A 55,187-nucleotide genomic window follows, 5' to 3' on the forward strand; every position below is an offset into this window, starting at 1 on the left:
TGCACGTCGGCGACCGCGCTGAGCCTGCTGTAGCCGCCGGTGATCGGGCGGAAGCCGGTGACCGAGGCGCGCCGGTCGGGCTCGACGGCGGCGAGGAAGCCGGCGAGTGCCTCGCGCGTCATCGTGGGCTCGGGCATGGTTCCCCTGTCCAGCGCTCCCGCGGGTCGGTGTCCGCGGGCTCGCGGAACCCGTCGCGGAGGTCGGAGTGAGCGCACGGTTCGACGGCAGGGTCGCGGTGGTCACCGGCGGCGCGAGCGGCATCGGCGAGGGCATCGTCCGCCGGGTGGTGGCGGAGGGGGCCCGCTGCGTGGTCGCCGACCTGCAGGAGGACCGCGGCACGGCGCTCGCGGCCGAGTTGGGGAACGCCGTCCGGTTCTCCCGCGTGGACGTGAGCAGCGAGGACGACGTCGCCGGCCTGGTCGACTCCGCCGTGGCGGAGTTCGGCCGGCTCGACTGCCTGTTCAACAACGCGGGCATCCTGGGCCCGACCGGGTCGCTGCTGCAGACCTCGCGGGAGGACTGGGACCGGACGCTCGCGATCCTGCTGACCAGCGTGTTCCTCGGCATCAAGCACGGGGCGCGGGCGATGCGGGAGCAGGGCTCCGGGGCGATCGTCAACACCGCGAGCACGGCGGGCGTGCGCGGTGGCCTCGGCCCGCACGTGTACACCGCGGCCAAGCACGGCGTCGTCGGGCTCACCGAGTCGGCGGCCGTGGAACTCGCGCCGTCGGGGCTCCGGGTGAACGCGATCGCGCCGGGAGCGACGGTCAGCGCGATGACGGCCTTCGCGGCCCTCGGCGACAGCGCCGCCCTCGGGGCGATGGAGGACCGGCTGCGGGAGCGCTTCGGCCGCCCCGCCCTGCCCGAGGACGTCGCGGCGGCGGCCGCCTTCCTTGCCAGCGACGAGGCCTGGTACGTGAACGGCGCCTGCCTGGTGGTGGACGGCGCGAGCGAGGTGCCGGGGAACAAGGCGCGCCGCTTCTACGAGCCGGGACCGTGACCGGGGGCGCGCGCCCGGCGGCCTCGCCGCCGGCCCGCCCAGGTCCATGAAGTAACTCTAGTCGCACACCAGTAACGTCGGTAGGGTCGAGCTCCCGGACATCGGAGGACGCTCGTGCTGCTGGGCCTCGACGAGTACCCGTTCCACCAGGTGACGGCGACCTTCGCCGGTGTCGCCGGCAGCGATCCGCAGTGGAACGACGGGCATTACGTGTGCGTGGCCGACCAGGCCGGCACCGTCTCCCTCGCGTCCACGCTGCGGCTGTACTCGAACAACGACGTGCTCGACGGGTTCGTCTGCATCCGGCACGAGGGCAGGCAGCACAACATCCGGCTGTCGCGGCGGCTGCGGCCCCGGATGGAGGAGCTCTCCGTCGGCCCCCTGCGTATCGAGCTGCTGCAGCCGATGCGGGCGCTGCGCCTGGTGCTCGAGGACAACGAGTTCGGCATCGCGCTCGACATCACCTGCCGCGGCAGCACCGTGCCCTACGAGGGGCCGGTCGAGGTCACCCGCGTCGACGGCCGGCTGGTCGGGGAGCGGCTGACCTACGAGCTGACCGGCAAGGCCGAGGGCTGGGTGCGGGTGGGGTCGACCCGCATCGACCTCGAGCCGTCGACCAGCTCCTTCTTCCGCAACCACTCCTGGGGCCAGGCGCCCGGCCGGGGCGGTCCCCGGCTGTACACCGCACCGGCCCTGAACGCCCGCCGGCGCGTGCCCGGGGTGCGCCAGTGGGTGCTCTTCGACATGCCGGACCACAGCGGCTTCTGGTTCATCGACCCCAGCGGCCGCCGCGCCTCCGGCAAGGGCGCGCTCATGCTCGAGGACCGCGCCGTGCCGGTGACGGCGGTCGACAGCGACCTGCAGTTCTACGACGGCGGCCGCCGCCTGCGCTCGGGCCGGTTCCGGCTCACCGACGCCGACGGCGGGGAGCGCAGCTACGAGGTCGAGGATCTCGGCTGGGTGTACTGCCAGGGGGGCGGGTACTTCGGCGGCTTCGACGACGGGCTGGGGCAGGGCGTCTACCGCGGCGACTCGCACGTGGAGGGCGAGGTCTGGGACGTCTCGCACCCGACCCGGGTCGTCGACGAGCAGGGCGGCTCCTTCGAGTTCGACCACGCCTGGGCCGAGAACTTCACCCGGCTGACCAGCGACGGCGCCACCGGCCTGGCCCACTTCGAGTGCGTCGTGATCCAGGAGGCACAGGGCTGGTCCGCCCGACCGGGCCGCACCCCCGGCGCCGGGACGACGGGCTGACGGCCGTGGACCCCGACGAGGTCCGCGCGCTCGCCGACCAGCAGGCCATCGCCGACCAGTGCGTGCGCTACACGCTCGCGCTCGACACCCGCGACTGGGCGCTGCTGGAGAGCTGCTTCACCGACTCCCCGGTGTTCGTGCACCCCGGTGGGCGACTGGAGGGCTTCCCCGCGATCCTCGCCCGCACCACGGCTGCGCTCACCCCGCTCGACGCGACCCAGCACCTGCTCGGCAGCGTCCTCGTCGAGGTCGACGGCGACACGGCGCGGTCCATCTCGTACTTCCAGGCGCAGCACGTCCGGGCCGGCACGCCGGGGGGCGACACCTACCTCATCGCGGGCAGCTACACCGACCGCTGGCTGCGGACACCCGCTGGGTGGCGGATCGCCGAGCGCGTGCAGGCCTACATGTGGCGCGACGGCAACCGCGCCGTCGTCGCCCGCTGAGGGAGGGGCGCAGCATGCCCGAGCCCCCGACGGTGACCCGTGGTGTGACGCGGACGCCGCTGCTGACCGCCGCGACGCCCGACGGCCTGCGGGTCGACCGGTTCGCCTACCCGCCCGGCGGCCACACGCACTGGCACATGCACTCCGGCGAGCAGGTCCTCTACGGCGAGGACGGGCAGGGGTGGCTCGCCGTCGCCGGCCGGCCGCGGGTGCCGATCGGGCCGGGCGACGTCGTGGCGGTGCCGGTCGGACACCGGCACTGGCACGGCGCCACCCCGCACGGGCCCTGGGGCCACCTGGCCGTGACGGCCGGCGGGGGCACCACCTGGCTCGGCGAGGTCACGGACGAGGAGTACGAGGAGCCAGCAGATCCCGAGGAGGAGACGTGAGCGGACGGGTCGCCGGCAAGGTCGTCGCGATCACCGGAGCGGCCAGCGGTCTGGGTGAGGCGACGGCGCGGCTGATGGCCGCCGAGGGAGCCACCGTCGTGCTCGCCGACATCCAGGACGACCGCGGCGAGCGGCTCGCGGGGGAGCTCGGGGGCGGAGCGCGCTACGTGCACTGCGACGTCACCAGCGAGCCCGCGGTCGCGGGCGTCGTCGACACCGCCGTCGCCGAGTTCGGCCGCCTCGACTGCATGTTCAACAACGCCGGCATCGTCGGCGCCCACGGCGGGATCGACGAGATCCCCCTCGACGAGTACGAGTACACGATGGCGGTGCTGCTCCGCTCGGTGTTCCTCGGGATGAAGCACGCGGCCCGCGTGATGAAGCCGCAGCAGTCCGGCGTCATCCTGACGACGGCGAGCATCGGCGGCCTGCAGGGCGGCCTCGGACCGCACGTCTACGGCGCGGCCAAGGGCGCCGTCGTCGCGTTGACCAAGAACGTCGCCGCCGAGCTCGGGGCGTGGTCCATCCGGGTCAACGCCATCGCCCCGGGCAAGATCCTGACCCCGATGAACGCGGCGAACATCGTCGGCGACCCCGACGCCATGGACGAGGCCCGTGAGGCGTTCCGCACCCGGACGCCGCTGCGGGGCCGGATAGGCGAGGCCTCCGACATCGCGCACGCGGCACTGTGGCTGGCCAGCGACGACGCCGGGTTCGTCAGCGGCCAGACCCTGGTGGTCGACGGCGGGCTCACGACCGGGTCGAAGGAGAACGTCGCGCCGGGCGAGCACGGACGGTGGGCCAGCCGCCGCGACCTGGTGCGCGAGGCGGGCCGCAGCGGCGTCCCCGCGGATGCCGAGAGCTGACGCGGGCATGACGGTGCCGGAGAGACTGGCCGCGCTGCCCGGCTACGCGGACCTCGGCCCGGACGACCTGATCCTGAGCCACTTCAGCCTCGGCCGCGCCCGGCCGTTCGAGGAGCGGGTGCGGGCCGCCGCGGATGCCGGCTTCGCGGCCATGGGGCTCTACGTCCGCGAGTACCAGCGGCTGCGGTCCGAGGGCGCGACCGACGCCGACCTGAACGCCGTCCTCGACGCGCACGGGCTGCGGGTCGTCGAGATCGAGGCGCTGCGCGGCTGGTCCGCGACCGGGCCCGAACGCGAGGCGTACCTCGCCGACGAGCGCGACGTCTTCGCGATGAGCGACGCGCTCGGGCCGGGCCACCACGTGCAGGTGATCGGGCCCTACACCGGCACGCTGGACGACGCGGCCGAGGCCTTCGCCGGCGTCTGCGACCGCGCCGCCGAGCACGGGCTGTGCGCCGCGATCGAGTTCCTGCCGGAGATGACGAACATCCCGGACGCCGACACCGCCATGGAGATCGTGAACCGCGCCGGGCGCGCCAACGGCGGGATCTGCTTGGACTCCTGGCACCACTTCCGCGGCGCCGACGACGACGCCATGCTCCGCCGCATCCCGCCGGAACGGATCTTCGCGGTGCAGATCGACGACGGCCCACGGCGGCCGGTCGACGCCGACTACTACACCGACTGCACGCGCTACCGCCAGGTGCCGGGCGAGGGTGCGTTCGACCTGGTGGGGTTCCTGTCGCTGCTGGCCGGGATGGGGGTGCGGATCCCCCTCTCGGTCGAGGTCATCTCCGAGGAGCTGCTGCAGCGCCCGGCCGCCGAGGTCGCGCGCCGGCTGGCCGAGGGGACGCGCGCCGTGATGGCGGCGGCCCGGTCACGGTGACCGCGGCTGCCAGTCCGTCTCGGCGGTCATCCGCCAGGTCAGCGGGGTGACCGAGGCGACCCGGTCGTGGACGACGGCGTAGATGTCGCTGTCCGGCTCGAGCCGGTCCCAGTCGATCTCGACCTCGACGGTGAACTGGTATGGCTCGCCCAGCTGACGTGGCGAGGCCGGGCGCGAGCGGACGTAGTACGGCTGGCGGCTCTGCACGGTCCTGCGCAGCTCCGTCTCCGTCGTCGCGGACCGGGGCACGTTGAGGCTGAGCACCGACACGCCCTCGGGCATCCCCTCGTCGAGCACCTGCCGGGCCAGCCGATGGGTGAAGTGCCGGGCGGCGGTCCAGTCGATCGCGCCGAACGTCCGCCACTCGCTGATCTGCGTGGTGATCGCCGCGGCGATGCTGGGGATGCCGTAGACCTCGGCCTCGAGGGCCGCGCCGATCGTGCCGCTCACCCCGATGGTGCCGCCGATGTTCTCGCCGTAGTTGATGCCGCTGACGGACAGCGCGATCGGCCGGTCGGCCAGCTCCAGCACCGCGTGCGTCACCGCCATGACCGGCGAGCCGGTGATCGCGTAGCCCGGGACGCTGCGCCCGCCGATGTGCAGGTCGACCCGCTCGACGACACCGGCGTCCGGCCCGCCGAGGAACGCGCGGCTCATGGCGGTCTGCTGGGTGGCCGGCGCGACGAGCAGCAGGTCGCCGAGGTCGGCGACCGCTTCGGCGGCGGCGTGCAGCCCGGGCGACAGCAGCCCGTCGTCGTTGGTGACGAGGATGAGCGGCCGCTCCGCGTGCATCGGTCCTCCTCGCCGGGCGGGGCCGGCAACGGTGTGCTCGGCGCCACGGATGCTGGAGGCTTAGTGTAGACAAAGTCAAGTAACCCCCGGCACACTTCCTCCCCATCGCGGTGCGACGGCGCACCAGCCGGAAGGAGACCGATGACGGCGCGAACCGAGGTTCTGGGCGACATCGGCTGGGTGCTCTGGTCGGGCACCGTCGGGCTGGAGAGCCCGATCCCGGGCCGGATCCAGGCGGCGGTGGCGACCGGCTGCAGCCGGCTGTCGGTGAGTCCGCTCGACGTGGCCCGGGCCGAGGACGCGGGCACCTCGGCCGCGGAGCTGGGCCGGCGCATCCGGGACGCGGGCCTGGGCATCGTGATGGACCCGGTCGGCGGCTGGTACGCGGGCGGTGCCCCGCGACGCGAGTCGCGGTTCGCCCGGTTCACCCCGGACGAGTCGTTCCGGATGTGCGAGGCGTTGCAGGTCGAGTCGATCACCGCGATCGGGCAGGCACCGGGCGAGCGGCCGGCCGAGGACGTCGCCGGTGCGTTCGGCGCGTTCTGCGACCGGGCCGCCGACCTCGGGGCGCAGGTGCACCTGGAGTTCATCCCGATGACCGCGATCCGGGACCTCGACGCCGCCTGGGCGATCGTGCAGGGCGCGGACCGGCCCAACGGCGGGATCCTGTTCGACACCTTGCACTTCTTCCGCGGCAACCCCGACTTCGACCTGCTGGACCGGATCCCCGGGGAGCGCATCTTCGCGGTGCAGGTCTGCGACAGCACGGCCGACCTCCGCGGCAGCCTGCGCGACGAGACGATGAACCGGCTGCTGCCCGGCGACGGCGACTTCGACCTGCCCCGGGTGGTGGCGGCCCTCGACCGGATCGGCGCCCTGCGCTGGGTGGGAGCGGAGGTCATCTCCCCCATCACCGAGGCGATGCCGCCGGTCGAGGCGGCGCGCGTCGCCGGCGACCGGGTGCGGGAGATCGTCGCCGCGGTTCGCGCGGCCGCCGTTCCGGGGGGATCCCGGTGAGCGGCCCGGACGTCGACGTCCTCGTGGTCGGCTCGGGCGCCGCCGGCCTCGCCGCCGCGCTGTCGGCCCGCCAGGGTGGCGCGGCGAGCGTCCTGGTCGCCGAGGCCGAAGGGGTGGTCGGTGGGTCGTCGCGGCTGTCCGGGGGGCTCACGATGGGGGCCGGCACCCGATACCAGAGGGCGCTGGGCATCGCCGACGACGCCGACTCGCTCTTCCACGACTACATGACGCTCAACCACTGGGACGTCGAGGCCGGTGTCGCCCGCCGGCTGGCAGACCTCGCCGGGCCGACGGTGGAGTGGCTCGGCGACCTCGGCGTCGAGTACTACGACCAGATGGTCTACGGCGGTGACGAGCGGGTGCCGCGGGTGCACGTGCCGATCGGCCGCGGGCAGGCCGTCGTCGACGTGCTGCACCGGGCCTGCCGGGAGGCCGGGATCGACATCGCGCTCGGTCAGCGGGTCGACCGGCTGATCGTCGAGGACGGCGCGGTGGGCGGCGTCGCCGTCGGCGACGACGCCATCACCGCCCGCGCGGTGGTGCTGGCCACGGGAGGGTTCGGCAACGACCCGGACAAGCTCGCTGCGCACTTCCCGTCGGCCGCCGCCACCGGGTGGACCTGGTACATCGGCGCTCCCGGCTCGCGCGGCGACGCCCTCCGCCTCGCCGAGCAGGTCGGGGCGCAGCTCCTCGGCCACGACCGCGGCCTGCGGCTGCTGCACGCGAACTTCGCCCCGATCTACGAGGCCTACCTGCCGGGGTGGATCGTGATCGTCAACCGCGAGGGACGCCGGTTCTTCAACGAGACCGCGCCCTACGGCATCACCGACGGCCTGCTGCGGTCCCAGGGCGACGTCGCCTACGCGGTGTTCGACGACGCCGCGCTGACGGCCGCGACCGCCGCCGGGGTGGCCCGCTACAAGCAGCAGGTCCCGGGCTCGACCAAGAAGCAGAGCCCGCACTGGAACGCCGACGTGATCGAGCAGATGGTCGCCGCCGGCAAGGTGCACCGCACCGGCACCGTCGCCGAGCTGGCGACCGCGCTCGGGCTCCCGGTCGACCGGTTCGAGGGCACCGTCGCGCGGCACAACGCGCAGGTCGCTGCCGGCGAGGACCCCGACTACCTCAAGGACCCGACGTTCCTCGAGCCGATCGCCACGCCGCCGTTCTTCGGCGCCGAGATCCGGCCCGCGACCGTGTGCTTCACCTCCTGCGGGCCCCGGATCGACCGGGACGCCCAGGTGCTCGACACCGCAGGCCGGCCGGTGCCGGGCCTGTACGCCGCGGGCGAGTGCGCGGGCGGCGTGATCGGGCCGGCCTACGTGGGCAGCGGCAACTCCTACGCCAACTGTGTCGTCTTCGGCCGGGTCGCAGGGGCGTCGGCGTCGGGAGGGAAGCTCGATGGCTGAGGTCACCGCGGGACTGATCACCGGCAAGGAGACCGTGGAGTTCCTGAGCTTCCCCGACGCACCGCCGGCGCCGGGCTGCGTGACCGTCGACGTGTCGCTGTGCGGCATCTGCGGGACCGACATCGCCTCCTACCGGACCGGGCACCTGCACAGCCCGGCAGTGTGCGGGCACGAGTGGGTCGGCGTGCTCAGCGCCGTGGGGGCCGGGGTGGAGGGGCTGCGCGAGGGCGAGCGCGTCGTGGTCGCCGTCCCCCCGGCCTGCGGTCGCTGCCCGGAGTGCCGCGGGGGCCTGACCGAGTACTGCCGGACGACGTCGATGGTGGCGCGGGGGCGCAACGAGCTCTCCCCGCCGCACGGGGCCTTCGCCCGCAGCATCACCGTCGAGGCGGGCCGCGTCCTGGCCGCCCACCCCGACCTCAGCGACGAGGAGGCGGCGCAGGTGGAGCCGGCGACGGTCGCCTTCCACGGCGTCCGCCGCTCCCGGATCGCCCCCGGGGACGCCGTCGTCGTGCAGGGCGCCGGCCCGATGGGCCAGTTCGCCGCGCAGTTCGCGCGCGCCGCGGGGGCGGGCGAGGTGCTGGTCGTCGAGCCGTCGTCCGCCCGCCGCGCGCTCGCCCTCGAGCTGGGCGCCACCGCGGCCTGGGGCCCCGAGGAGGCCGGCGATGCCGTCCTGGAGCGCACCCGCGGGCTCGGGGCCGACGTCGTCCTGGAGTGCGCCGGCGTGCCGAGCCTGCTGCAGACCGCCGCCGACCTCGCCCGCTCGGGCGGGACGGTGGGCCTGATCAGCTTCCTGGCCCAGCCCGCGACCATCAACGGCGCACGGTGGCTGGCCAAGGAGCTCAGCCTGGTGGCCTCGAACGCGTTCACCCACGACGACTTCCGCCGCAGCATGGCCTTCCTGGCCGACGGCCGGGTGAAGGCGGCGCCGCTGCACAGCCGCACGGTCCCCCTCGACGACCTGGAGGCGACGCTGCGGACGCTGTCGGCAGGGCCGTCGGACGACATCAAGGTCCTCGTCGACCCGCGCGGCGCCGGCGGTGGGTCGCCAGCATGACGGCAGGACAGACCGCCGGTGCCCTGCAGCGGTTCCTCGACGCGGTGGCCCCGGAGCGGGGCGCCGTCGTCCGGGCGGTGACCCCGCTCGGCGGCGGCTACAGCCGGGACACCGCCATCGCCGAGGTGACCTGGGCCGACGGGCGCGACCAGCGGCTGGTGCTGCGCAGCGACCCGCCGGCCGACCGCGGCGTGTTCGTCAGCGACCGCGACGAGGAGTGGCGGACGCTGAACGCGCTCGCCGGCACCGGGCCGGTCCGGATCCCCGCCCCGCTCTGGTACGACGGCACGGGAGAGCCCTTCGGCAGCAGGTGCATCGTCAGCGACTTCTACGACGGTCGCTCGCTGCAGCAGCTCGCCCGGGAGGCCGAGGACCTCACCGAAGTCCGGGAGACCTTCGTCGACACGATCGTCGACGTCCACCGGACACCGCTCGAGACCCTCTCCCCCGCGCTCGACCCACCGCGCGACTGGGACACCTACATCGACGGCCTCATCGATCTGATCGACGCCTCCAGCCGCAGGGGACGCGACAGCGACCCTGCGCTGCGCTACGCCGCTGCCCGGATGCGCTCCTACCGGCCGCCGCCCGTGCCCCTGGTGCTGGTGCACGGGGACTGCCAGCCCGGCAACGTCCTCCTCGGGGACGCCGCGCCGGTGGTGATCGACTGGGAGTTCGCGCGGGTGGGCGACCCGCGGGAGGACATCGGCTACTACGCGCACATGCCGATCCCACCGAACCTCTACGTCACCGACCCCGCCGCGTTCCTCGGCCGCTATCGCGCCCGCACCGGGCTGACCGAGGAGCAGCTCAACCCGGAGGTCGTGGAGTACTTCTACCTGCTCGGCATCGCCCGGCTGTTCGAGCAGGAGATGGCCGCCGCCCAGGCCGTCGCCGAGGGCCGCCCCCGCGGCGTGCTGGCGACCTACCTGGTCAACACCCTCTCGGCGCAGTGCCGGACCTTCTTCGAGACCTGCCGTCGCCTGCCCGCCCCCTCCTCGACGGGACGACCGTGAACGCGCGCCCCACGACCGAGCAGCTCCTCCTGGACTGCGCCCGCGAGCTGATGGAGGACGTCCTGCCCACCATCGCCGACGAGACGACGATCGTGCGCATCGCCATGATCGAGCAGGTCCTCCGCAACGCCGCAGCCCGGTGCGCGCAGGAGATCGACTGGATGGTGGCGGAGATCCCGGGCCTCGCGGAGTACGCCCGCGCCGTGCTCGCCGCGGCGCCCGACGACGGCCTCGGGGCGCTGCTGCGCCGCCTCGAGGACGCCGACGACGGCCTGGGCCTCGACGCCGTCACCGAGCGCTATGCGCGGGCCGGTGAGCTGTTCGCCGCGGCGCTCGAGGTCGCGGTGCTCCGGGGCTCACGGGAGCTGCAGCAGGAGGGCGAGCGGCTCCTCGACGCCCGGCTCGCCCGCGAGGAGCAGGTCATGGCGGGCTGGAGCCCCGCGGGACGGTGAGCGGCCGGGAGGCGGAGCTGATGGACGAGGACCTGGAATTGATGCTGGCCGAGCGGGCGATCTCGCGCGTGCTCACCACGTACTCGCGCGGGATCGACCGGTTCGACTTCGAGGCGGTCCGCTCCTGCTACTGGCCCGACGGCACCGACGACCACGGATCCTTCGTCGGCGGGGTCGACGACTTCATCCCGTTCGTCGAGAAGTCGCTGCTGCGCTTCGAGCGCACGGCGCACTTCCTCGGCAACGTGCTCATCGACGTCGACCTCGGCCGCGACGTCGCCCGGGCGGAGACCTACGCGGTCGCCTTCCACCGCTACACCGACCCGGAGGGGCAGCCGACGGACATGTGGGCGGGCCTGCGCTACGTCGACAGGTTCGAGCGCCGGCACGGCGAGTGGCGGATCAAGACGCGGGTCTGCGCCTACGAGTGGCGGCGGACCGACCGCGTCGACGGGGAGGGCGGGTTCGCCGACGGCTACGTCCGCGGCCTGCGCTCCCGCGACGACGTCGTCTACCGCATCCTGGACGAACCTCCGGCCGGCGGCGGTCAGCCGGGGACCGCTCCGGGGGCGCCGTCGGGCGGGTAGTCGAGCCGGTAGCGCACGCGGTCGGCCCGCGCCCGGCGGCTGACCAGCAGCACAGGACGGCCGTCCTCGTCGGCGGTGAGCCCCTCGCGGAGCAGCACCGGCGCGCCCGGCCGGATCCCGAGGACGGCGGCGTCCTCGGCCGAGGCCGCCTCGGCGGCGAAGGTGCGCCACACGTACCGCAGCGGCCGCCCCGAGCGGCCCAGCAGCAGGCCGTAGAGCCCGTCGCTCTCCTGCCAGCGCCTCTCCACGTCGCCGAGCGTCTCCTCCGGGGCCCAGGCGGTCGACCGGACCCACCGCTCGCCGTCGACCTCCAGGGCACTGTCCACCCGGCGCAGCCGCCCCGCGGGCCGCAGCGCCTGCCGGGCCGCGGGGTCGTCGTCGACACGGGTGGCGAGCAGGACGTCGCGGTAGGCCTGGCCCTGGCTGCGCAGGGCGGTGCGCAGACTGCCGAAGTACTCCTCCGGCGTCAGGGGGATGGCGACCGCGAACGGCTCGGGGCGCGGCGAGACGAACGTGCCGGCGCCCTGCCGCGCGCGCAGCCGCCCCTCCCGGGACAGCTCGTCGAGCGCCCGCCGGACGGTCAGCCGGTGCACGCCGAGGTCGTCGGCGAGGACGCCCTCGCTGGGCAGCCGGTCGCCGGGGGCGTACTGGCCGGAGTCGAGCCGCTCGAGCAGGACGCCGCGGACGCGCTGGTAGAGCGGGAGCTCTCCCCGCCGCGGCGGCGCCATGGCAGGGAGCGTAGCGGCCGGGCCCGTTCCGCCGGGGCGGTCAGCGGGTGGTGTAGCCGGCGTCCACGGGGAGCTCGATGCCGGTGATGTGCCGCCCGGTGTCCGAGACCAGGAAGAGGATCGCGTCGCTGATCTCGGACGGGTCGATCCACCCCACGGGCAGCAGGTTCGTCCCGCGCATGACCTCCTCGGCCTCCTCGCGGGTGACGGTGGCCGGGTCGCGGTCGGGGAAGAGCAGCCCGCGCAGCGAGTCGTTCTGGATCATCGGGGTGTCGACGTTGGTCGGGTGGACGACGTTGACCCGGATCCCGTCCGGCGCGAGCTCCTGGGCGAGCACCCGCATCAGTCCGACCAGCCCGTGCTTGGCCGCGCAGTAGTGGGCGATGTTGGGCACGCCCTTCAGCCCGCCCACCGACCCGATCAGCACGACCGCGCCGCCGTCCCCGCTGTCCCGCAGGTGCGGGATCGCCGTCCGCACCGTGCGGAACACGCCGCTGAGGTTCACGGCGATCATGTCGTCCCACATCTCGTCCATGATCTTCTCGGCGGGCGCGAAGGAGGCGATGCCGGCGTTGGCCACCACGATGTCGAGCCGGCCCAGCTCGGCCACGCCCTCGTCGAGTGCCTGCTGCAGGGCCGCGCTGTCGCGGACGTCGGCCTGCCGGGCCACGATGCGCCGGTCGAGCCCCTCGACCTGCCGGACGGTCTCGTCGAGGTCCGCGCGGGTCGCCATCGGGTAGCCGACGCTCGGGACGTCGGTCAGCGCGTCGACGGCGATGACGTCCGCGCCCTCCTGCGCGAAGCGGATCGCGTGCGAGCGGCCCTGTCCCCGCGCGGCACCCGTGATGAAGGCGACCTTCCCGTCGAGCCTGGCCATCGAGGACCTCCTTCGGCACCGGCCGGCCCTCGGCCGCCGGTTCGCGGTGCCCGTTGACGTGGGGGCTGTCAAGGTACCGGGCTGCGGCGGGAGCCGGGCGGCGGTCAGGCGGGCGGCGGTCAGGGGGACGGTGGGGACCCCTCGGCCTGCAGCTCGGCCACCAGGCCGGTCATCACCTGCTGCGGCTCCGCGAGCACCTCCGGCGCGCGCTCGGCCAGCGCCCGCTCCACCAGCTCGGCGAGGCGGTCGGGGAAGACGACGGTCGCCTCCGCCTCCCACCCGGAGAGCGACCGCTCGACGACCTCCTCCGGCGACGCCTTCCGGTAGGGCACGTCCGCGGCCATGTCGGTGTCGATGAATCCCGGGTGCGAGGTGGTGACGACGACGCCGTCCGCCTGGAGCTGCTGCCGCAGCGCCAGCGCGAGCATCCGCATCGCCGCCTTGCTCGCGCCGTACACCGGTGAGCTGCGCGAGACGACCAGCCCGGTCACCGAGTTGACGACCAGCACCCCGCCGCGGGTACGGCGCAGCGCCGGCGCCAGCCCCTGGACGAGCGCGAGCGGGCCGAAGACGTTCACCTCGAACGTCTCCCGGATGACGGCCTCGTCGCTCTCCAGCACCGGGCCGGTCGGCGACAGCCCCGCGTTGCTGACCAGCAGCTCGGTGTCCCCGCAGGAGGAGACGACGGCCGCGCGGTCGGTCGCGCTCGTGACGTCGAGCCGGACGGGGACCACCCGGTCGCCGAGGCCCTCGCCCAGCGCGCCGGGATCGCGCGCCGCGGCGTACACCTTCGCCGCCCCGCGGGCGAGCAGCCCGCGCACGAAGGCCAGGCCCAGGCCGCGGTTCGCCCCGGTGACCAGCGCAGTCCTGCCCTCGATCCGCATGGTTCCTCCTGGTCAGCGGTAGGTGAGCGCCGCGCCGCCGAGGTGGCTGTGCTCGTTGAAGGTGAGCAGCGCGATCCCCGTCCGCCCGGCGGCGAGCTTGGTGACCGCGGCGTTGACGGCGACCCGGTTGAGCGCCACCAGGCCGGCCGCGCCGGTGCCGAGCAGGTCGGCGCAGACGGCGGCGATCACCCCGGCCGAGGTGAAGACGACGCCGTCCTGACCGGGCTCGAGGTCGGCGACGAGCTGGTGCAGGGCGTCGCGGACGTTCGCGGTGAACTCCGGCCAGCCGCCCGCGTCGCCGTGCTCCACCCAGGCGACCAGGGCGGCGTCGAGCACCATCTGGAACTCGCGGGAGCTGCGCGGCTCCTCGGCGCCGTGCGCCGCGGCGTAGCGCCGGACCAGGTCGATGTGGTCGTACTCGTCCCACCGCGGATCGGTCCGCGGCTCGACGTCGTGCCCGGCGGCCCGGAGGGCCAGGGTCGCCGTGTCGCGCTGCCGGCGCAGCGAGCCGTGCACCGCAACGGGCCGGCGCAGCCCGCGGTCGCGCAGCCAGCGGCCGGTGGCCTCGGACTGCTCCCGGCCGAGATGGGAGAGCTGGTCGTAGTCGTCGTGGCCGAAGGAGGCCTGACCGTGGCGGACGAGGAGGACGATCGGCACCGCGCCAGTCTGCCGTGCCCCGCGACGGAGGTCCCGCCGATGCCCGATCCGGGGGATCCGCTGTTCCGGCCGATCACCGTCGGGACGATGGCGCTCGACCACCGGCTGGTCGTGCCCCCGCACAGCGGCGGCGGTGGCGCCCTGCTCGGCTCCGAGGAGCAGTTCGAGCGGATGTGCCGCTACTGGCTCGCCCGGGTCGAGGGGGGTGTGCAGTGGGTGGGCGGCGGACCGGTCTTCGTGCGCAACCCGGTCATCCCCGGGTTCGAGCCGAGCGGTGTGGGCGCCAACGTGGAGGGCTACTTCCGCCATCCGCTGTTCGTCGAGCGGATGGGCCGCTACCTGCAGCGACTGCACGGGGCCGGCGGGTTCGGCACCGTGCAGATGGTCCTGCAGGGCGGGATGCCGATCGCGCCCTCGCCGACGTTGTCCGGGTATCTGGACCACACCATCCCGCACGCGCTCGACGTCGACGAGATCCGCTGGCTCGTGCAGGAGTACGCCGCGTCCGCGGCCCTGGCGGCGGAGGCGGGCGCCGACGCGATCGAGCTGCACAGCAACCACGACGACGTCCTCCAGTGGTTCCTCTCGCCGCGGACCAACCACCGGACCGACGCCTACGGCGGCGACCTGCCGGGACGGCGACGGCTGGTCCGGGAGATCTGCGAGGCGATCCGCGCCCGGGTGCCCCGCCCGCTGACCCTGGGTCTGCGGCTGTGCCTGGACGAGCGGATCGACGGCGGGTACGGGGTCGAGGAGGCCGCCGCCCTCACGCGGGCGTTCACCGCGGACGGCACGGTCGACTACTTCAGCTTCGACGTCGGCAGCAACTGGGGCGAGCCCAGCTACGTGCCGGTGGGCTGGCACGGGGAGGCGGAGTGGGCGGCCCTCGCCGGGCGGGCGAAGGAGGGCACGCACCTGCCGACGGTGTACGTGGGCCGGGTCGTGCACCCGGAGGTCGCCGCGGCGGTGCTGCGCGACGGGCAGGCCGACCTGGTCGGCCTCGCGCGGGCGACGATCGCCGATCCGGAGTACGTCGCGAAGACGCGGGCCGGGCGGCGCGCGGACATCCGGCCGTGCATCGGGGTCAACGACTGCATCGACCGCCGGTCGGGTCAGGGGCTGCCGTTCGCCTGCGCGGTCAACCCGGAGGCGGGGCGCGAGCACGAGCCGCCCCCGGCGTCCGCCGATCCCCGCCGGGCGGTCCTCGTCGTCGGCGGCGGGCCGGCGGGCACCGAGGTGGCCGCGCTGGCCGCCGAGCGCGGGCACCGGGTGACGCTGCTGGAGCGGGAGGACCGGCTCGGCGGCCAGCTCGCGATCGCGGCGCGCGCCCGCGCGAACCGGCGGTACGCCGACTGGCTGGCGTGGCAGGAGCGCCGCCTGCGCGCACTCGGCGTGCCCGTCGAGCTGTCCACCGAGGCCACCGCGGCCGACGTCCTCGGTCGCGGCGCCGACGTCGTGATCGTCGCCACCGGCGCCCTCCCCCGCATCCCGGCGCTGCCGGGGATCGACCTGCCGCACGTCGTCAGCGCCGCGGCGGCCCTCACCCGGCCGCTCCCCGAGGGGCAGCAGATCGTCGTCGTCTCCGAGGACGACCGCGCGGCGCCGCTCGCGGTGGCCGACCACCTCGCCGGGGACGGGCACGACGTCACCCTGGTCCACCAGTCGCCGGCGCCGTCCCCGCAGGTCGGCAAGTACTCGATCGGCTCGATGCTCGCCCGGCTCGACCGGGCGGGCGTCCGCCTGGTCCCGATGGCGCGGCTGGTGGCCGTCGAGCCGGGCGCCGTCCACCTCGCCCACACCTACAGCGGCCGGCGGTGGCGGCTGGACGGCGTCGACCGGGTGGTCCTGGCCTGCGGCTCGGTGCCCGACGACGACCTGTACCAGCAGGTGCGCGGCCGGCATCCGGCGGTGCACCTGCTCGGGGACGCGTACGCGCCGCGGCGGCTGTCGTTCGCCACCCGCCAGGCCCGGGAGCTGGTGCGCGGCGTCCTGACCTGACGGCGAGCATTGCCCGGATCGGGCCGGGACTGCTGGGATGCGGGGCAGCCAGCCCACGCCACCGAGGAGCACCCGTGACCGCCGATGACGTCGCCGCCCGCCTCGACCGCCTGGAGAGCGAGGCCGCCGTCCGCCGGCTGGCCGCCGACTACTGCCAGGCCTTCGACGACCGGGTGCTGGACCGGTTCCTGGCGCTCTGGCACGAGGACGCCACCTGGGAGCTGCTCCCCGGCACCGTCCTCACCGGCCACGACGGCATCCGCGCGGCGACCGAGGGGGCCTGGGGGTCGCTGCCGGCCACCCGGCACCTGACCACGAACCACACGGTCGAGGTCGACGGCGACGCCGGCACCGGGTCCGCGCAGGTGCTCGCGTTCGTCCAGGGCGCCGACGGCGCGTGGATGCAGGGCGTCTACACCTACACCGACGTCTACCAGCGGCGGAACGGGCGCTGGGCGTTCGCCCGCCGCGGCGCCGTCCCGCACCTGACCGCGCCGCTGCCCACCGGTCCGTGAGTCAGACGGTGAACTTCACGCCCTGCGCGAGCGGCAGCTCGCCCGAGTAGTTGATCGTGTTGGTGGCGCGGCGCATGTAGCTCTTCCAGGCGTCGGAGCCGGACTCGCGGCCGCCGCCGGTCTCCTTCTCCCCGCCGAACGCGCCGCCGATCTCGGCGCCCGACGTGCCGATGTTGACGTTGACGATGCCGCAGTCGGAACCGTCGGGGGCGATGAACCGCTCGGCCTCGGCCTGGTCGGCGGTGAAGATGCTCGACGACAGCCCCTGCGGGACGTCGTTGTTCAGCGCGATCGCCTCCTCCAGGGTCCCGTAGGGCAGGACGTAGAGGATCGGCGCGAAGGTCTCCCGCCGGACGACGTCGGTCTGCCCGGGCATCCGGACGACGGCGGGCTCGACGTAGAACGCGTCCGGGGCCTCGTCCTCGAACCGGCGCCCGCCGCCCACCACGACCTCGCCGCCCTGCGCGACGGCCTCCTTCAGCGCCTGCTGCATGGCCTCGTACGCCCGGCTGCCGATGAGCGGCCCGACGAGGGTCCCCTCCCCCACCGGCGACCCGATCGGCAGCCGCCGGTAGGCCGCGGCGAGGCGCTCGGTGAGCTCGCCGATCACCTCGGCGGAGGCGATCACGCGGCGCATCGTCGTGCAGCGCTGCCCCGCCGTCCCCGCCGCCGAGAAGACGATGCCCCGGATGGCCAGGTCCAGGTCGGCCGACGGCGTCACGACCGCGGCGTTGTTGCCGCCGAGCTCGAGCAGGGCCCGGCCGAAGCGGTCGGCCACCCGCGGCCCGACCGCCCGGCCCATGCGGGTGGAGCCGGTGGCCGACAGCAGGGCGATCCCCGGCGAGTCCACCAGCGCCTCGCCGAGCTCGGGGCCGCCGATCAGCACCTGGCTGAGCCCCTCCGGCGCGCCCTGCTCCGCGATCGCGCGGTCGAGCAGCGCGGCGGCGGCGAGCGCGGACAGCGGCGCCAGCTCGGAGGGCTTCCAGACGACCGGGTCGCCGCAGACGAGCGCGAGCGCGGTGTTCCACGACCACACCGCCACCGGGAAGTTGAAGGCGCTGATCACGCCGACCACGCCGAGCGGGTGCCAGGTCTCCATGAGCCGGTGGCCCGGGCGCTCGGAGCTGATCGTGCGGCCGTACAGCTGCCGCGAGAGCCCCACGGCGAACTCGCAGATGTCGATCATCTCCTGGACCTCGCCGAGGGCCTCGGAGGTGATCTTGCCAACCTCGAGGCTCACCAGCGTGGCCAGGTCCGCCTTGTGCTCGCGCAACAGCTCGCCGAACCGGCGCACGAGGCCGCCGCGGACCGGCGCGGGCACCGTCCGCCAGCTGCGGAACGCCTCGCCGGCCCGGGCCACCGCCGCGTCGACCGCCGCGGCGTCGGACCAGCGGACGGTGACCAGCGGCAGGCCGTTGACCGGGGAGACCACCGGGCGGTCCCCCGCGACGGCGGTCTGGTCCACGCCGCAGCGGCGCAGGGCCTCCTCGGCCTGGCGGGTGAGCTCGTCGGCGCTGGGCAGGGTCACGGGCTGGTCCTTGTCGTCCGGTGCGGCGTGCAGGAGAACTATCTCCCGGACGGCGGACCCGCGGGTGCTCCCCCCTCAGCGCGCGAGGGAGCGGGTCAGCGCCCGCACCCCCTTGACGGCGACGGCGGCCGCCAGGATCCAGGGCCCGGCGACGATCACCGGGTCGAGCGGCTGGTGCACGAGGTCGGCCCGCTTGCGCCCGATCCGCGACGTCAGCCCGTGGTGGGTGAACTCGCTGCGCACGCCGGTCTCGGTGATCGGGTTGTCGGGGCGCAGGGTGGCGAACGAGCGCAGGTGCTCCTCCCAGGCGTCGACGCGGTCGGCCGCCATCAGCAGCAGCCAGTGCGCCGCCCGGCCCTCGCTGTAGCGGGCGTAGGAGAACCGGCGGATCGCCCCGGACAGCCCTTTCGGCGGCTGCGCGGTGCCGAACACCGGCGTCAGGAACTTGTGCTCGATCGAGCGCTCCCGCGGCTCCTTCTCCGGCTGCCGCTCGGGGAACTCCCAGTGCGCGCCGGTGAGGCCCTCCTGGAACTGCAGCTTGGGCACCGACGGCCGGTCCTTCGGGTCCAGGTCGACCCCCCAGCCGGGGATCCGGGCCCGCAGCTGGTCGGGGGTCTCGGCGAGCGGCGGCTTGTGCGGCGTGTAGGCCATCGGTTCCCTCTCAGGCCGCGCTCGGGAGCACGAGCGGCTTGATGCAGTCGTCCAGCTTCGCCGAGAAGATGTGGTAGCCCGCGGCGATGTCCTCGAGCGGGATCCGGTGGGTGACCAGCTCGCTCGGCGTGAGGTAGCCGTTGCGCACGTGCTCGAACAGCCGCGGCCACTGCCGCTTCACCGGGCACTGGTTCATCCGCAGGGTCAGCCCCTTGTTCAGCGCGTCGCCGAACTTGACGGCGCTGAAGATCGGCCCGTACGCCCCCATCACCGAGACGGTCCCGCCCTTGCGGACCGAGTCGATCGCCCAGTTCAGCGCGATCGGCGAGCCGCCCTGCAGCTTGAACTTCGCGGAGGTCAGGTGCTGCAGGAGGTTGCCGTCCGCCTCGGCGCCGACCGCGTCGATGGCGACGTCCGCGCCCAGGTGGTCGGTCTGCTTCTTCATCTCCACGACGACGTCGTCGCACTCGGTGAAGTTGATCGTCTCCGCGTAGGCCCAGGTCCGGGCCTTCGCCAGCCGGTACTCGAGGTGGTCGACGACGATCACCCGGCCGGCGCCCATCAGCCAGGCCGACCGGGCGGCGACCAGGCCGACCGGGCCGGCGCCGAAGACGACCACCGTGTCGCCCTCGACGATGTCGCCGAGCTGGGCGCCGAAGTACCCGGTGGGGACGGCGTCGGTCAGCAGGACGGCGTCCTCGTCCGACATCCAGTCCGGGATCTTCGCGGGGCCGACGTCGGCGAACGGCACCCGGACGAACTGCGACTGGCCGCCGTCGTAGCCGCCGGTGGTGTGCGAGTAGCCGTAGATGCCGCCCACCGCCGTCGCGTTGGGGTTCACGTTGTGGCAGTTGGAGTACAGCCCGCGGGCGCAGAACCAGCACGAGCCGCAGAAGATGTTGAACGGCACCATCACCCGGTCGCCGACCTGCAGGCTGCGCACCGACGGCCCCACCTCGTCCACCACCCCGATGAACTCGTGGCCGAAGGTGTGCCCGATCCGCAGGTCCGGCATGAGCCCGTGGTAGAGGTGCAGGTCGGAGCCGCAGATCGCGGCGAGGGTCACGCGCACGATCGCGTCGTTCGGGTGCTCGATCGCCGGTCTCGGCTTCTCCTCGACCCGGATCTTGTACGGCCCTCGGTACACCATCGCCCGCATCCGGACGGCCTCCTCGTCAGCGACTCCGCAGGGCCTGACCCCACCGGCCCCCGACTCTCCGGCACCCGCCCGGGGACGGCCACTCGACCGCGGATGTGCGGCCCTGACCCCACGGGCTTTCGGTACAGAAAGCCCGGACCAGCGCCGGGCTTTCTGTACCGAAAGCCCGATCCCTGCACCGGGCGGGACCGGCCCTCTCCCGCTGGCGGGGCCGTCGGCGCGGGAGCACGCTCTGCAGACATGCCGGACCTCGTGCCCGCGGTCGGCCAGGCGCTGCTGGCGGCCGCGGACGCCCCGTCGCAGCTGCTGCCGGCGCGGCAGATGATGGCCTTCACCCTCGGCTTCCACATCGTCCTGGTGCCGTTCGGCGTCGCGTTCACCTTCCTGATGCTGATCGCCAACCACCGCGGACTGCGCCGGGGGGACGACGAGGCGATGCTGCTGGCCCGGCGGTGGTCGCAGGTGGCCGGCGTCCTGTTCGCCGTCGGGGCCGTCTCCGGGACGGTCCTGTCCTTCGAGCTCGGGCTGCTCTGGCCGGGGCTGATGGGCCGCTTCGGGGCGGCGTTCGGCATCCCGTTCGCCGTGGAGGGGCTGTTCTTCTTCCTCGAGGCGATCTTCGTCGCGATCTACCTCTACGGGTGGGACCGGATGCGGCCGTGGGCGCACTTCTGGTCCGGGGTGCCGATCGTGCTCTCCGGCATCGGCGGCACCTGGTCGGTGGTGGCGGCGAACGGCTGGATGAACCAGCCGCGGGGCTTCGAGCTGCGCGACGGCCGGGTGGTGGACGTCCGGCCGCTGGAGGTCTTCTTCAACGGCGCGTTCTGGCACGAGGCGGTGCACATGCTGCTGGCGGCCTACATGGTGGCCGGCTTCACCGTCGCCGGGGTGTACGCCGTCGGCATGCTGCGCGGCCGGCGGGACCGCTACCACCACCTCGGGCTGGCCATCCCGTTCACCGTCGCCGCGATCTGCGCGCCGCTCCAGGTCGTGGTCGGCGACCTCGCCGCGCGGGAGGTGTACCAGGAGCAGCCGGCCAAGTTCGCCGCGATGGAGCTGGTGCCGAGCACGGACACGCACGTGCCGCTGCTGCTCGGCGGGTTCATGGCCGACGGCGAGCCGCGGTTCGCCATCGAGATCCCGTGGGGTGCGTCCATCCTGGCCGGGGAGAGCCCCGACACCCGGATCCTCGGCCTCGACGCGATCCCCGCCGACGTCCGCCCCGCCGACCGCATCCTGACCACCGTCCACCTGGCCTTCGACGTGATGGTCAGCATCGGCTTCCTGCTGCTGGGCCTGTCCCTCTGGTGGGCGCTGGCCTGGTGGCGGCGCCGCCGGATGCCGCAGAGCCGGTGGTTTCTGCGCGCCACCGCGGTGTCCGGCGTCCTGGCGCTGATCGCGCTGTGGGCCGGCTGGGTGGTCACCGAGGTGGGCCGTCAGCCGTGGACCGTCGTCGGCCTGCTGCTGACCCGGGACGCGGTGACGACGTCGGGGAACGTGTGGCCGTTCTTCGCCGCGACCGTCGCCCTGTACGCGGCGGTCGCCTACGGCACGTTGCTCGCGCTGCGGCTGCTGCGCCGCCGCTGGCGCGCGGCGGAGGAGGGCGCCGGCGGGGACGCCGACGTGCCCTACGGCCCCTCCCGCGCCCGGGAGGCCGCCGCCGCGGAGGGCGCGACGTGAGCACGTTCGCGGCGGTGGTGCTCTTCCTCGGCGTCCTCGCCTACGCCGTCCTCGGGGGCGCGGACTTCGGGGCGGGGTTCTGGGACCTGACCGCCGGCGGGGCGGAGCACGGCCGCCGTCCCCGGCACCTGGTCGACGAGTCGCTGGCGCCGGTGTGGGAGGCCAACCACGTCTGGCTGATCTTCGTGCTGGTCATGCTGTGGACCGGCTTCCCGACGGCGTTCGCGGCGATCATGACCACGCTGTTCGTGCCGCTGGGCCTCGCGGCGCTGGGCATCGTGCTGCGCGGCGCCGGCTTCGCCTTCCGCAAGGTCATGGTCCGCACCGACCAGCAGCGGGTCACCGGGGCGGCGTTCGCGGCGTCCTCGGTGCTGACGCCGTTCTTCCTCGGCACCGTGGCCGGGGGCATCGCCTCCGGGCGGGTGCCCACCGAGGGGCGGGGGGACCCGGTCGGCAGCTGGCTCAACCCGACCTCGCTGCTCGGCGGGGCGCTCGCGGTGCTCACCTGCGCCTTCGTGGCGGCCGTCTTCCTCACTGCCGAAGCGCGCCGGCGCGACGAGCCCGACCTCGAGGCGTGGTTCCGGCGGCGCGCCCTCGCCGCGGCCGTGGTCACCGGCGCGGTGGCCCTGGCGGGCATCGCGATCCTCCGCGCGGACGCACCGCGGCTGTTCGACGACCTGCTCGGCCCGGGGCTGCCCCTGGTGATCCTCTCCGGCCTGTGCGGCCTGGGCTCGGTCGTGCTGCTGCGCCGGGCCGCCCCGCGGCTGCTGCAGGCGCTCGCCGTCACCGCGGTCGCCGCCGTCATCGCCGGATGGGGTGTCGCCCAGTACCCGTACCTGCTCGGCACGCACCTGACCATCGGGCAGGCCGCGGCGCCGACCGCGACGCTGTGGTCGCTGACCGTCGTCGCCGCCGCCGCGCTCCTGCTCGTCGTCCCCGCGATGGCCCTGCTGTTCGTGCTGGCGCAGCGCGGCCGGCTGGAGAGCCACTGACCGACGGCGTCAGCCCGGCCGGCGCAGCTGCCCCACGACGCTCGGCACCTCGTCGACGACGAGGGCGTCGACGCCGGCCTCGACGAGCAGGGAGGCGGGACCGGCCGACGGGCACCACACCAGCAGCGCGCGCCCGCTGCCGTGCACGAACCCGAGCGCCCGCGCGACGGTCGCCGGGTCGACGGTCCCGCTCCAGGGGTCGGGCGCGAGCGAGCCGACCTGCAGGCCGAGGGCGTCGACCTCCAGGTGCGCGCAGCCGGCCACCGCGGCGTCCAGCGGGAAGCCGTACCAGGTGAGCCAGGTGAGCAGGACCCGAGGCGCCTCCTGGCGCAGCCGGCGCAGCGCCGAGGGATCGAACGCCGAGACCACCACGGGGCGGCTCAGCGCCTCCTCGGCCACGACCGGGGCGAGCAGGGCCGCCGTGGTCCGCTCCGGCGGCCGCAGGCTGTCCTCGATGCAGGACTTCAGGTCCACGTTCACGCCGACCCACGGCGGCAGCCGCTCGAGGAGCGTGGCCAGCCGCAGCGTGCCGCGGCGGTCGGCCACCTCGGCCGTCACCTCGGCCACGCGGGCCCCGTCGGGATAGGCCGCGTCGTGCCCCACGACCAGGACGTCGTCGGCCGTCCGGCGCACGTCGGCCTCCACCCAGCTCACGCCCAGGTCCACCGCGGTGGTGAACGAGGAGAGGGTGTTCTCGCGGTGGCCGGCCACGATCCCCCGCCCGAGCCCCCGGTGCCCGATGATCGCCGTCTCGTCCCCGAAGACGGCGGCCGGCGGTGGGGCGGTACGCGTCATGAGGGCGCCTTTCGCTCGGGCACGCGTCCGGTCCACGCTGCCCGCGCCCGCGGGCTGAGGCAAGGGGTCGCCGGGCGGCAACCCGGGGAACCGGGAGGATGGACGCCGTGACGGAGCCGGGTGGCAACTGGGCGGGCAGCTACACCTACGGCGCCCGGCGGCTGCACCGGCCGGCGACGCTGGAGCAGGTGCAGGAGCTGGTCGCCGGCGCTCGCCGGGTGCACGTGCTCGGCTCCCGGCACTCGTTCACCGGCATCGCCGACTCGGATGAGCTGATCTCCCTCGAGGCGCTGACCACCGGGAGCGGGCTGCCCGCCGACGTGGCGGTCGACCCGGCGGCGGGGACGGTCTCGTTCGGCAGCGGGCTCCGGTACGGCGAGCTGGCCGAGGTGCTGCGCGACGAGGGGCTGGCCCTGCACAACCTCGCCTCGCTCCCCCACATCTCCGTGGCCGGCGCGGTCGCGACCGCCACGCACGGCTCGGGGGTGCGCAACGGCAACCTGGCCACCGCCGTCGCCGCGCTGGAACTGGTGACGTCGGCCGGCGAGGTGCTCTGCCTGGCCCGGGGCGACGCGGACTTCGACGGCGCGGTCGTCGGGCTCGGGGCGCTCGGCGCGGTCACCCGGATCACGCTGGACGTCGAGCCGGCCTTCGACGTCCGGCAGCGGGTGCTCGAGGGCCTGCGCTGGGACGCGCTGGCCGCCCACGTCGACGAGGTCATGTCCTGCGGCTACAGCGTCAGCGTCTTCACGCGGTTCCGGGAGACCGTCGACCAGGTGTGGGTGAAGTCGCGGGCCGGTGAGCCGGAGCCGGACGACCTGTTCGGCGCGGTGCCGGCCGCGGTGGACCGGCACCCGATCCTCGGCCTGGACCCGACACCGTGCACGCCGCAGCTCGGCCGGCCGGGGCTGTGGTCGGACCGGCTTCCGCACTTCCGCATGGGGTTCACCCCCAGCGCCGGCGAGGAGCTGCAGTCGGAGTACCTGGTCCCCCGCCGGCACGCGCTGGCCGCCGTCGACGCCGTCCGCGGTCTGGCCGGGCGGATCCGGCCGCTGCTGCTGGTCTGCGAGATCCGCACCGTCGCCGCCGACCGGCTGTGGCTGAGCACGAGCTACGACCGCGACTCCGTGGCGATCCACTTCACGTGGGAGCGCCGGCCGGCGGAGGTGGCGACGCTGCTGCCCGACCTCGAGCGCGCGCTCGCCCCGTTCGAGCCGCGGCCGCACTGGGGCAAGGTCTTCGCCGCCGAGGCCGCGGAGCTCGCCCCGCGGTACGAGCGGCACGCGGACTTCGTCCGGCTGGCCGAGCGGCTCGACCCGCGGGGCGCCTTCCGCAACGACTGGCTCGAGCGGAACGTCCTGGGCGGACGCTGACCCGTCAGGACGTCGGGCGGCCCGGCGGCGGGCCGCCCGGGCTCCCGAACGGGGAGCCGCCACCGGTGGGCGCCGTCGTCGTGTCGACGCCGACGGCGAGGGAGACGGTGTAGCCGCTGCGCACGTCGCCGGTGACGGTGCCGAGCTGCTTCGCGCCGCCGTCGTCGCCGAAGACGTTGTCGCTCGCCAGGCTGACCCGGGACAGGTTGCGCACCGACGCCTCGTAGCCCTCCTGCTGGTAGACCGTCTCGCAGACGTCCTGCGGCAGCGCGACCTGGGAGGTGGCGATCGCGTTGGCGGCGTCGGTGGTGCTCGCCTGGTCGGGGTAGACCTCGAAGTGGACGTGCGGCCACCGGCCGTCGTAGCAGGCCGGGAAGATGCTGGTGAAGGTCACCGTGCCGGACGCGTCGGCGATCTGCACACCGCGCAGGAAGTTCTGGTCCTGGACGCCGTCGGAGTAGAGCGAGTAGCCGCCCTCGCGGGTGCAGTGCCACACGTACACGGCCACCCCCTCGAACGGCACGCCCCCGCCCGCCAGGTCGGTGACCGTCAGCCGCAGCGTCATGGGCACGCCCTCCGCCGTCCCGGTGGCGTCGCCGAAGCTGGACCGGATGTCGCTGCGCACGATCCCGCTCCGCTGGAGCACGTCCGGCCCGTTGGAGCCGTCGCCGGGGTAGGGGCCCGCGGTCTCGTCGGGGATCTCCCCGGTCGCGGTGCCCGCCGTTCCGGACGACGAGGAGGACGCGGACGAGGAGGACGCCGACGACGAGCTCGACCCGCCGGTGCAGGCGGCCAGGCCCACGGTCGCGGCACCGAGGCCGAGGACCTGCAGGATCCGGCGCCGCGAGAGCAGCGTGCCGACGTCGAAGGCCAGCCCCTGGTCGACGAGCTCGTCCGCCGGCCGGGGCAGGCGGCGGCCCTCGTAGGTGGGTTCGGGACTGCGTCGCTGTTCCTGCACTGCTCCCCCATCGGTTCCGGGTCGGTCGGGGACCAGCCTGGCCGCCCGGACCGTACCGGCGCTGGGCGGCGGCTGGGAGTCCGCTGGGAGGCTCAGGCCTCGCCGAGGACGGCGTCCAGGGTGAGCCGGTCGGCCTCCTCCCGGTCCACGACGGCGGCCGATGCGATGCCGGGGAGCCGGTCGCCCGCCGCCTGGACCAGGACGTGATCCCACCGCGCGGCGTGGCGGGCCATGGCGCGCGGCGAGATCCGGCGGCCGCGGGCGGCCTGGCCGCTCCGGGCGAGCTCGGGCGAGGCGTCGAGCAGCACCAGCCGCACGGACCGCCCGGCCTGCGCCGCCGCGCGGCGCACCGCGGTCCGCCACCGGTCGCTGGTCCACGGATCGGTGAGGACGACGACCGGCGCGCCGCTGCGGAGCCCGCGCAGGACCCGGCGGCGGTGCCAGAGGTGCACCCACGGGCGGAGCAGCCGGTACGGCAGCGCCACCCCGGCGGCCCGCAGGCGGGCGGTGACCTGCTCGGAGTCGAAGCCGGCCACCCCCGCCGGTGCGTCGGCGAGCAGGCGCCGCAGCAGCGTCGTCTTGCCGCTGCCCGGCAGCCCGCCGATGACCACGAGGACGGCGCGGTCGTCGGCCGCGGCGTCGGGGAGCGGGGTCGAAGCGGGAACGGTCAGCACGGCATCCTCCTCATTCCTTCCCCACGATCGGCGACCGCCCTGTGTCCCGGCTGAGCCGCTCCTGTGACTCCGGGCCGGCGCGCACAGCCGACACCCACTTCCGGCTCAGGTGCCGTCCGGGCGGGCATCGGACAGTCGGGGCATGGACGGCACCCGAGGCAGGTGGACGGCCGCGGTGGTGGCGGCCCTGGCGCTGGTCGCGCTGCTCACGCTGACGCCGGAGGGGACGGGCTGGGCGTGGGGCTCGCCGGCCGTGGAGCTGCGCTGGTACCTGACCGGCCTGGACTCGCGCGCCACCCTGCTGCAGCTGGTCGGCAACCTCGGCCTGCTCGCGGTGCCGGCCGCCCTCGCCGTCCTGCGGTGGCCCGCGCTCGGGCGGCTGTCCCTGCTCGCCGGCGCCGCCCTCGCCACCGGCGCGTCGATCGAGCTGCTGCAGTGGGCGCTGCCCCTGGGACGGGTCGTCTCCCCGCTGGACGCCGTCCTCAACGCGAGCGGCGCGGTCGCCGCGGGAACGGCGGTGGTGCTCGTCCGCGCCCTGCCGGCCGCCGTCCCGCGGTAGCCGGTGGACGGCGCGGCCGCTTCGGCCGCACGATCCGGGGTGTGCGCGGACCCCGGCCGGTGCGGCCCCTGCTGGTGATGGGGGTGCTCGTGCTGGCCGCCTGTGGTGCCGGCCGGTCGGGGTCGCCGCTGCCCTACGTCGCGGAGTTCGCCCTCGGGGACCGGTCCGGGGAGTTCGTGCTGACGCCGGCCTCCGTCGAGCCGCTGTCGTTCCGGGCCTCCGTCGCGTGGGTGAACGAGGGCCGGTACCTCGGCGTGATCACCTTCGGCAGCGGCAGCTGCCCCAGCGGCCCGCACGCCCTCGACGTCGTCGCCGACCAGGTGGTCGAGATCCGCCTCGGCCCGCTGTTCCCCGACCGGGACGTCTGCACCGCGGACATGAGCGGCCACGTCACGGTGGTGGAGCTGCCCGAGGGGATCACGCCGGCGAAGCCGCTGACCGCCCGCTTCGGGCAGCGCGAGGTGTCGATCCCCGCCGCCGGCCGCTGATCGTTACTTCCAGCGGCTGATGAACTCCACCGTCGCGGCGTTGACCTCGTCGGGGTTCGTGGCGCTGAGGAAGTGCCGGCCCCCGTCGACGACGCGGAGGGTGGCGTCGGGGCTGTTGACGAAGCGCTCGATCTCGTCCTGGGCGTTGGCGACGGAGTAGACCGGGTCGGCCGTGCCGTGCATCCACAGGACCGGACACCGCACGTCGTCCAGCCGGCCGTGCAGGCCGTCGCGGTCGCGCAGGTTGATGCTGCTGATCCGCAGCCGCTTGCGCCCCGCGTCGCCGGTGTAGTTCTGCTGGTGCGTCTCGTGCCAGAACGTCCGTTCCTCGGGCGGCACGTCACCGAAGCCCTCCGCGAGGACGGCGTCGACGAGCTCGACCGGGATCACCCAGTCGTCGCCGACGCTCTCGGCAAGTGCGTCGATGGCCGGCGTGCAGAAGTCGACCCCGTTCCAGCACCCGAGCTCACGGCTGCGCTGGCTCTCGGAGTCCATCGACGTGCCGAGCGGGATGATCCCCTTCACTGCGCTCGGGGCGAGCATGGCCATGCGCGCCGCCACCCAGCCGCCCTGCGACGTCCCGAGGACGAACGCCTCGGGAATGCCGAGCGCCTCGAGGACCTGCAGGTTCGCGATGGCCGAGTCCCAATAGGTGAAGTGCTCGTACCCGGCGCGGGTCCGGCCGTGGCCGTACGGCTCGAGCGCGAGCAGGTTCGCGGTGGCGACGAGCTTCTCGTCCGCGAACTGGGGCCGGTACAGCTCGACGGAGGTGCTGAACGAGTTGACCATGACGAGCGTCGGGAGCGAGGCGTCGTAGGCCCTGCCGAACCGGTAGCCGATGGTCGAGGTGCCGAGGTGGGGCACCGTGATCGTCTCTGCGCTGCTCATGACCTCTCCCCGTCGTCAGTCCGTGGTGAGCCCGGCCATCGTGGCGTCGCGTCCGACACCCGGTCAATCAGCTCTCGTCGGCCGGGACGAGCACGTAGATGTACGCCTCGACGACGCCGGTGGCCGTGTGGACCGTGGTCAGGACCCGCTCGTAGCCGCGCCCCTCGAAGTCGTCCAGGCGGGACCAGTGCGCGGGCAGGTCGGCCGACTCCAGCACCTGGACGTCGACCGCCGCGCCATCGGGATCGAGGACCAGCGCGGGATAGCCGAGGGCGGCGCCCCAGCCGGCCTCGACGAGCCGCCCGTGCACCTCCCCCGCGAACCAGCGGCCTCCGAGTCCGGCGACGTGGTGGTGGTTGGGCCGGCCGGGCGCGAGGCTGCCGTAGGTGGCGAGCCGGTGGTCTCCGTTCATCCCGCTGATCCTCGGGCCGGTTCGCGTCGCGGCGCCATCAGTGGGCTGCCGAAGATCGGCGAGAACGAGCCTCGTTCAGTTGATGCAGCTCCGGTCGTCGGCGGTGCGGACGTCCTCGCCGACGACCTCGTCCGGCGCGGGCTGGGCGGTGGTCTGCACCCCGACGCCGTTGAAGTCCGAGCCGAGCACGAGCTGCACCGTCCCGGACGTCAGGGTGTCGTCCACCTCGGTGACCGAGCCGGGGATCTGGGCGGCCACGGTGGCCGCCTGGGCCTCGTCGCCGGGGGCGTGCCGGACCAGCGTCTGGGTGTGGTCGGCGTTGTCGGCGTTGCCCGTGCCGGTGACCGTGAAGCCGGCCGCCTCGAGCTCGCCCTGGGCGCCGGCCGCCAGCCCGGAGATCCCGGAGCCGTTGAGCACCTCGACGCTCACGGTGGCGGGGTCCACGGTCGCCGGGGCCTCGGCCGGTGCGCCCGCCGGCGCCTCGGGCTCCGCCGACAGCTGCGTGAAGAACCGGTGCAGGGTCTGCTCGTCCTCGAGCCGGACGATGGAGCCGACCCCGTCGAGGCGCTCGATGCCGACGTAGGGCACGGTCTCGAACGTGATGCTGTCCAGCGTCACCGACTGCATCTGCCGCGCGAGCTGGAACAGGTCCAGGTCCCGGTCGACGGTCAGGGCCTTCGAGGCGGCCTCGACGAGCTCACGCTGCTTGCCCAAGTCCAGCAGCACGTCCCCGGACAGGATGTTGCGCAGCACGCCGGCCATGAAGACCTGCTGGCGGATGATCCGGTCGTAGTCGCCGCGGCCCTGGGGACCCAGGTTGTGCCGCTGCCGGACGAACTTCAGGGCGTCCGCGCCGGAGATGGTCTGCGGGCCGGCCGGGAAGTAGGCGCCGGAGTACTCGCGGTCGTCCACGGCCGCGCAGAGGTTGACCTCGACGCCGCCGACGACGCTGGTGAGCTCGAAGAAGCCGAGCAGGTCGACCTCGGCGTAGTGGTCGATCTGCAGCCCGCTGAGGCCGCTGACGGTCTGCACGAGCAGCTGGGCGCCGGCGGCCTGCTTCTCGGCCTCGGGCAGGGCGTCGTCCACCGAGCCGTAGCCGTAGGCGTAGGCGGCGTTGAGCTTGCCCTGGCCGAAGCCGGGGATGTCCACGTAGGAGTCCCGCGGGAAGCTGACGAACGACGCGCGGGAGCCGTCGGCCGGCACGTGCACCAGGATCATCGTGTCGGTGTTCAGGCCCGAGTCGGTGCCGGCGCTGAGCTCGGCCAGCTGCTCCTCGGTGAGGTCGGCCCGGCTGTCGTTGCCGACCAGCAGGAGGTTCATCGCCTCGGGCGCGTCCCCGGTCTCCTCGTTGCCGCTGGTGGGGATGGCGTCGGTGCGGTTGATGCCCGCCTCGGCGACCTGGCCCAGGTACCAGCCCCAGCCCGAGGTGGCCAGCAGCATCGCGGAGACCAGGCCGGCGAGCACGCGCGGGGCCACGGTGCCCCGCCGCGTGGGCCGCCGGCCGCCGGACCGGCCCAGCCGCGGGTCCAGGCGGGGCGGCAGCGGCCGACCGCCGGGCTCACCGGGCGGGGCGGGCTTCTTCGGGCTCACCGCGACGTCCTCTCCTGTACCGGCCACGCAAGGGGCGCCCGGGCAGGGTAGGGCGGACAACACTGCCCGCGCGGCCGACGAGCCGCCAAAGGTCAGGGCCGCTCACGGCGGATGTCGCCAGCCGCGGTGCTCGCCCCGGTCGGTGCCGCACGGGCGGACCGCGGACGGTCACCCACGGTGCTCATGCGCCGACGACCGCCCGGGCGAGGAGCCCGGGGCGGTCGTCGAGGGGGGAGCTGCGTCAGTCGGTCGCGATCAGCGAGTCGACGTCGACGGTCTCCTCGGTGATGCCGTACTGCGTCATCAGCTCGGCGACCTCCTTGATGGAGTCGACACTCATCTCCTCCGGCCAGGCCGGCAGGTTCATGTTCGCCGCGACGTCCTCGGTGATCTGCGTGTAGGTGGTGATGACGCGGCGGACCTCGTCGGGGTTGTCGTTCGCGTACTTCAGCGACTCCTGGATGGCCGCCTGGAAGTCGTCCACGACGTCGGGGTTCTGCTGGATGTACTGCTCGGTGGTGAAGTACGTCGCCACCGTCAGGTCGTCGACGGCCTCGGCGCAGTTCGCGGCGACCTGGCGGGCGCCCTGGGCCTTCGCCGCGCTGAGGAACGGCTCGACGACCTGCGCCGCGTCGATGTTGCCGTTCTGCAGGGCCGCGCCCATGTCGGGGAAGGGCAGCTCGACGAACTGGATGGTCGACTGGTCGCCGCCGGCGTCCTCCACGACCTTGCGCGTGGTGACCTCGTTGATGTTCTTGAGCGTGTTGATGGCGACCCGCTTGCCGGCCAGGTCGGCGGCCGACTGGACCGGGCTGTCACCCGGGACGACGATGCCGCAGAAGTCGGTCTCCGGGTCCCCGGTGGAGGACACGCCCTCGGCGACCATCCGGAGCGGGATGTTCTGCGAGCCCGCGAGCAGCGTGGAGGTGACGTTGCCGAAGGCGAACTGGAAGTCGCCGGCGACGACACCCGGAACGGCGGCCGCACCGCCGGTCAGCTGCGTGAGCTCCAGCTCCAGACCGTGGTCCTCGAAGAAGCCCTGCTCCTGGCCGAGGTAGACGGGTGCGACGTCGGTGATCGGGATGACGCCGACCGCGATCTTGGTGGTGCCGCCGTCACCGTCTCCGGAGGACGAGCCGCCGCCGCTGTCGGAGCCGCAGGCGGCGGTGGCGAGGACCGCCAGGACGGCGATCGGGGCGAGAAGTCGGCGCATCTGGGCTCCTTTGCCTCGGCGTGTGCAGGGCAGCCTGGCGCGAACGTGCGCGCCGCGCCATGGATCTCGCCGCCGGGAGGACGAGGTCAGGGCGTCCGCCAGACCACCGTGAGCTCGTTGCGCTGCCCGAAGCGCTCGAGGTGGCTGCCGAGCACGTGCTGGATGCGGGCCAGGGTCTCCTCGTCGGGCGCCTCGGCCCGCAGGGTGAGCACGCCGTCCCCGACGACGACCGTCCCCACCCCGTCGCCGATGGCGGCCCGGGACGTGTCGCCGTCGGTCTCCCAGGTCAGCCGGCGGCCGAGGTGGCTCACCAGCTGCTTGGCGTAGCGGGCGGGCACGTCGGTGGCGACGTCGGCGGTCGCGGACAGCGGCAGAGGCGCGGCGGGCGCGTCCCGGAGCTGGATCAGCAGGTCGCGGGCCGCCGGCGCGATCCGCGCGGGCACGCCCAGCTCCTCGAGCTGCTCGGTGGCGGCGGTCATCTCGTCGGCGCGCCGGCGGGCGTGCGCGTGCGTGCCCTCGACCAGCCGGTCCACGGTCCGCGCGTCGAACGAGGTGAGCTCCGCCGCGATGTTGTCGCGCAGCCAGTCCGCGCAGCCCGCGGCCTCGGCCGCCCGCAGCGCCTCGACCACGGCGGCCGCGAGCCCCTTGTAGAAGACGCTGCGCAGCAGCTTGCGCGCGATCGCCGTCCCGACCGGGCCCGGCTGGACGGTGACGACCGCCCCCAGGCCCCCGAGCAGCTCGGCGTAGCGTTCCGCGGCCTCGCCGGAGACGAGCATCGGCGTGCGCAGTCCCTTGCCCGGCACCGGCGACATCAGCGCGACGTCGACGACCGGGATCTCCCCCGCCGTGTCGGCCAACGCGACCTTGAGCCCCGGAGACCCGGTGTTCAGGTCGGCCCACAGCGTGCCGGACCGCAGCGCCGGCAGCGCGTTGACCAGGGCGGTCATCGCGTCGTGCGAGCTGTTGACGCTGAGCACGAGGTCGGCGTCGGCCACCGCCTCGGCCTCGCTGCCGCGCGGCGCCACGCCGTCCACCGTGATCGGCTTCGGGTCGTACCCGCGGACGTCGGCCCCGGCGGCGACCAGGTCGCGGGCGATCTCCGAGCCCGCCTCGCCCAGTCCGAGGACGGCGATCCGCGGGCTCACCGGGTCACCTCGACCGGCGGCGTGCCGTGGGTGTGGAACGACTCGATCGTCTTCAGCCCCCAGGCCTGGCCCTTGGCGCGCTCGGCCTCGGTCCAGTTCACCGGCTGCCAGTCCGGCGCCAGCACCAGGCGGGCGCCGGCGTTGCACAGCTCGATCCGGTTGCCGCCGGGCTCGTAGACGTACAGGAAGAACGTCTGCTGGATGGCGTGCTTGTGCGGGCCGGTCTCGATGTGCACGCCCTGCTCCAGCGCCAGGTCCGCGGCGCGCAGGATGCCGTCGCGGGTGTCGACGGCGAACGCGATGTGGTGCAGCCGGCCCGGCGTCTGCGTCCAGTCGCGGGTCCAGACGGCGTCGTAGCCCTTGTTGGTGAACGTCGTCCAGGTGCCGGAGACCGTGCCGTCGTCGAGCACGATCTGCTCGGTGACCAGCGCGCCGAGGGTGTCGCGGAAGAAGTCGCGGTTGACCACCGGCTCGACCCCGAGCCAGTTGATGTGGTCCAGCCGGCGCACCGCGACGCCGTGGTTCGGGTAGGCCTGGGCCTGGTTCTTCAGCGACGGCCTGAGGTCGGCCGGGGGCTGGTACCACTCGCTCTCGTAGTACAGCCCCAGCTCGTGGCCGTCCGGGTCGGTGAAGACGTAGGTCGGCCCGTACCCGGGGTCGCCGTCGGCCCAGCCGATGCCGCGGCCGGCCGCCTCGATCTCCTTGACCCGGCGCTCCAGCGCCTCGGGGCTCGCCGCCCGCAGGTGGGTGCGGCCCACCCCGGAGGTGGTGTGCGCGGTCAGCTTGATCGTCGTCGTCTCGTAGTCGTCCCAGGCGCGCAGGAAGACCGAGTCGCCGGCCTCCCCCGTCTGCGTCAGCCCGAGGTAGCGGGTGAAGAACTCGACGCTCTCGTCGAGCACCGGCGTCCGGAGCTCGACGTGGGCGAGGTGGGCGATCTCGTGGAGCGGGGGCATCGGGTCTCCGGTCTCAGCGGGGGTAGGCGGTGCCGTCGAAGAGCTTGCGCGCGGTGCGGACGACGCCCGAGCGGACGACGCGCGGCGGCGTGGTGGAGCCGTCGACCTCGACGTCGACGAGCAGGTGGCCGGTCGGGTGCTCGACGTCCACCCGCGAGGCCGGCCAGCCGGCGGTGAGCTCGTGCCCGACCGCGCCGGGCAGCAGCATCCCGGTGACGACGCTGACCGCGGCCAGCACGCCGATCGAGCTGTGCGGCTGCACGGGGATGAACGAGCGGGTGCAGACCTGGCCGCCGTCGCGCGGCGCGGCCAGCAGCGCCGTCTTCGGCACGCTCGACCTGGTCACGTCGCCGAGCCCCATGAGCTGGCCGGCCTTGACCCGGAAGGCGTCGATGCGCGCGAGCAGCGCGGCGTCGGCGGCCAGCTCCTCGTGCGGCTCGTAGCCGGTGAGGCCGAAGGACTCGGCCATCCCCACGGCCACGGCCATCCCGTTGTCGACGCAGGTGACGTCGATGCCGTCGACGGTGTCGCGCACGGAGCCGGTGGGCAGCAGCCGGCCGGTGCTCGACCCCTCGGTGTCGGTGAAGGCCAACGACACGGGCGCCGCCGTGCCCGGGACGCCGGCGATCACCACGTCCCCCCGGTACTCCACCCGGCCGCCCGGCGTCGGGAACGTGGCGACGGCGACGCTGTCGGAGTTGACCATGCGGATCCGCACGGTGGTCTCCCCGTCGCCGGCGGGCACCAGGCCGCGCTCGACCGCGAACGGGCCGACGCCGGCCAGGATGTTGCCGCAGTTCTGCCGGTCGCTGACCGTCGCCTCGTCGACGCCGAGCTGCAGGAACAGGTAGTCGACGTCCACGTCCGGCCGCTCCGACGGCGCGACGACGGCGACCTTGCTGGTCAGCGAGGTGGCGCCGCCGAGGCCGTCGATCTGCCGCGGGTCCGGGGTGCCCATCAGCCGCAGCAGCAGGTCGTCGCGCTCGGCGGAGTCGGCGGGCAGGTCGCGCGCCTCGAAGTACAGCCCGCGAGAGGTACCGCCGCGCAGCATCGTGCAGCGGACGCCGCTGTCGTCGTAGCTCATTCGGCGACCCACTTCTCGTAGGGCACGTACTCGATGCCGAACTCGGGCAGCCGGTCGCGCAGTCCGTAGCGGTCCAGCCCCAGCTCGCCCTGCTCGAAGGCGGCGCGGCTGGCGGCCTCCTTGTCGATCCGCGCCTGCGACGCGGTGAGCGCCCGGGGGACGTCGGCCCGCGGCACGACCATCACCCCGTCGTCGTCGGCGACGACGACGTCCCCCGGGGAGATCGTCTGCCCGCCCAGGACGATCGGGACGTTGACCGCGCCGGCCGTGGCCTTGACCGAGCCCTGCGCGCTGACCGCCGTCGACCAGGCCGGGAAGCCCATCTCGCGCAGCTCGGCGACGTCGCGCACGCCGCAGCCGAGCACGACCCCGCGCACGCCGCGGTGCGCCAGCGCGGTGGCGAACAGCTCGCCGAACAGCCCGTCGGTGGACGGCGAGTTGGTCGCGACCACGAGCACGTCGCCGGGTCGGCACTGCTCGACCGCGACGTGGATCATCAGGTTGTCCCCCGGCCAGCACAGCACCGTGACCGCGGTGCCGCCGATGCGGGCACCGGCCCAGGCCGGCCGGAGCGCGGGACCCAGGTAGCCGACCCGGCCCAGCGCCTCGTGCACGGTGGCCACCCCGAAGCCGCCGAGGGTCTGGGCGTCCCCGATGTCGGCGCGCGGCGGGTCGGTGACGACGACGTTCCTCATGCGGGTCCTCCAGGGGCGGGGTCGGACAGCGCGGCGATCACGCTGAGGAAGTGCGCTCCGGACGCGGCCACGGCGCGGTCGGCGTCGCCGTCGGCCACCGCCTCCACGAGCGCGGTGAGCTCGGCCAGGCTGACCTGCGGGCGGCCCGGCCGGAGGGAGAGCCGGAACTGGTGGCGCACCAGTTGCGCCTGCAGCCGGTCGATCAGCCCCGCCGCCACCGGCTGACCCGCGGCGTCGTGGAGCAGGCCGTGCAGCTGCTGGATGAGCGCCGAGTACTTCAGCAGGTCGCCGCCGTCCACGGCCGCGCGCATCTGCGCCAGGTGGGCGCGCAGCCGCTCGACGTCGTCCGCGGTGACGCGCTCGGCGGCCTTGCGGGCGATCAGGCCCTCGAGGGCCATCCGGCACTCGGTGATCGCGACGGCCTCCTCCGCCGACACGACCCGCACGCGTGCCCCGCGGTTCGGGATGCGCTCGACCAGCCCCTCGGCGACCAGCGCGTCGATCGCCAGCCGGACGTTGCTGCGGCTGACACCGAGCAGGGCCACCAGGTCGGCCTCGACCAGGCGGTGCCCCGGCGCCATGTCGCCGTCGGTGATCGCGGCGCGCAGTCGCTGCTCGGCGAGCAGCCGGCCGGCGCCGGCGTCGGTCACCGGCCGGCCGCCGTCAGGGCGGCGTCGAGCCGGGGGTAGACCCGGCGGACGTTGCCCTCGTAGACGGCAGCGCGCGCCGCGTCGTCCAGCGCCCCCTTCTCGAACGCGGAGTCGATGTAGCGGCGGGTGTCGTCGTAGTGGTGCCCGGTCCGCGGGTCGATGCCGCGGACGGCGCCGATCATCTCCGAGCCGAACAGGATGTTGCCGGTGTCGATCACGTCGAGCAGCAGGTCGATCCCCGGCTGGTGGTAGACGCAGGTGTCGAAGAAGACGTTGCGCATCACGTTGGTCTCCACCGGCGGCTGCTTCAGCATGTCGGCCAGGCCCCGGTAGCGGCCCCAGTGGTAGGGCACCGCGCCCCCGCCGTGCGGGATGACCAGGCGCAGCTCCGGCAGGTCCCCGAACAGGTCGCCCTGCACCAGCTGCATGAACGCCGTCGTGTCGGCGTTGATGTAGTACGCGCCGGTCGCGTGGAAGACCGGCGTGGCCGAGGCCGACACGTGCACCATCGCCGGCACATCGAGCTCGATCATCGCCTCGTAGAACGGGTACCAGGTCGTGTCGGTGAGCGGTGGCGAGGTCCAGTCCCCGCCGCTGGGGTCGGGGTTGAGGTTGCAGCCGACGAAGCCGAGCTCCTCCACGCAGCGGCGCAGCTCCGCGATCGAGCCCTCGACGGGCGCGCCCGGCGACTGCGGCAGCTGGGCCACGCCGATGAACCGCTCGGGGAACAGGCTCACCACCCGGTGGATCAGGTCGTTGCAGCGGCGCGCCCACTCGAGGCTGACCGCGGCGTCGCCGACGTGGTGCGCCATCGCGGAGGCGCGCGGCGAGAAGACGGTGAGGTCGATCCCGCGCTCGTCCATCAGCCGCAGCTGGCTGGACTGGATCGTCTCGCGGATCTCGTCGTCGCTGATCGACGGGTACGGCTCCGGAGAGACCCCGGCCTGCCACGCCGCCACCTGCTCCTGACGCCAGGCGGTGTGGGCCGCGGGCGCGGTCGTGTAGTGGCCGTGGCAGTCGATGATCACGCTTCTCCCCTCGGTGCGGGCGGTCTTCAGCCTCCCGGGGTGTCGACCGGATTGTCAACAATCCCGCCGACACTGCTCGGGACGCAGAGGCCTGCCCCAGCCTGCGCACAGCTTCGGCCGGGAACGTGCGAGCCGCACACCCAGCGAGCAGGGGGAAGACATGACGGACGCGACCGCAACCGGCGAGCAGACGGGGCACCTGCCCCCCGGGCCGCGCATCCGCGCCTCGGACGCCGACCGGACGGCGACCGTGGCCGTCCTGCACGACGCGGTGTCGCGCGGCCTGCTCACCGCCGAGGAGGGCGGGGACCGGATGGCCGCCGCACTGGAGGCCCGCTTCCTCGACGAGCTGCCGGCCCTGACCTCCGACCTCCCGCCCGCCGCTGCCCCGACCGCGCCCGGCTGGCGGGCCGTCGGCTCCATGCTGGCCACTCAGGTGCGCACCGAACTGCAGGGCGGCCTGCGCTCGCGGCGCGTGGCGGTGGCCGCCCTCGCCGCCGTCCTGCTGCTCGTCCTCCTGGTCACCCTCGGCGGGCTCGCCGTCCACGGCCTGGTCGACGGCGGCGTCGACCCCCGCGCCGGCTTCCGCGGCCGGTAGCGGTCGCCGGCGAGCGCGGCCCCAGTGCCGCGGCTGCGAACCTCTGCCCCGGTGCGCAGATCAGTCCCGCTGCTGTCGCGGTTCTCGGCGGGCAAGCGGAGTGGATCGGATACCCACCGAGAGGCGGATCGCGGTGGTCTACCGAACCCGGGATACCGCCGTAAGGCGACACCCGGCGGTATCGCGGCCGGCCCGTCCCCCCGCCAGGGCAAAGGTCCCCTGACGCGGGCTAGAAGATGCTGTACCCGCCGTCGATCACGACCGTGGTGCCGGTCTGGTAGGACGACGCGTCGGCGGCGAGGTAGACGGCGATCCCGCCGAACTCCTCGGGCCGGCCCCACCGCCCGGCGGGCACGCGCGGGATGACCTTCTCGGCGAAGGCGGGCGCCTCCTGGGCCGCCGTCGTCATGTCCGTGGCGATCCAGCCCGGCAGCACCGCGTTGACGCGGATGCCGTGGCGGGCGAGCTCCACCGCCGACGACCGGACCAGCGCGGTGAGCCCGGCCTTGGCCATGCCGTACGCGTGGTTGCGGCCGGCGCCCTCGATGGCGGCCAGGCTCGCCACCGCGATGATCGACCCGCCCGGCCGGCCGCGCTGGGCGCGGTCGACCATCGCCCGCGCGCACTCGCGCACCGTCCAGAAGGCGCCGTCCAGGTTGGTCGCCATCGTGGTCCGGTAGTCCGCCGTGGACGCCTTCACGAGCGGGGCCAGCGGAGGCGCCACGCCCGCGTTGACCACGGCCACGTCGAGGTCGCCGAGCAGGTCCACGGTGGCACGCAGACCGTCGGTCACGGCGGCCTCGTCGGAGACGTCGACCTGCACAGCGTGCGCCACGCCTCCCGCCCGCCTGATGGACTCCGCCGCGTCGCGCACCTTCTGCGCATTCCGCCCCCACAGGGCGACCGCGGCCCCGGCATCGGCCAGGGCCCGGGCCATGGCCAGCCCGATGCCCGAGCCGCCGCCGGTCACCAGCGCCGTCCGGCCGCTGAGGTCGAACAACGAGCTCACGCCGTTCCTCTCCGCGTCGTCAGTAGGTGCAGATCTCGATCAGGTTGGCGTCGGGGTCGCGGACGTAGACGCTGCGCATCGGGCCGAGCGCGCCGGTCCGGTCGACCGGGCCTTCCTCGATCGGCACGCCGCACGCGGCCAGGTGCCGCTCGACGTCGTCCAGCGGGGCTTCGGTGACGAAGCACAGGTCGCCGCTGCCCGGGGTCGGGTGCGCCGCCTTCGGCTCGAACTCCCGCCCGGCCTGGTGCAGGTTGATCTTCTGGCGCCCGAACACCACGGCCCGCCGGCCGGCGCCGAAGGTCTCCTCCCGCATGCCCAGCACCCGCGTGTAGAAGTCGACCGTCCGGTCGATGTCGGCCACGGTGAGCACCAGGTGGTCCAGGCGGTCGAGCTGCACGCCGAGAGTCCTACCGCACCCCCACGAATTTGGGGTCGGCCGACCCCATGGACGCGTCTGCCGGGCCGGGGCTCGTGACCTCGATGCTTCCTGTCAGCACGGGCCAGCGGGCCCGGACCGAGCCGGGGGGCGATGAGGTGCACCAGGACGACACGAGCGCGGGCGGCTGCCCGTTCAGCGGGGCACGGGCGGCAGGCGGGGTGGCCCGGCGGGGCTTCCTCGCGGGGGCGATGGCCACGGCGATGGTGCCGGCCGTCGGCTGGTTCGGGGGCACGGCGCGGGCGGCCGACGAGCCGGTCCCGACCGACCCCGCCACGACGACCGACCCGACGGCACCGGCGCCCACCGACGCGCCCGCCGAGATCGGGGCGCACGCCGTCGGCGACCCCCGCGGTGCGGACATCGCCGTCAAGGTGGACCGGAAGGCGGAGGCCCGCTTCGGCCTCATGTTCAAGGACCTGCCGGCCTTCGCGCCGACCGACGGCCTGCTGAGCTGGCTGGCCGCGAGCATGAACGACAACAAGGCGCCGCTGACCGACGTCGCGCTGTCCGACGTCGCCTTCGACAACCCGGGCATCCCCGCCGGCTACGTCTACTTCGGCCAGTTCGTCGACCACGACATGACCCTGGACACCACGCCGCTGACCAATCGGCTCCAGGACCCCCTGGCGATGCGGAACTACGACACGCCGTGGTTCGACCTGGCCAGCGTGTACGGCAAGGGCATCAAGGGCAGCCCCCAGCTCTACGACCAGGACCCCGCGAAGTACGGCTGGCTCAAGGTCGTGGAGCACGACGGTCTGGTGGACGTGCCGCGCGACGACGTCGGCGCGGCGTACCTGGGGGACCCGCGCAACGACGAGAACCTCATCGTCAACCAGCTGCACATCGTCTTCATCCGGCTGCACAACAAGTTCATGAGCCAGGGCATGACCTACGCCCAGGCACGCCGGCAGACCCGCTGGCACTACCAGTGGCTGATCGTCAACGACTACCTGCCGCGCATCGTCGGCAAGGATGTCGTCGCCAGCCTGATCAAGCGCGACGGGACGATCAAGTTCTTCGGCACCTTCTACAAGCCGGAGCACCCCGAGAACCCGTACATGCCGGTCGAGTACGCGGGTGCGGCCTACCGGTACGGGCACAGCATGATCCGCGCCGAGTACGAGATGCAGGACGGCCACACCGTGCCGATCTTCGGCGCCGACGGCTACGAGGACCTGCGCGGTAACCGCCCGATCCCGGCCAACCTGTGGGCCGACTGGAACTACTTCTTCGAGATCCCGGGCCTCGAGCCGCCGGACGACCGGAACATGGCCCGGCTCATCGACACCCAGCTCTCGCTGCCGTTGTTCACGCTGCCGTCGACGGTCGTCGCGCCCACCAGCAAGGCGATCGTCGCCCTGGCCGAGCGGAACCTGCTGCGCGGCAAGCGGCTCGGCCTGCCCTGCGGCCAGGACGTCGCCCGCGCCATGGGCATCACCCCGCTGACCAACGAGCAGCTGGGCCTCAAGCAGCCGGGCTGGGGAGGCAAGGCGCCGCTCTGGTACTACGTGCTCAAGGAGGCCGAGCTGATCAACAAGGGCCGCAAGCTCGGCCCGGTCGGCGGCCGGATCGTGGCCGAGGTGATCCTCGGCATCATGGCGCTGGACCCGGAGTCCTACTTCAACCTCAAGCCGGCCTTCCAGTGGCAGGAGAAGAAGACGATCGGCGACGTGATCCTCCTGGCCGACGCGCTCGACCCGCGCTCGCGCATCGTCAAGCCACCGGAGGAGGTCGAGGAGACCGGCCCGCTGCCGCTGGCGCCCGACGAGGAGATCAACCCGGAGGCCACCTCGCCGGTGAGCTCCCTGTCGCTCATCGAGTGACCCGGGGTCCCGTGGGCAGCCGGAAGGCGATCCGCCGGGTTACGGTGCGCGGTCAGACGTTGTGCGTGTGAACGGAGGGGACGACCCATGTCTCGTGCTGTCGTGACCGGGGGGGCCGGCTTCCTCGGCTCCCACCTGTGCGAGGCGCTGCTCAACCGCGACATCGAGGTGCTGTGCCTCGACAACTTCCTGACCGGGACGCCGGCCAACGTGCAGCACCTGCTCGAGCACCCCGGCTTCCGGCTGGTCCGCGCCGACGTCAGCGACTACATCCACGTGCCGGGGCCGGTGGACCACGTCCTGCACTTCGCCTCGCCGGCCTCCCCGATCGACTACGCCGAACTGCCCATCCACACGATGAAGGTCGGCTCGATCGGGACCCTGCACACCCTGGGCCTGGCCAAGGAGAAGGGGGCACGGTTCCTGCTCGCGTCGACGTCCGAGGCCTACGGGGACCCGCTGATCCACCCGCAACCGGAGACCTACTGGGGCAACGTGAACCCGGTGGGCCCGCGCGGGGTCTACGACGAGGCCAAGCGCTTCGCCGAGGCGCTGACGTCGGCCTACCGGCGCACGCACGGCGTCGACACCGCGATAGTGCGGATCTTCAACACCTACGGCCCGCGCATGCGGCCGCGGGACGGCCGGGCCATCCCGACGTTCATCCGGCAGGCGCTGGCCGGCGAGCCCCTGACCGTCGCCGGTGACGGGAGCCAGACCCGCTCGGTCTGCTACGTCAGCGACCTCGTCGAGGGGCTGATCCGCTTCCTGCTGTCCTCGGAGCCGGGGCCGATGAACATCGGCAACCCCCACGAGATCCCGGTGATCGACCTGGCGCGGCGGATCAAGGAGCTGACCGGGTCGGAGTCGCCGATCGAGTTCATCCCCCGTCCCGAGGACGACCCGACGGTCCGCCAGCCCGACATCGGCTACGCCCGCCGGGCGCTGGGCTGGGAGCCGCAGGTGACCCTCGATGAGGGCCTCAAGCGCACGATCGACTGGTTCTCCCAGCACCCCGACCTGGTGACCGCCACCCGCTGAACGGGGAAGGGCTTCAGCGGCGGCGCAGCGCCCGCGCCGCCGCGACGGCACCGGCGGCGAGGACCAGCCCGGCGACGACCCCGATCAGCACGCTCTGCGTCATCGACCCGTTCGCCCGCTCCTCGGGCAGCTCGGCCGCCTTGCTGACGTAGGCGAGGGACGCGGGGTCCTCCATCACCCGGAGGTCGATGTCCAGGCTGGAGATCTGGGTGTTCAGCCGGCGCAGCTCGGTCTCCACCGGGTCCAGCTGCGGCGCCAGCGTGCGCTGGATCTGCAGCCGCTGGTTGAGCAGCCGGGACAGCTCCACGGGGTCGGTCTCCGTGGCCACCGCCTGGTCCAGGGCGGCGACCGGCTGGAGGATCTCCTGCTGCCGCTTCGCCAGCGCGTCCCGGTTGCCGACCAGGAGGTCGCGCAGCGCCGTGGCCTGCGCGACGTCGCTGTCGTGCCGGGCCTTCACGTAGGTCTCCGCCCAGGTCTGCGCGGCCTCCTGGGCCGCCCGCCGGGTGCCGGCCTCGGCCGAGAAGACCAGGGCGCTGGAGTCCAGGGCGGCGGCGCTGCGCACCTCGACCTCGGCGTCGTCACCGGCGGCGTCGGTGGCGAGCTTCTCGAACGCGTCGCTCTGCACGTAGACGAGCTCGGAGCCGGTCGAGCGGACCAGCGCCGCGCCCGACGCGCCGCTGGTCCGCGGGAAGAGCTGCTGGCTGTCCTCCGTCCGGATCAGCACCTCGGCCTCCGAGCGGTACACCGGGTCGATGACGTACAGCGAGCCGATGGCCACCCCGAGCACGACGACGAAGGTCAGCAGCGCCAGCCACCAGTAGCGGCGCAGCGCGGACAGGTACTCGCGCAGTCCCGGCTCCGAGTCGTACGAGTCGGGGTCACGGTGGACGCCGCCTTCCCGGTCGGGGGACGTGCGCGACGTCTCGTCAGCGGCAGTCTCGAGCACGGCGGTCAAGGTACCGGGATCGCACCCGTTCCGGGAGAACTCCGACCGTCACGTGTCCCATGCGGTCAGTGATCGTCCGAGCACCCCGGCGAGGGACGCGTTGGGTTCCGCGAACCGCTCCCGCAGCCGGACGGCGGTCTCGGGGGCCATGGGCGGGAAGGACGCCGGGCCCTCGTTGAGCCGGTTGACCAGGTGGCGGGCGCGGTACAGCGTTCGGCTCGGGATCCGGGCGGCGAGCCGGCGCAGGGGGCTGCCTGGCCGCTGGACCGCGAGGAAGGCCCGGGCGAACCGGGCCGAGCGGGGCGCCCGCCCCTCGTTGTGCCCCCTGGTCACGTCCGGCTCGTAGGGCGCGAGGCCGGCCAGGTCGAACAGCTCGGCGCAGATGGCCTGGGCGCCGCGGCGCAGGTCGTCGGAGAGGTAGATGCGCAGCCGCTCCGGGGGCACGGTGTCGAGGAGCATGCGCACGTGCGGCGCGTAGATCCCGTTCCCGACGTACTGCATGTCGCGCGCCTGGGGTGGCGAGCTGACCGCGCGACCCGCCTCCCGGGCGAGGCCCTCCTCGAAGGTGGCCGCGTCCTCCCAGCCGCGCAGCCGGGCGTAGTGGAAGTGCGAGTACGCCCGCGGGACCGGGTTGCGCAGGACGGCGACCACGACCGCCGGCGTGGCCTCGACGATGCGGCGCACCGCGACGGGGTCGTACATCGCCATCGTGTGCTTGGCGACCAGGGGCGCGTCTCCCACCGACGGCGGGAAGTACTTCTCGACCGCGTGCCCCCAGCCGTGCGCGAACTCCTCGTCCCGGCCGAAGAACGGCATCTCCCGGTGCACGTGGCTGCGGACGTCCGGATGGTCGGCCAGGTACTGGAACAGGGCGGTGGAACCGCTCTTGGGGGCACCGACGATCATCAACCTCGGGCCGGGACGCATTCGGAGGATGGTAGGGCCCGATGGCCCGGAATCGCGGGCCGGCTGCGTTACCCTCGCCCCGCCGTGCGCCGTCGGGGGACGGCGGACGGTCGGAGGAGAACGGTGGGTTCCTCGTACGAGAGGCGGGCGCGATCGTGATCGTGCCGCTGCTGGCCGTGGCCGCGTCCTTCGCCGTCTGGGCGCTGGTCTACCGCAGCGTGGTCCGCCATCCGCTCGACGCGATGGCCCTGACCCTCTACTACCTGGCGCTGCAGCTGCTGTGGCGGCCCCTGATGCTGGCCACGGGCCTCGACACGCCGTTCCCCACCGTGCTCTTCGCGGACCGCGACGTCGAGACCCTGATCCTGCAGGGCCAGGCGGTCGTCGTGCTGTTCCTGCTGGCGCTGTGGGCCGGCGCCCGTCTGCTGACCCCGCTGGTACGGCCCGTGTCGGTGCTGTTCCCACAGTCCCGCGGCCCGCTGTCCCCGCGGACGCTGGTCGTCCTCACCGTCATCCTGACCGCCGCCGCCTTCGCCGCGACCGTCGCGCTGTGGATCCGCTACGGCGGGCCGGCGGGGCTGCTCCAGGCCTCGAAGGTCGACCGCGATCTCGCCGACAGCCGGGCGCTGCGGTCCTTCCCCATGCTGGCCGCGCTGGTGGGCGTCGCCGCCTTCTTCTCCGTCCGGCGGGCCCCGCTGCTGAAGCTGATGGTCTTCGGGCTGATCGCGGTCAACGGCTACCTCAGCTGGACCTGGGGGGCACGCGACGTGCCGGTGCTCTCCGTCGTGGCCCTGCTGGCCGGGTCGCTGATCTTCGGCCGGACCGGCCGGCGCGCCGCCCGCCGCCCGGACGGGCACTGGCTGCGCGACCCCCGCTGGCGCCGCCGTTTCCTGCTGGTGCCGGTGCTCGCGCTGCTGCTGGCCTTCACGCTGCGCACCGCCCGGGACACCGTGCTGTGGGGCGACCTCGCGCCGACGATCGAGGGGCAGGGCGCCGTCCGCCAGGTCGCGGTCGCCACCAACAACACCTTCTACGACGCGCTGCTGCTCTACCTCGACGACTGGCCCGACCGGTTCGACTTCACCGGCGGCAAGGACTTCATCGACGGCTCGGTGGCCGCGCTGCCCTCGGTGCTGATCGGCCAGCAGGATCCCTTCGTCTCCCCCGCGGTGCAGCTGGCCCAGACCTACATCAACCGGAACAACGGCTTCCCGGCGACCGCCGTCGGCGACTGGTACGTCAACCTCGGCATCGCCGGCGTCGTGCTCGGCGGGTTGCTCAGCGGGCTGGTGACCCGCGCCGCCCAGTACGCCTTCCGCCGGTTCCCGCGCGACCCGCTGGTCTGGGGCTTCAGCCTGGTCTTCATGATCCGGATCTTCCCCGGCGGCGTGTGGGCGACCTCGGCGCCGAAGTGGGTGGCCCTCGGACTGCCGCTCATCGCGTTCACCGTGCTGGTCAACCTGTTCGTCCGCCGGGCGCGCGAGGAGCGGGGGGCCGCTGCCCCGCCGCCGCAGCCGGCCGGGGAGGACGGCGCCGGCGTGGAACGGACGGCGTCCGCTCGTTGACCGCCCCGCTCGCCCGGGGCCCGGGGGACGCCGAGCAGCGCCGGGCCCTGCGCCGGGACACCGGCCTGGTCGCCGTCGGGCAGCTGGCCGCCGTCGTCAGCGCGTTCCTGCTCACCCTGGTCGGGGCGCGGGTGCTGCCGCCGGACGAGTTCGGTGCCCTGTCCTGGGCGCTGAGCTGGCTGACCTTCCTCGCCGTCCTGGCCCAGTTCGGGCTCACCCAGGTGGCCACCATCGCCTTCGCCCAGCAGGAGCGGCGGACGCACGCGGCCCTGCTGCGCCGGCTGCTCGTGGCGCAGGCCGTCGGGGTCGGGGTCACCGCTGCGCTCTGGCAATGGGCCGTCGGGCCGGCGACGGCGGCGGCCGGCAGCCCACCCGGGGCATACCTGTCGCTGGTGCTGCTCGTGACGCTGTGGCTGCCGGTGGCGGCGGTGGGCCCGGTGCTGGTGAACGTGCTGCGGGCGTGCGACCGGTTCGGGTCCGCGCTGGTGTTCGGCGAGCACGTCCGTCGCGTCGTCCTCGGAGCGGTCCTGCTCGTCGCGGCGGCCGGCGCCGCGACGGCCCGTTCGGCGCAGGCCGCGCTGGAGTGGACCGTCCCCCTCGAGACCGCCGTGTATCTCGTCGGTCTGCTGGTGGTGATCCGCGTGGTGGCCCCGGGCGGCAACGGCCGGCACGCGGCCGGCTCCGCGCCGCGGAGCCGGCCGGCCGGCGGGGTCCCGGCGGACTCGCCGTGGCGGCTGCTGCGCTGGGGCAGCACGTTCACCCTCGCCACGCTGGCGTCGGTGACCGTGCCGCAGGCCGGCGTGTGGCTGCTCGCGGTGGTCGCGCCCGTCGAGGAGGTCGCCGTGTTCTCCGTCGCGGTCCGGATCGCGGTGCTGGTCGCCGTCCCGACCGCGATCGGCATGCGCACCCTGGCCCCGCGGATCGCCGCCGCCTCGGGCACCGGGAGCCTGGCGGCCCTGCAGGAGCCGGTCCGGCGGTTCGCGGCCTGGTCGACCGCGGCCACGGCGCTCGCCGTCGTCGTGCTCGCCGCGGCGGGCCGGGTGCTGCTGCCCGCGCTCTTCGGCGCGGGGTACGGGGCCGCTCTCGCGCCCGCGCTCGTCATGTCCGCCGGCGTCCTCGTCAACGCCTGGACCGGGCCGTGCTCGGTGGTGCTCTCCCACGCCGGGCGGGAGCGCACCGTCGCGGTCAGCGCCCTGGCCGCCGCCCTCGCGTTCGCGGGGCTGGCGACCTGGTGGGGCTCGGTCTGGGGCGGCACCGGAGTGGCCGCGGCCGCGGCGGTGGCCATGAGCGCACGCAACCTGTACCTGGCGCGGGCCGCGCACCGGACACTGGGCATCCGTACGATCGCGCTTCCGGCACGGAGAGGACAGTGATGCCCGGCCCGCAGTTCCTCATCATCGGCGCGGCGCGATCCGGGACGACGGCGCTGTTCCAGTACCTCGCCGAGAACCCGCGGCTGTTCCTCACCGAGCCCAAGGAGCCGCACTACTTCGCCCTGGCCGGGTCCACACCGGCGTTCACCGGGCCCGGGGACCGGCAGACCATCAACCGGCTCGCCGTCACCGATCGGGACGCCTACCTGCGGCTGTACCAGGGGGCCCGGCCGGACCAGCTCCGCGGCGAGGCGTCGGTGTCGACGATGTACTACCCGCAAGCCGTCACCCGGCTCCGCGAGATGGCCCCCGATGCGCGCCTGGTCTGCATGATGCGCGACCCGGTCGACCGCGCCTTCTCCGCCTACGGCTTCATGCGCACCCGCGGCTGGGAACCGTGCGCCACGTTCGAGGAAGCGCTGGCCGACGAGCCGCGCCGGATCGCCGAGGGCTGGCACCACATCTGGCACTACACGGGCATGAGCCGGTACGGCGAGCAGCTGCGCCACGTGCTGGAGGTCTTCCCCCGCGAGCAGCTGCTGGTGCTGCGGCACGAGGACATGACCGCCGATCCCGACGCCGTGCTGGCCCGCGTGTACGCCCACCTCGGCGTGCCGCCCGTCCCCCGCACCGTCGATCCCGACCCGCACCGCTCCGGCGAGCCGCGCAGCCGGTTCCTCGGCCGGGTGGTCAGCACCCACCACCCGCTGAAGAAGCTGCTCTCCCCCGTCGTCCCGACGTCGCTGCGCCGGCGGCTGCGGCGGCAGATCGTCGCCCGCAACATCGTCCGGACCAGCTACTCGCCCGAGACCCGGCGCGCGCTGGTCGAGACCTTCGGCCCCGACCTCGACGTGCTCGAGCAGGTCACCGGCCTGGACGTGGCCGCGTGGCGGTCCCCCGAGCGGCGGGCGCGCACCCGCGGATGACCCGTCTGTTCATGACGTTGCGCCTGCCCGACCGCACCGGCGCGGCCAAGATGGCGCTGGAGTTCGCGCGGGCGCTGCGCGCCGACGGCTTCGACCTGACCCTCGTCCACGGCGCCGTCCCGCGGCAGGGGCCGAGCATCCTGCCCGACGTCGCGGACCTCGGCGTCCGGACCGTCCTCGAACCCCGGCTGGAGCGGCCCTGGGACCCCCGCCTGGTCCCCTCCCTGGCCGACCGGGTGCGCCGGGACGCCGGCCGGTGCGTCATCGGGGTCAACCAGCGCGACCGCGCCCCGGCCCTGCTCGCCGCCGCCCGCGCCGGCGTGCCGGGCGTGCTCATGGTGCAGAACCAGCATCACTTCTGGGGCCCGCGCCCGCTGGCCGCCCTCAAGCGGCGCAGCTACCGGGCCGTCGTCGCCCGCGCCACCACGCTGGCCGTCTGCACCTCCACCGTCGTGCGCGACGAGATGACCGCCTTCGGTGTGCCCGCCGAACGCACCGTCGTCCTCCCCAACGGCATCTCGGTGAGCCCGCCGGTCGAGCTGACCGGGGCGGAGCGGGCCCGGCTGCGGGCGGAGATGGGGGCCGGCGAGGACGACGTCCTGCTGCTCAACGTGGGCCGGCTGGACCCGCAGAAGGGCCAGGACCTCCTGCTGGCGGCCCTCGACGGCCTCGACGCGCCGGTCCACGTCGCGCTCGTCGGCTCGGCCGGGGACTCGGTCGCCGCCCGGCGGACGGCGGACTTCGCGACCTCCCTGCACCGGCAGGTCCGCGACCTCGGCCTGGCCCGCACCGTCACCTTCCTGGGCTGGCGGGACGACGTCCCCCGGCTGCTGGCGGCGGCCGACGGCTACGTGCACACCGCCCGCTGGGAGGGGCCCGCGCTGCCGCTGGCGGTCATGGAGGCCATGGCCGCCGGCTGCCCCACCGTCTTCACCGACTGCTCCGGCCGGCCGCCGGTGTTCGAGGAGGGGCGGGACGGGCTGCTCGCCCGCAGCGAGGACCCCTCGTCGATCCGGGCGCGGATCGCCGAGCTGGCCGCGCTGCCGGCGGCCGACCGCGCCGCGATGGGGGCCGCCGGCGCCGCGCTGATCCGGGCGCACTACCGGGTCGAGGACCTCGGCCGCACCTTCAGCCGGCTCGTCCGCGGCGTGCTGGGCGACGCCGGCTGAGCAGCTCGTCGTAGAGCTCGACGTGCGCCTGCACCATCCGCTCCGGCGTGAAGTGCTCGAGGAAGCGCCGCCGTCCCGCCGCGCCGAGCCGGGCGGCGAGCTCGCGGTCGCTCAGCACCCGCACGAGGTCCCGGGCGAGGTCGTCGACGGCGCCCGCCGGTGACAGCAGCCCGGTCTCCCCGTGGACGACGACCTCCGGGATCCCCTCCACGGCGAAGCCGACCACGGGCTTCGCCGCCGCCATCGCCTCCAGGTTGACGATGCCGAACGCCTCCCAGCGCGACGGCAGGGCCAGGACGTCGACCGCGCGCATCACGTCGCCGAGGTCGTGCCGCCAGCCGGTGAAGTGCACGCGGTCGGCCACGCCCAGCTCTGCGGCGAGCGCCTCCGCCTCGGCCCGCCGGGTGCCGTCGCCGACGACGACGGCGTGCGCCCCCGGCACCCGCTCGACCACGGAGGGGACGGCTCGGACCAGCAGGTCGACACCCTTCTGGTCCTCGATCCGGCCGACCAGAGCGATCAGCCCCGCGTCCGCGGGCAGCCCGAGCCCCTCGCGGAAGCGGGCGCGCTCCGCCTCGGTGGCGTCGCCGACGGTCATGCGGCTGGAGTAGGGGATGACCGTGACGTCCTCCGGCCGGAACAGCCGGTGGCGGACGCCCACGTCGCGGATGAACCGGGAGCCGGCGACGTAGTGGGTGGTGAACAGCCCGAGCGCCCGCTCGACCAGCCGGTACAGGGAGCGCTTCGGCTGCGGCACCCCGTCGTGGCCGGCGTACGCGTGCAGCATGTGCACCCGCACCGGCGTCCGGGCCGACCACGCCGCCACCCTGCCCATCGCGCCGGCCACCGAGGTGTGGGTGTGGACGACGTCGTAGCGGTGGCGGCGGATGGCCGCGCGCATCCGCAGGAACTGGCGGAGCAGCTCCACCGGCCCGTCCGGCGTCGCCTGCTTGAAGTGGCCGGCGCCGTGCGAGGGGGCGTAGTCGAGCACCGGCAGGCCGCTCGCCCGGATCTCGTCGTCCAGCGGGCCGCCGCCGGAGAGGGCGATCGTGGTCTCGAACCGGTCCGGCGGCAGCAGGGTCGCCAGCTGCAGCAGGTGCTCGGCGGACCCGCCGACGGTGATGCCGGTCAGCTGCAGCACCTTGATCCGGTCACGCTGCCGGGGTCCCCGCGGCGTTGTGGAGCGGAGCGGAGCAACGTCGTGGGGTTGTCTCACGTCGGTCCCTCCACGACGGTCGGCCACATCGTCAGCCGGCGACCGAGCAGGTCCTGCAGGTCCCGCACGTCGCCGGCCAGGTCGGCGGCCAGTCGGGCGCGGGTCGCCGGGGCCACCGTGGCCCGGTCCAGGTTGGCCGAGCGGATCCGCTCCCGCTGCCGCTGGGGCACCGCCGCGGTGACCAGCCGCCGCAGGGCCGGGGAGCGCCGCAGGGTGTTGAGCGCGGAGGTGACCGCCCGGCTGCGCGGCAGCCCCGCGGCGTTCACCTGCCGGGACGCGTCGATGGAGACGTCCGGGTCCACGTCGAGGAACTCGAGGACCCGCCGCAGCTGCCCGGCCGGGTCGGCGGTGAACTCCTCCTGGACGACGACCAGCAGCCGGTCCCCGAAGGCGGCGGCGAACGGCGCCAGCTGCTCGGCGTACCGGCTCAGCCGGGCCAGCTGCCACATGTGGCTCCAGCCGGCCCGGGTGCGCTCCTCCTCCTCGGCCAGGCACTCCTCGAACGACCCGGCGTCGTAGCCCCGCGAGCGCAGGTACAGCCAGCTGGAGAAGGCCCGGTCGACCGGGTCCCGCAGCATGACCACCAGCCGGCAGCCCGGCGCGCAGTACCGCTCGATGGCCGGGACCGCCGCGTCCGGGTACGCGAGCGTGGTCACCGACCCCTCGCCGCGGCGCCGCTCGGCGCGGTCCCGGAAGAGGTCGCGCCAGGTCTGCTCGTCGCGGACGGCGACCCGGTTGATCAGGTCGTCGTCGCCGAGGCCGGTGAACCGCGGGGCACCGCCGGGGAAGGCCAGGAAGTGCGGCTCCTTGGGGGTGGAGACGAAGACGTCCGGGTGCTCGCCCAGGAACGAGGTGAGCGCGGTCGTCCCGCTCCGCGCCGCCCCGATGACCAGGAAGTCCGGGGCGTCCGTCACCGGCCGGATGCTACCGGCGCTCCCCCCGCATCCCGCTCCTCCGGCGCCGCGCCATGCCCCCGCATTGGGGGTCGGCCGGACCCACGGGCGGGAGTGTTCGCGGAACCCGCCCTCCCGGAACCTGTGATCACGACGAGAAAGGGCGGGCCACGATGATCGAGGTGTCCTACCGGGAGAGCCGGCGGCGCCCGGCGGTGCGCACGCTGTCGCGCGCACGAGCCGCCGAGGGCTCTGCACCGGACCGCCTTCCGGCCACCACGCCTGACCACCTGTACCCGGCCGACCGCGAGCCGCGCGACCACCGCGCGCTGGTCCGGGGCGGCCTGCTCGTCCTCGACGCCGTCGCGCTGGCCCTGCCGATGCTCTGGCTGGGCGGGATCGACGCTGCCGGCCCCGCACTGGTCGCCGTCACCCTCCTCGTGCTGGCCGTGACCGGCGCCTACCGCCCGCGGATCACCCTCAGCGCCCTGGACGAGGCGCCGCGCCACCTCCCGCGGCTCGCCCTGGCCCTGCTGCTCGTGGCCCCGTTCGCGAACCTCGCCGGGCTGGGTGTCGCGATGCACGCGGTGTGGGCCGTGCCGTGCTTCGTGGTCGGTCGCAGCGTGGGCTACGCGGCCCTGCGCGGCGCGCGGCGGCACCGGCTCATCGGAGAGTCCACCCTCGTCGTCGGCGGCGGCCGGCTGGGCATGGACCTGCTGGCCGCGATGCGGGAGCACCGCGAGTTCGGTCTCCGCGGCGTCGGCTTCCTCAGCGACGGCAGCCCGCTCGACGACCAGGAGCCGCTCGGCCGCATGGCGGACCTCGACCTCGTCCTCGACACCTACGGCGTCCGCAAGGTCGTCGTGGCCTACGGGCCGACGCGCGAGGCCGATCTGGTCGACCTGGTGCGCAGCGCCGCCCGGCGCGACATCGAGGTCTACATCGTCCCGCGGTTCTTCGACGTGGGAACCACGCCGAGCGGCCCGGACGTCGAGGACCTCTGGGGCATCCCGCTGCACCGGGTGCGCCGGGCCGCGTTGCGCCGCGGCGTCTACCGGGTCAAGCGGCTCATCGACGTCGTGGTGTCCGGGACGGCCCTGACCCTGCTGTCCCCGCTCCTCCTCGTCGTCGCCGGCGCGGTCCGGCTCAGCAGCCCCGGCCCGATCCTGTTCCGCCAGCCGCGCACCGGGCACGACGGCGCGGAGATCTCGATCCTCAAGTTCCGCACCCTGCGGATGCCCGCGCCGGAGGAGTCCCCCGACCGGCTCGGGATCGCCGGCTCGACGCGGAGCACGATGCACGCCCGGCAGATCGACGTCGAGCGGCGGCAGACCCGCATCGGCAACCTCCTGCGCCGGACCAGCCTCGACGAGCTGCCGCAGCTGTGGAACATCCTGCGCGGCGACATGTCACTCGTCGGGCCGCGGCCGGAGGAGCGCACCTACGCCGCCCAGTTCGCCGACTCGGTGTACGGCTACCGGGACCGCCACCGGCTGGCCGTCGGCCTCACCGGCTGGGCGCAGATCCACGGCCTGCGCGGCGAGACCTCGATCGAGGAGCGGGCCCGGTTCGACAACTCCTACATCGAGCACTGGTCGCTCTGGCGCGACCTCGTGATCCTCATCCGCACCCTGGCCGCCGTTCAGCGGCAGGCCCTCAACACCGCCGTCCGTACGGCGACCAGCCGGTAAGACCCACCCCTCCCCCTCCTGCCCCGGGCCCGACGCGCCCCTTCGAGACGAGAGAGCCATGACCAAGCGCAGTCCGAAAGCTGCCCCTCAGGGGGACGCCACGACCGCTCCGCACCGGCCGGACCGGCCGACGCTCAGCCGCCGCAGCGCCCTGCTCCTCGGGGTGGCCGGGCTGGCCAGCCTCCCGGTCCTCGGCTCCCGGCCGACGCTGAGCCCCGCCCTCGCGCCCATGAAGGACACGCAGGAGGTCTTGGACCTCCGCAAGGACTTCGGCGCCAGGGGCAACGGCGTGACCGACGACACCAGGGCCGTGCAGCGGCTCCTCGACGCCTCGGCGAAGCGCGGCGCCATCGCGTTCGTGCCCGCGGGCACCTACCGGTGCACGACCGGCCTGCTCCTGCGCTCCAACGTGCAACTGCAGCTCGCCGCGGGCGCCCGCCTGCTCAAGGACTGGGTGGCGCCGCCGGGGATGATCGACGCCTTCCTCCGCAACGCCGACTTCGCGCAGAAGGCCAACCGTGTGCGGATCACCGGGTCGGGCAGCATCGGCGCCCGCGACCACACCCAGACCGGGGTGCTGATCGGCGTCCTCGGGGACGACGTGGAGATCCGGGGCGTCACGCTCGACACTTACGCCGGCGGGCAGGCGCTCATGTACGGCGGGGACCGCGGCCGCATCACCGGGGTCACCGTCCGCAACAGCGCCGCGGAGACCGGGACCGGCGGCATCCGCGTGGTCGCGGGCGCCGACTTCCTCGGCACCGACTGCCACGTCGAGTCCGGGGACGACTGCTTCCAGTTCGCGCCGATCGGCAACCCGGAGGCCGAGCCCACCCTCTACAACCAGAGCATCGCCCGGGGCAGCTTCGTCGGGTGCACCGGCGTCAGCACGGTCAGCCGGTTCATGGTCGCGCTGCTCGAGTTCACCGGCGGCGACCCCGGCACCACGGACATGGACGCCTCGGTGTCCGACTGTTCCTTCGTCGACTGCCACGGTGCCGCGGCCAACCGGGGCATCGTCGTCAAGAACACCCACAGCATCGGGCACATCGCACGGATCGCGTTCACCGACTGCACGGTCGACATGTCCGCCGCCGCGGACGCCTCCACCCAGGAGATCCGGGTGCAGACCGACGCCGGCGACCAGGGCGACATCCGCGACGTGACCTTCACCCGCACCAACATCCTCAACGCCGTGAACAGCACGCTGCGGGCCGGCGGCCCGAACATCAGCGGCCTGACGTTCGACGACTGCACGTTCACCGCGCCGACCGGGGCCGCCCCGCTCACCGCCGTCGTCGACGGCACCGACCAGCCCCTCTTCCGCGGGTGCACCTTCGTGGGTGCTCCCGGCAAGCGGATGCTCGTCGCCGGGCCGGTGAACCCGGTGACCGCGCTGTCGGTGGAGGGCTGCACGTTCACCGAGATCAGCGACGGCGCCTTCGGGGTCGACCTGCTCAATGTCACCGGGGCCCGGGTGACCGGCTCCACCTTCCGGTCGGCCGCCGTGGCCACGACAGCGCGGGCGCTCCGGGTGTCGCCGCAGGCCACCGACGTCGTGATCGACGGCAACGACCTCACGGGCCTCACCCACGCCCAGCCGATCCTCGACCGCGCAGTCGACACCACCCTGAGCAGCAACAGCGGCCTGTAGATGCCGCGGGCGCGACCGGCACCCGGGCGATCGGCCGCCGGGTGCTGGTCGCCACCGCGGTCCGGCGTCATCCTGTTCCCGCCGGTGCGCCTCGGAATCGGGGTTCCCCATGGACGATCCACCGCAGCCTGAACCGCGCCAGGGCGAGGACGGGCGGGCGGCGGCCCCCCGGGTCAGCCGCCGCACCGCCCTCCTCCTCCTGGGCGGGGCCGCCGCCGGTCTGGCCGCCGTCCCGGTGCTCGACCGGCTCTCCCCCTCCGGATCGTCCGCGGCGCCCCCTCCGACGGGCTCGTCCGCGGCGCCCTCCCCCACCGGGTCGTCCGCGGCGCCCTCGACCGCGGAGGCGCCCACGGCTGGAACCCTCGACGCGAAGGACTTCGGCGCCACCGGGGACGGGACCACCGACGACACTGCCGCGGTGCAGCGGCTCATCGACGCGACGGCGCAGCAGGCACGCGTCGGTGTGCTGCCGGCCGGCACCTACCGCTGCACGCGCAGCCTGCTGCTGCCGGCCGGCGCGCAGCTGCAGCTGGACAGCGGCGCACGGCTGCTCAAGGACTGGGCAGCGCCCCCCGGCCTGACCGAGGCGTTCCTCC

Annotated in this window: 57 protein-coding genes (2 of these 57 cut by a window edge); 29 read left to right on the forward strand and 28 right to left on the reverse strand. The window is 74.2% G+C overall.

The window, feature by feature from the left end; translation table 11 throughout:
* On the reverse strand, positions 1–137 hold the 5' end (the start) of the coding sequence (locus ACWIYF_RS18360) for a phosphotransferase family protein (RefSeq protein ID WP_448624267.1). The gene continues 862 nt to the left of window position 1, outside the view; the window shows 137 of its 999 coding nt (coding positions 1–137); the start codon lies at positions 135–137; its stop codon lies off the left edge, out of view.
* 68 nt (positions 138–205) lie between these two features.
* Between ACWIYF_RS18360 and ACWIYF_RS18365 the strand changes: the two genes are divergently transcribed.
* The 6 genes from ACWIYF_RS18365 to ACWIYF_RS18390 all read left to right on the forward strand — a co-directional run bounded on the left by ACWIYF_RS18365 (position 206) and on the right by ACWIYF_RS18390 (position 4,841).
* Positions 206–1,000, forward strand: coding sequence for a glucose 1-dehydrogenase (locus ACWIYF_RS18365; RefSeq protein ID WP_448624268.1), 795 nt, complete (start codon positions 206–208; stop codon positions 998–1,000).
* Positions 1,001–1,114: 114 nt separating this feature from the next.
* On the forward strand, positions 1,115–2,254 hold the full coding sequence (locus ACWIYF_RS18370; protein ID WP_448624269.1) for a hypothetical protein: 1,140 nt from the start codon (positions 1,115–1,117) through the stop codon (positions 2,252–2,254).
* A gap of 5 nt (positions 2,255–2,259) precedes the next feature.
* Positions 2,260–2,700: a nuclear transport factor 2 family protein gene (locus tag ACWIYF_RS18375; RefSeq protein WP_448624270.1), complete on the forward strand. Its 441-nt coding sequence runs from the start codon at positions 2,260–2,262 to the stop codon at positions 2,698–2,700.
* Between the two features lie 14 nt (positions 2,701–2,714).
* Positions 2,715–3,089, forward strand: coding sequence for a cupin domain-containing protein (locus ACWIYF_RS18380; RefSeq protein WP_448624271.1), 375 nt, complete (start codon positions 2,715–2,717; stop codon positions 3,087–3,089).
* Positions 3,086–3,955, forward strand: coding sequence for a glucose 1-dehydrogenase (locus tag ACWIYF_RS18385; protein WP_448624272.1), 870 nt, complete (start codon positions 3,086–3,088; stop codon positions 3,953–3,955). The genes ACWIYF_RS18380 and ACWIYF_RS18385 overlap by 4 nt, the downstream gene beginning before the upstream one ends.
* A gap of 7 nt (positions 3,956–3,962) precedes the next feature.
* Positions 3,963–4,841 carry a sugar phosphate isomerase/epimerase family protein gene (locus tag ACWIYF_RS18390; protein ID WP_448624273.1) on the forward strand — a complete coding sequence of 293 codons (879 nt, stop codon included), beginning with the start codon at positions 3,963–3,965 and terminating at the stop codon, positions 4,839–4,841.
* Here the strand turns inward: ACWIYF_RS18390 and surE are convergent.
* Complete coding sequence (gene surE / locus ACWIYF_RS18395) at positions 4,833–5,633, reverse strand: 5'/3'-nucleotidase SurE (RefSeq protein ID WP_448624274.1); 801 nt, start codon at positions 5,631–5,633, stop codon at positions 4,833–4,835. The two genes, ACWIYF_RS18390 and surE, sit on opposite strands and share 9 nt — an antisense overlap.
* A 141-nt stretch (positions 5,634–5,774) precedes the next feature.
* Here surE and ACWIYF_RS18400 point away from each other — a divergent pair, with 141 nt between their 5' ends.
* The 6 genes from ACWIYF_RS18400 to ACWIYF_RS18425 are packed head-to-tail and all read left to right on the forward strand — an operon-like array spanning position 5,775 to position 11,168.
* Positions 5,775–6,650: a sugar phosphate isomerase/epimerase family protein gene (locus ACWIYF_RS18400; RefSeq protein WP_448624275.1), complete on the forward strand. Its 876-nt coding sequence runs from the start codon at positions 5,775–5,777 to the stop codon at positions 6,648–6,650.
* The gene (locus ACWIYF_RS18405) at positions 6,647–8,059 is read left to right on the forward strand and encodes an FAD-dependent oxidoreductase (RefSeq protein WP_448624276.1); all 1,413 of its coding nucleotides are present in this window, start codon (positions 6,647–6,649) and stop codon (positions 8,057–8,059) included. Before ACWIYF_RS18400 ends, ACWIYF_RS18405 begins: the two co-directional genes overlap by 4 nt.
* Positions 8,052–9,113 (forward strand): zinc-dependent alcohol dehydrogenase, encoded by a 1,062-nt coding sequence (locus ACWIYF_RS18410; protein ID WP_448624277.1) that lies wholly within the window; start codon positions 8,052–8,054, stop codon positions 9,111–9,113. Before ACWIYF_RS18405 ends, ACWIYF_RS18410 begins: the two co-directional genes overlap by 8 nt.
* Positions 9,110–10,129 (forward strand): phosphotransferase family protein, encoded by a 1,020-nt coding sequence (locus ACWIYF_RS18415; RefSeq protein ID WP_448624278.1) that lies wholly within the window; start codon positions 9,110–9,112, stop codon positions 10,127–10,129. Before ACWIYF_RS18410 ends, ACWIYF_RS18415 begins: the two co-directional genes overlap by 4 nt.
* Entirely contained in the window at positions 10,126–10,581 is a 456-nt protein-coding gene (locus ACWIYF_RS18420; protein WP_448624279.1) for a hypothetical protein, read from the forward strand. Before ACWIYF_RS18415 ends, ACWIYF_RS18420 begins: the two co-directional genes overlap by 4 nt.
* Before the next feature lie 20 nt (positions 10,582–10,601).
* Positions 10,602–11,168 (forward strand): nuclear transport factor 2 family protein, encoded by a 567-nt coding sequence (locus ACWIYF_RS18425; RefSeq protein ID WP_448624280.1) that lies wholly within the window; start codon positions 10,602–10,604, stop codon positions 11,166–11,168.
* Here ACWIYF_RS18425 and ACWIYF_RS18430 read toward each other — a convergent pair.
* The 4 genes from ACWIYF_RS18430 to ACWIYF_RS18445 form a co-directional block, all read right to left on the reverse strand.
* A complete protein-coding gene (locus ACWIYF_RS18430) occupies positions 11,129–11,896 on the reverse strand; it encodes a GntR family transcriptional regulator (protein ID WP_448624281.1) in 768 nt (255 codons plus the stop codon). The genes ACWIYF_RS18425 and ACWIYF_RS18430 overlap by 40 nt on opposite strands.
* Before the next feature lie 40 nt (positions 11,897–11,936).
* Entirely contained in the window at positions 11,937–12,773 is an 837-nt protein-coding gene (locus ACWIYF_RS18435; protein WP_448624282.1) for a mycofactocin-coupled SDR family oxidoreductase, read from the reverse strand.
* A gap of 119 nt (positions 12,774–12,892) precedes the next feature.
* Entirely contained in the window at positions 12,893–13,657 is a 765-nt protein-coding gene (locus tag ACWIYF_RS18440; protein ID WP_448624283.1) for an SDR family NAD(P)-dependent oxidoreductase, read from the reverse strand.
* 12 nt (positions 13,658–13,669) lie between these two features.
* Complete coding sequence (locus tag ACWIYF_RS18445; RefSeq protein ID WP_448624284.1) at positions 13,670–14,314, reverse strand: histidine phosphatase family protein; 645 nt, start codon at positions 14,312–14,314, stop codon at positions 13,670–13,672.
* Positions 14,315–14,353: 39 nt separating this feature from the next.
* Between ACWIYF_RS18445 and ACWIYF_RS18450 the strand changes: the two genes are divergently transcribed.
* Positions 14,354–16,312 (forward strand): oxidoreductase, encoded by a 1,959-nt coding sequence (locus ACWIYF_RS18450; protein WP_448624285.1) that lies wholly within the window; start codon positions 14,354–14,356, stop codon positions 16,310–16,312.
* Between the two features lie 74 nt (positions 16,313–16,386).
* Entirely contained in the window at positions 16,387–16,827 is a 441-nt protein-coding gene (locus ACWIYF_RS18455; protein WP_448624286.1) for a nuclear transport factor 2 family protein, read from the forward strand.
* A gap of 1 nt (position 16,828) precedes the next feature.
* Here the strand turns inward: ACWIYF_RS18455 and amaB are convergent, their stop codons facing one another.
* The 3 genes from amaB to ACWIYF_RS18470 all read right to left on the reverse strand — a co-directional run bounded on the left by amaB (position 16,829) and on the right by ACWIYF_RS18470 (position 20,165).
* A complete protein-coding gene (gene amaB / locus ACWIYF_RS18460) occupies positions 16,829–18,355 on the reverse strand; it encodes an L-piperidine-6-carboxylate dehydrogenase (protein WP_448624287.1) in 1,527 nt (508 codons plus the stop codon).
* A gap of 75 nt (positions 18,356–18,430) precedes the next feature.
* A complete protein-coding gene (locus ACWIYF_RS18465; protein ID WP_448624288.1) occupies positions 18,431–19,006 on the reverse strand; it encodes a hypothetical protein in 576 nt (191 codons plus the stop codon).
* A gap of 10 nt (positions 19,007–19,016) precedes the next feature.
* Positions 19,017–20,165 (reverse strand): zinc-dependent alcohol dehydrogenase, encoded by a 1,149-nt coding sequence (locus tag ACWIYF_RS18470; protein ID WP_448624289.1) that lies wholly within the window; start codon positions 20,163–20,165, stop codon positions 19,017–19,019.
* A gap of 240 nt (positions 20,166–20,405) precedes the next feature.
* Here ACWIYF_RS18470 and ACWIYF_RS18475 point away from each other — a divergent pair, with 240 nt between their 5' ends.
* On the forward strand, positions 20,406–21,842 hold the full coding sequence (locus tag ACWIYF_RS18475; protein WP_448624290.1) for a cytochrome ubiquinol oxidase subunit I: 1,437 nt from the start codon (positions 20,406–20,408) through the stop codon (positions 21,840–21,842).
* Positions 21,839–22,834 carry a cytochrome d ubiquinol oxidase subunit II gene (locus ACWIYF_RS18480; RefSeq protein ID WP_448624291.1) on the forward strand — a complete coding sequence of 332 codons (996 nt, stop codon included), beginning with the start codon at positions 21,839–21,841 and terminating at the stop codon, positions 22,832–22,834. Before ACWIYF_RS18475 ends, ACWIYF_RS18480 begins: the two co-directional genes overlap by 4 nt.
* Positions 22,835–22,843: 9 nt before the next feature.
* Here ACWIYF_RS18480 and ACWIYF_RS18485 read toward each other — a convergent pair whose 3' ends face one another.
* A complete protein-coding gene (locus ACWIYF_RS18485; protein ID WP_448624292.1) occupies positions 22,844–23,629 on the reverse strand; it encodes a glycerophosphodiester phosphodiesterase in 786 nt (261 codons plus the stop codon).
* Positions 23,630–23,727: 98 nt separating this feature from the next.
* Between ACWIYF_RS18485 and ACWIYF_RS18490 the strand changes: the two genes are divergently transcribed.
* Positions 23,728–25,002 (forward strand): D-arabinono-1,4-lactone oxidase, encoded by a 1,275-nt coding sequence (locus tag ACWIYF_RS18490; RefSeq protein ID WP_448624293.1) that lies wholly within the window; start codon positions 23,728–23,730, stop codon positions 25,000–25,002.
* A 4-nt stretch (positions 25,003–25,006) separates the two neighbouring features.
* Here the strand turns inward: ACWIYF_RS18490 and ACWIYF_RS18495 are convergent, their stop codons facing one another.
* Together ACWIYF_RS18495 and ACWIYF_RS18500 are read right to left on the reverse strand one after the other, a co-directional pair.
* Positions 25,007–25,960, reverse strand: coding sequence for an intradiol ring-cleavage dioxygenase (locus ACWIYF_RS18495; protein WP_448624294.1), 954 nt, complete (start codon positions 25,958–25,960; stop codon positions 25,007–25,009).
* 92 nt (positions 25,961–26,052) lie between these two features.
* Positions 26,053–26,634 carry an AAA family ATPase gene (locus tag ACWIYF_RS18500; RefSeq protein ID WP_448624295.1) on the reverse strand — a complete coding sequence of 194 codons (582 nt, stop codon included), beginning with the start codon at positions 26,632–26,634 and terminating at the stop codon, positions 26,053–26,055.
* A 142-nt stretch (positions 26,635–26,776) separates the two neighbouring features.
* On the opposite strand from ACWIYF_RS18500, the gene ACWIYF_RS18505 reads away from it, so the two are divergent.
* Together ACWIYF_RS18505 and ACWIYF_RS18510 are read left to right on the forward strand one after the other, a co-directional pair.
* On the forward strand, positions 26,777–27,193 hold the full coding sequence (locus ACWIYF_RS18505) for a VanZ family protein (protein WP_448624296.1): 417 nt from the start codon (positions 26,777–26,779) through the stop codon (positions 27,191–27,193).
* A gap of 41 nt (positions 27,194–27,234) precedes the next feature.
* On the forward strand, positions 27,235–27,681 hold the full coding sequence (locus ACWIYF_RS18510) for a hypothetical protein (RefSeq protein ID WP_448624297.1): 447 nt from the start codon (positions 27,235–27,237) through the stop codon (positions 27,679–27,681).
* A gap of 3 nt (positions 27,682–27,684) precedes the next feature.
* Here ACWIYF_RS18510 and ACWIYF_RS18515 read toward each other — a convergent pair whose 3' ends face one another.
* The 10 genes from ACWIYF_RS18515 to ACWIYF_RS18560 all read right to left on the reverse strand — a co-directional run bounded on the left by ACWIYF_RS18515 (position 27,685) and on the right by ACWIYF_RS18560 (position 37,339).
* The gene (locus tag ACWIYF_RS18515) at positions 27,685–28,569 is read right to left on the reverse strand and encodes an alpha/beta fold hydrolase (protein WP_448624298.1); all 885 of its coding nucleotides are present in this window, start codon (positions 28,567–28,569) and stop codon (positions 27,685–27,687) included.
* Positions 28,570–28,636: 67 nt separating this feature from the next.
* Positions 28,637–28,981 carry a gamma-glutamylcyclotransferase family protein gene (locus ACWIYF_RS18520; RefSeq protein WP_448624299.1) on the reverse strand — a complete coding sequence of 115 codons (345 nt, stop codon included), beginning with the start codon at positions 28,979–28,981 and terminating at the stop codon, positions 28,637–28,639.
* A 75-nt stretch (positions 28,982–29,056) separates the two neighbouring features.
* Entirely contained in the window at positions 29,057–30,571 is a 1,515-nt protein-coding gene (locus ACWIYF_RS18525; protein ID WP_448624300.1) for an LCP family protein, read from the reverse strand.
* A 241-nt stretch (positions 30,572–30,812) separates the two neighbouring features.
* A complete protein-coding gene (locus ACWIYF_RS18530) occupies positions 30,813–31,784 on the reverse strand; it encodes an ABC transporter substrate-binding protein (RefSeq protein WP_448624301.1) in 972 nt (323 codons plus the stop codon).
* 86 nt (positions 31,785–31,870) lie between these two features.
* Positions 31,871–32,929, reverse strand: a complete 1,059-nt coding sequence (locus tag ACWIYF_RS18535) for a DUF2218 domain-containing protein (protein WP_448624302.1) — start codon at positions 32,927–32,929, stop codon at positions 31,871–31,873.
* Positions 32,926–33,882: a VOC family protein gene (locus ACWIYF_RS18540; RefSeq protein ID WP_448624303.1), complete on the reverse strand. Its 957-nt coding sequence runs from the start codon at positions 33,880–33,882 to the stop codon at positions 32,926–32,928. Before ACWIYF_RS18540 ends, ACWIYF_RS18535 begins: the two co-directional genes overlap by 4 nt.
* Positions 33,883–33,895: 13 nt before the next feature.
* Complete coding sequence (locus ACWIYF_RS18545) at positions 33,896–34,966, reverse strand: 4-oxalomesaconate tautomerase (RefSeq protein ID WP_448624304.1); 1,071 nt, start codon at positions 34,964–34,966, stop codon at positions 33,896–33,898.
* Entirely contained in the window at positions 34,963–35,661 is a 699-nt protein-coding gene (locus ACWIYF_RS18550; RefSeq protein WP_448624305.1) for a 4-carboxy-4-hydroxy-2-oxoadipate aldolase/oxaloacetate decarboxylase, read from the reverse strand. The genes ACWIYF_RS18545 and ACWIYF_RS18550 overlap by 4 nt, the downstream gene beginning before the upstream one ends.
* A complete protein-coding gene (locus ACWIYF_RS18555; protein ID WP_448624306.1) occupies positions 35,658–36,311 on the reverse strand; it encodes a GntR family transcriptional regulator in 654 nt (217 codons plus the stop codon). Before ACWIYF_RS18555 ends, ACWIYF_RS18550 begins: the two co-directional genes overlap by 4 nt.
* Positions 36,308–37,339 (reverse strand): amidohydrolase family protein, encoded by a 1,032-nt coding sequence (locus ACWIYF_RS18560; protein WP_448624307.1) that lies wholly within the window; start codon positions 37,337–37,339, stop codon positions 36,308–36,310. Before ACWIYF_RS18560 ends, ACWIYF_RS18555 begins: the two co-directional genes overlap by 4 nt.
* Positions 37,340–37,499: 160 nt before the next feature.
* Between ACWIYF_RS18560 and ACWIYF_RS18565 the strand changes: the two genes are divergently transcribed.
* Positions 37,500–37,937 (forward strand): DUF1707 SHOCT-like domain-containing protein, encoded by a 438-nt coding sequence (locus ACWIYF_RS18565; protein WP_448624308.1) that lies wholly within the window; start codon positions 37,500–37,502, stop codon positions 37,935–37,937.
* Positions 37,938–38,166: 229 nt separating this feature from the next.
* Here the strand turns inward: ACWIYF_RS18565 and ACWIYF_RS18570 are convergent, their stop codons facing one another.
* Positions 38,167–38,946: an SDR family NAD(P)-dependent oxidoreductase gene (locus ACWIYF_RS18570; protein WP_448624309.1), complete on the reverse strand. Its 780-nt coding sequence runs from the start codon at positions 38,944–38,946 to the stop codon at positions 38,167–38,169.
* Positions 38,947–38,965: 19 nt separating this feature from the next.
* Entirely contained in the window at positions 38,966–39,343 is a 378-nt protein-coding gene (locus ACWIYF_RS18575) for a VOC family protein (protein ID WP_448624310.1), read from the reverse strand.
* Positions 39,344–39,480: 137 nt separating this feature from the next.
* Between ACWIYF_RS18575 and ACWIYF_RS18580 the strand changes: the two genes are divergently transcribed.
* Both ACWIYF_RS18580 and ACWIYF_RS18585 read left to right on the forward strand, forming a co-directional pair.
* Positions 39,481–41,211 (forward strand): peroxidase family protein, encoded by a 1,731-nt coding sequence (locus ACWIYF_RS18580; protein ID WP_448624311.1) that lies wholly within the window; start codon positions 39,481–39,483, stop codon positions 41,209–41,211.
* Positions 41,212–41,313: 102 nt separating this feature from the next.
* Positions 41,314–42,252 (forward strand): UDP-glucuronic acid decarboxylase family protein, encoded by a 939-nt coding sequence (locus tag ACWIYF_RS18585; protein ID WP_448624312.1) that lies wholly within the window; start codon positions 41,314–41,316, stop codon positions 42,250–42,252.
* A gap of 13 nt (positions 42,253–42,265) precedes the next feature.
* Here ACWIYF_RS18585 and ACWIYF_RS18590 read toward each other — a convergent pair whose 3' ends face one another.
* Complete coding sequence (locus ACWIYF_RS18590; protein WP_448624313.1) at positions 42,266–43,198, reverse strand: hypothetical protein; 933 nt, start codon at positions 43,196–43,198, stop codon at positions 42,266–42,268.
* Between the two features lie 48 nt (positions 43,199–43,246).
* Complete coding sequence (locus tag ACWIYF_RS18595) at positions 43,247–44,125, reverse strand: sulfotransferase domain-containing protein (protein WP_448624314.1); 879 nt, start codon at positions 44,123–44,125, stop codon at positions 43,247–43,249.
* 134 nt (positions 44,126–44,259) lie between these two features.
* Here ACWIYF_RS18595 and ACWIYF_RS18600 point away from each other — a divergent pair, with 134 nt between their 5' ends.
* Genes ACWIYF_RS18600 through ACWIYF_RS18615 form a run of 4 tightly spaced genes read left to right on the forward strand, consistent with a single transcriptional unit; the run spans position 44,260 to position 49,137 of the window.
* On the forward strand, positions 44,260–45,669 hold the full coding sequence (locus ACWIYF_RS18600) for a hypothetical protein (RefSeq protein WP_448624315.1): 1,410 nt from the start codon (positions 44,260–44,262) through the stop codon (positions 45,667–45,669).
* Entirely contained in the window at positions 45,666–47,042 is a 1,377-nt protein-coding gene (locus tag ACWIYF_RS18605; RefSeq protein WP_448624316.1) for a lipopolysaccharide biosynthesis protein, read from the forward strand. Before ACWIYF_RS18600 ends, ACWIYF_RS18605 begins: the two co-directional genes overlap by 4 nt.
* Positions 47,042–47,968, forward strand: a complete 927-nt coding sequence (locus ACWIYF_RS18610; protein ID WP_448624317.1) for a sulfotransferase family protein — start codon at positions 47,042–47,044, stop codon at positions 47,966–47,968. Before ACWIYF_RS18605 ends, ACWIYF_RS18610 begins: the two co-directional genes overlap by 1 nt.
* Positions 47,965–49,137: a glycosyltransferase family 4 protein gene (locus tag ACWIYF_RS18615; RefSeq protein WP_448624318.1), complete on the forward strand. Its 1,173-nt coding sequence runs from the start codon at positions 47,965–47,967 to the stop codon at positions 49,135–49,137. Before ACWIYF_RS18610 ends, ACWIYF_RS18615 begins: the two co-directional genes overlap by 4 nt.
* Here ACWIYF_RS18615 and ACWIYF_RS18620 read toward each other — a convergent pair.
* Both ACWIYF_RS18620 and ACWIYF_RS18625 read right to left on the reverse strand, forming a co-directional pair.
* Positions 49,097–50,278, reverse strand: a complete 1,182-nt coding sequence (locus ACWIYF_RS18620; protein ID WP_448624319.1) for a glycosyltransferase — start codon at positions 50,276–50,278, stop codon at positions 49,097–49,099. The genes ACWIYF_RS18615 and ACWIYF_RS18620 overlap by 41 nt on opposite strands.
* A 71-nt stretch (positions 50,279–50,349) precedes the next feature.
* Positions 50,350–51,267: a sulfotransferase family protein gene (locus ACWIYF_RS18625; RefSeq protein ID WP_448624320.1), complete on the reverse strand. Its 918-nt coding sequence runs from the start codon at positions 51,265–51,267 to the stop codon at positions 50,350–50,352.
* Between the two features lie 152 nt (positions 51,268–51,419).
* Here ACWIYF_RS18625 and ACWIYF_RS18630 point away from each other — a divergent pair, with 152 nt between their 5' ends.
* The 3 genes from ACWIYF_RS18630 to ACWIYF_RS18640 form a co-directional block, all read left to right on the forward strand.
* A complete protein-coding gene (locus ACWIYF_RS18630; RefSeq protein ID WP_448624321.1) occupies positions 51,420–52,937 on the forward strand; it encodes an exopolysaccharide biosynthesis polyprenyl glycosylphosphotransferase in 1,518 nt (505 codons plus the stop codon).
* Positions 52,938–52,995: 58 nt separating this feature from the next.
* Positions 52,996–54,591 (forward strand): glycosyl hydrolase family 28-related protein, encoded by a 1,596-nt coding sequence (locus ACWIYF_RS18635; protein ID WP_448624322.1) that lies wholly within the window; start codon positions 52,996–52,998, stop codon positions 54,589–54,591.
* 109 nt (positions 54,592–54,700) lie between these two features.
* Positions 54,701–55,187: the beginning of a glycosyl hydrolase family 28-related protein gene (locus ACWIYF_RS18640; protein ID WP_448624323.1), read on the forward strand. Its footprint extends 1,166 nt past the window's final position; 487 of the gene's 1,653 nt are visible here — the first part of the coding sequence; its start codon is at positions 54,701–54,703; the stop codon falls past the right edge of the window.

The organism is Geodermatophilus sp. URMC 64, assembly GCF_053502555.1.

Excerpts from the sequence above, each read along its gene's own strand:
- ACWIYF_RS18380 (WP_448624271.1), top strand. The coding sequence starts at position 2,715 with ATGCCCGAGCCCCCGACGGTGACCCGTGGTGTGACGCGGACGCCGCTG.
- ACWIYF_RS18390 (WP_448624273.1), top strand. The coding sequence starts at position 3,963 with ATGACGGTGCCGGAGAGACTGGCCGCGCTGCCCGGCTACGCGGACCTC.
- surE (WP_448624274.1), bottom strand. The coding sequence starts at position 5,633 with ATGCACGCGGAGCGGCCGCTCATCCTCGTCACCAACGACGACGGGCTG.
- ACWIYF_RS18400 (WP_448624275.1), top strand. The coding sequence starts at position 5,775 with ATGACGGCGCGAACCGAGGTTCTGGGCGACATCGGCTGGGTGCTCTGG.
- ACWIYF_RS18410 (WP_448624277.1), top strand. The coding sequence starts at position 8,052 with ATGGCTGAGGTCACCGCGGGACTGATCACCGGCAAGGAGACCGTGGAG.
- ACWIYF_RS18415 (WP_448624278.1), top strand. The coding sequence starts at position 9,110 with ATGACGGCAGGACAGACCGCCGGTGCCCTGCAGCGGTTCCTCGACGCG.
- ACWIYF_RS18425 (WP_448624280.1), top strand. The coding sequence starts at position 10,602 with ATGGACGAGGACCTGGAATTGATGCTGGCCGAGCGGGCGATCTCGCGC.
- ACWIYF_RS18430 (WP_448624281.1), bottom strand. The coding sequence starts at position 11,896 with ATGGCGCCGCCGCGGCGGGGAGAGCTCCCGCTCTACCAGCGCGTCCGC.
- ACWIYF_RS18435 (WP_448624282.1), bottom strand. The coding sequence starts at position 12,773 with ATGGCCAGGCTCGACGGGAAGGTCGCCTTCATCACGGGTGCCGCGCGG.
- ACWIYF_RS18440 (WP_448624283.1), bottom strand. The coding sequence starts at position 13,657 with ATGCGGATCGAGGGCAGGACTGCGCTGGTCACCGGGGCGAACCGCGGC.
- ACWIYF_RS18450 (WP_448624285.1), top strand. The coding sequence starts at position 14,354 with ATGCCCGATCCGGGGGATCCGCTGTTCCGGCCGATCACCGTCGGGACG.
- ACWIYF_RS18465 (WP_448624288.1), bottom strand. The coding sequence starts at position 19,006 with ATGGCCTACACGCCGCACAAGCCGCCGCTCGCCGAGACCCCCGACCAG.
- ACWIYF_RS18470 (WP_448624289.1), bottom strand. The coding sequence starts at position 20,165 with ATGCGGGCGATGGTGTACCGAGGGCCGTACAAGATCCGGGTCGAGGAG.
- ACWIYF_RS18475 (WP_448624290.1), top strand. The coding sequence starts at position 20,406 with ATGCCGGACCTCGTGCCCGCGGTCGGCCAGGCGCTGCTGGCGGCCGCG.
- ACWIYF_RS18485 (WP_448624292.1), bottom strand. The coding sequence starts at position 23,629 with ATGACGCGTACCGCCCCACCGCCGGCCGCCGTCTTCGGGGACGAGACG.
- ACWIYF_RS18490 (WP_448624293.1), top strand. The coding sequence starts at position 23,728 with ATGGACGCCGTGACGGAGCCGGGTGGCAACTGGGCGGGCAGCTACACC.
- ACWIYF_RS18505 (WP_448624296.1), top strand. The coding sequence starts at position 26,777 with ATGGACGGCACCCGAGGCAGGTGGACGGCCGCGGTGGTGGCGGCCCTG.
- ACWIYF_RS18515 (WP_448624298.1), bottom strand. The coding sequence starts at position 28,569 with ATGAGCAGCGCAGAGACGATCACGGTGCCCCACCTCGGCACCTCGACC.
- ACWIYF_RS18520 (WP_448624299.1), bottom strand. The coding sequence starts at position 28,981 with ATGAACGGAGACCACCGGCTCGCCACCTACGGCAGCCTCGCGCCCGGC.
- ACWIYF_RS18530 (WP_448624301.1), bottom strand. The coding sequence starts at position 31,784 with ATGCGCCGACTTCTCGCCCCGATCGCCGTCCTGGCGGTCCTCGCCACC.
- ACWIYF_RS18540 (WP_448624303.1), bottom strand. The coding sequence starts at position 33,882 with ATGCCCCCGCTCCACGAGATCGCCCACCTCGCCCACGTCGAGCTCCGG.
- ACWIYF_RS18545 (WP_448624304.1), bottom strand. The coding sequence starts at position 34,966 with ATGAGCTACGACGACAGCGGCGTCCGCTGCACGATGCTGCGCGGCGGT.
- ACWIYF_RS18550 (WP_448624305.1), bottom strand. The coding sequence starts at position 35,661 with ATGAGGAACGTCGTCGTCACCGACCCGCCGCGCGCCGACATCGGGGAC.
- ACWIYF_RS18565 (WP_448624308.1), top strand. The coding sequence starts at position 37,500 with ATGACGGACGCGACCGCAACCGGCGAGCAGACGGGGCACCTGCCCCCC.
- ACWIYF_RS18595 (WP_448624314.1), bottom strand. The coding sequence starts at position 44,125 with ATGCGTCCCGGCCCGAGGTTGATGATCGTCGGTGCCCCCAAGAGCGGT.
- ACWIYF_RS18610 (WP_448624317.1), top strand. The coding sequence starts at position 47,042 with ATGCCCGGCCCGCAGTTCCTCATCATCGGCGCGGCGCGATCCGGGACG.
- ACWIYF_RS18615 (WP_448624318.1), top strand. The coding sequence starts at position 47,965 with ATGACCCGTCTGTTCATGACGTTGCGCCTGCCCGACCGCACCGGCGCG.
- ACWIYF_RS18630 (WP_448624321.1), top strand. The coding sequence starts at position 51,420 with ATGATCGAGGTGTCCTACCGGGAGAGCCGGCGGCGCCCGGCGGTGCGC.
- ACWIYF_RS18635 (WP_448624322.1), top strand. The coding sequence starts at position 52,996 with ATGACCAAGCGCAGTCCGAAAGCTGCCCCTCAGGGGGACGCCACGACC.